The 57,671-nt window shown below is 48.1% G+C and carries 46 protein-coding genes (1 of these 46 cut by a window edge); 4 read left to right on the forward strand and 42 right to left on the reverse strand.

The annotated features are described in order from the left end of the window. On the forward strand, positions 1-982 hold the 3' portion of the coding sequence (gene fni, locus ACFPXP_RS22440) for a type 2 isopentenyl-diphosphate Delta-isomerase (RefSeq protein ID WP_379896747.1). It extends 65 nt beyond the left edge of the window; the window shows 982 of its 1,047 coding nt (coding positions 66-1,047); its start codon lies off the left edge, out of view; it ends in the stop codon at positions 980-982. Here fni and ACFPXP_RS22445 read toward each other — a convergent pair. From ACFPXP_RS22445 to ACFPXP_RS22465, 5 genes are all read right to left on the reverse strand, one after another. Then, positions 951-2,696, reverse strand: coding sequence for a peptidoglycan D,D-transpeptidase FtsI family protein (locus ACFPXP_RS22445; protein ID WP_379896748.1), 1,746 nt, complete (start codon positions 2,694-2,696; stop codon positions 951-953). The genes fni and ACFPXP_RS22445 overlap by 32 nt on opposite strands. Positions 2,697-2,952: 256 nt before the next feature. Further along, positions 2,953-5,112 (reverse strand): methyl-accepting chemotaxis protein, encoded by a 2,160-nt coding sequence (locus ACFPXP_RS22450; RefSeq protein WP_379896749.1) that lies wholly within the window; start codon positions 5,110-5,112, stop codon positions 2,953-2,955. A gap of 248 nt (positions 5,113-5,360) precedes the next feature. Next, complete coding sequence (locus tag ACFPXP_RS22455; protein ID WP_379896750.1) at positions 5,361-6,926, reverse strand: UDP-glucose--hexose-1-phosphate uridylyltransferase; 1,566 nt, start codon at positions 6,924-6,926, stop codon at positions 5,361-5,363. 17 nt (positions 6,927-6,943) lie between these two features. Next, entirely contained in the window at positions 6,944-7,942 is a 999-nt protein-coding gene (galE, locus tag ACFPXP_RS22460) for a UDP-glucose 4-epimerase GalE (RefSeq protein WP_379896752.1), read from the reverse strand. 2 nt (positions 7,943-7,944) lie between these two features. Next, a complete protein-coding gene (locus tag ACFPXP_RS22465) occupies positions 7,945-9,114 on the reverse strand; it encodes a galactokinase (protein ID WP_379896753.1) in 1,170 nt (389 codons plus the stop codon). Positions 9,115-9,446: 332 nt separating this feature from the next. Here ACFPXP_RS22465 and ACFPXP_RS22470 point away from each other — a divergent pair, with 332 nt between their 5' ends. After that, positions 9,447-10,295 carry an AraC family transcriptional regulator gene (locus ACFPXP_RS22470; RefSeq protein WP_379896754.1) on the forward strand — a complete coding sequence of 283 codons (849 nt, stop codon included), beginning with the start codon at positions 9,447-9,449 and terminating at the stop codon, positions 10,293-10,295. Between the two features lie 86 nt (positions 10,296-10,381). On the opposite strand, the gene ACFPXP_RS22475 is transcribed toward ACFPXP_RS22470, so the two are convergent. From ACFPXP_RS22475 to ACFPXP_RS22545, 15 genes are all read right to left on the reverse strand, one after another. Next, a complete protein-coding gene (locus ACFPXP_RS22475) occupies positions 10,382-11,182 on the reverse strand; it encodes an alpha/beta hydrolase (protein WP_379896755.1) in 801 nt (266 codons plus the stop codon). Between the two features lie 189 nt (positions 11,183-11,371). Continuing rightward, positions 11,372-12,022, reverse strand: a complete 651-nt coding sequence (locus ACFPXP_RS22480) for a glycoside hydrolase domain-containing protein (protein ID WP_379896822.1) — start codon at positions 12,020-12,022, stop codon at positions 11,372-11,374. A gap of 50 nt (positions 12,023-12,072) precedes the next feature. Then, entirely contained in the window at positions 12,073-13,611 is a 1,539-nt protein-coding gene (locus ACFPXP_RS22485) for a glycoside hydrolase family 43 protein (RefSeq protein ID WP_379896756.1), read from the reverse strand. A gap of 23 nt (positions 13,612-13,634) precedes the next feature. Further along, positions 13,635-14,636, reverse strand: a complete 1,002-nt coding sequence (locus tag ACFPXP_RS22490; protein WP_379896758.1) for an endo-1,4-beta-xylanase — start codon at positions 14,634-14,636, stop codon at positions 13,635-13,637. Between the two features lie 240 nt (positions 14,637-14,876). Further along, the gene (locus ACFPXP_RS22495) at positions 14,877-15,854 is read right to left on the reverse strand and encodes a glycoside hydrolase family 43 protein (RefSeq protein ID WP_379896759.1); all 978 of its coding nucleotides are present in this window, start codon (positions 15,852-15,854) and stop codon (positions 14,877-14,879) included. A gap of 57 nt (positions 15,855-15,911) precedes the next feature. Then, entirely contained in the window at positions 15,912-17,231 is a 1,320-nt protein-coding gene (locus ACFPXP_RS22500; protein WP_379896761.1) for an endo-1,4-beta-xylanase, read from the reverse strand. A gap of 113 nt (positions 17,232-17,344) precedes the next feature. Then, a complete protein-coding gene (locus tag ACFPXP_RS22505) occupies positions 17,345-18,292 on the reverse strand; it encodes a carbohydrate ABC transporter permease (RefSeq protein WP_379896824.1) in 948 nt (315 codons plus the stop codon). Between the two features lie 18 nt (positions 18,293-18,310). Continuing rightward, positions 18,311-19,222, reverse strand: coding sequence for a carbohydrate ABC transporter permease (locus ACFPXP_RS22510; RefSeq protein WP_379896762.1), 912 nt, complete (start codon positions 19,220-19,222; stop codon positions 18,311-18,313). Next, the gene (locus tag ACFPXP_RS22515) at positions 19,219-21,756 is read right to left on the reverse strand and encodes a DUF5696 domain-containing protein (RefSeq protein WP_379896764.1); all 2,538 of its coding nucleotides are present in this window, start codon (positions 21,754-21,756) and stop codon (positions 19,219-19,221) included. Before ACFPXP_RS22515 ends, ACFPXP_RS22510 begins: the two co-directional genes overlap by 4 nt. Positions 21,757-21,776: 20 nt before the next feature. Beyond that, the gene (locus tag ACFPXP_RS22520; RefSeq protein WP_379896766.1) at positions 21,777-22,403 is read right to left on the reverse strand and encodes a YIP1 family protein; all 627 of its coding nucleotides are present in this window, start codon (positions 22,401-22,403) and stop codon (positions 21,777-21,779) included. Further along, positions 22,396-23,856 carry a hypothetical protein gene (locus ACFPXP_RS22525; RefSeq protein WP_379896768.1) on the reverse strand — a complete coding sequence of 487 codons (1,461 nt, stop codon included), beginning with the start codon at positions 23,854-23,856 and terminating at the stop codon, positions 22,396-22,398. The genes ACFPXP_RS22520 and ACFPXP_RS22525 overlap by 8 nt, the downstream gene beginning before the upstream one ends. Positions 23,857-23,872: 16 nt before the next feature. Continuing rightward, on the reverse strand, positions 23,873-24,742 hold the full coding sequence (locus ACFPXP_RS22530) for a carbohydrate ABC transporter permease (RefSeq protein WP_379896826.1): 870 nt from the start codon (positions 24,740-24,742) through the stop codon (positions 23,873-23,875). 8 nt (positions 24,743-24,750) lie between these two features. Next, a complete protein-coding gene (locus ACFPXP_RS22535) occupies positions 24,751-25,707 on the reverse strand; it encodes a carbohydrate ABC transporter permease (protein ID WP_379896769.1) in 957 nt (318 codons plus the stop codon). A 17-nt stretch (positions 25,708-25,724) separates the two neighbouring features. After that, a complete protein-coding gene (locus ACFPXP_RS22540) occupies positions 25,725-28,565 on the reverse strand; it encodes an extracellular solute-binding protein (protein WP_379896828.1) in 2,841 nt (946 codons plus the stop codon). A 159-nt stretch (positions 28,566-28,724) separates the two neighbouring features. Next, complete coding sequence (locus ACFPXP_RS22545) at positions 28,725-30,113, reverse strand: ABC transporter substrate-binding protein (RefSeq protein WP_379896770.1); 1,389 nt, start codon at positions 30,111-30,113, stop codon at positions 28,725-28,727. A 281-nt stretch (positions 30,114-30,394) separates the two neighbouring features. On the opposite strand from ACFPXP_RS22545, the gene ACFPXP_RS22550 reads away from it, so the two are divergent. Then, on the forward strand, positions 30,395-31,138 hold the full coding sequence (locus ACFPXP_RS22550; protein WP_379896829.1) for a response regulator transcription factor: 744 nt from the start codon (positions 30,395-30,397) through the stop codon (positions 31,136-31,138). 125 nt (positions 31,139-31,263) lie between these two features. Here the strand turns inward: ACFPXP_RS22550 and ACFPXP_RS22555 are convergent, their stop codons facing one another. The 10 genes from ACFPXP_RS22555 to ACFPXP_RS22600 form a co-directional block, all read right to left on the reverse strand. Beyond that, the gene (locus ACFPXP_RS22555) at positions 31,264-32,877 is read right to left on the reverse strand and encodes a glycoside hydrolase family 43 protein (RefSeq protein WP_379896771.1); all 1,614 of its coding nucleotides are present in this window, start codon (positions 32,875-32,877) and stop codon (positions 31,264-31,266) included. A gap of 112 nt (positions 32,878-32,989) precedes the next feature. Then, entirely contained in the window at positions 32,990-34,621 is a 1,632-nt protein-coding gene (locus ACFPXP_RS22560) for a response regulator transcription factor (protein WP_379896772.1), read from the reverse strand. Between the two features lies 1 nt (position 34,622). After that, positions 34,623-36,362: a sensor histidine kinase gene (locus ACFPXP_RS22565; protein ID WP_379896773.1), complete on the reverse strand. Its 1,740-nt coding sequence runs from the start codon at positions 36,360-36,362 to the stop codon at positions 34,623-34,625. Positions 36,363-36,449: 87 nt separating this feature from the next. Next, entirely contained in the window at positions 36,450-38,117 is a 1,668-nt protein-coding gene (locus ACFPXP_RS22570) for an extracellular solute-binding protein (RefSeq protein WP_379896774.1), read from the reverse strand. 493 nt (positions 38,118-38,610) lie between these two features. Next, entirely contained in the window at positions 38,611-39,957 is a 1,347-nt protein-coding gene (locus ACFPXP_RS22575; protein ID WP_379896775.1) for a GH1 family beta-glucosidase, read from the reverse strand. Positions 39,958-40,063: 106 nt separating this feature from the next. Beyond that, a complete protein-coding gene (locus ACFPXP_RS22580; RefSeq protein WP_379896776.1) occupies positions 40,064-41,053 on the reverse strand; it encodes a Gfo/Idh/MocA family protein in 990 nt (329 codons plus the stop codon). A gap of 214 nt (positions 41,054-41,267) precedes the next feature. Next, positions 41,268-41,894, reverse strand: coding sequence for an SGNH/GDSL hydrolase family protein (locus ACFPXP_RS22585; RefSeq protein WP_379896777.1), 627 nt, complete (start codon positions 41,892-41,894; stop codon positions 41,268-41,270). Positions 41,895-41,924: 30 nt separating this feature from the next. After that, entirely contained in the window at positions 41,925-43,037 is a 1,113-nt protein-coding gene (locus ACFPXP_RS22590; protein ID WP_379896778.1) for a GNAT family N-acetyltransferase, read from the reverse strand. 203 nt (positions 43,038-43,240) lie between these two features. Beyond that, positions 43,241-44,011, reverse strand: coding sequence for a sugar phosphate isomerase/epimerase family protein (locus tag ACFPXP_RS22595; RefSeq protein ID WP_379896779.1), 771 nt, complete (start codon positions 44,009-44,011; stop codon positions 43,241-43,243). A 189-nt stretch (positions 44,012-44,200) separates the two neighbouring features. Further along, a complete protein-coding gene (locus ACFPXP_RS22600) occupies positions 44,201-45,019 on the reverse strand; it encodes a helix-turn-helix transcriptional regulator (protein ID WP_379896780.1) in 819 nt (272 codons plus the stop codon). Between the two features lie 69 nt (positions 45,020-45,088). Between ACFPXP_RS22600 and ACFPXP_RS22605 the strand changes: the two genes are divergently transcribed. Further along, positions 45,089-45,919 (forward strand): helix-turn-helix transcriptional regulator, encoded by an 831-nt coding sequence (locus ACFPXP_RS22605; protein WP_379896781.1) that lies wholly within the window; start codon positions 45,089-45,091, stop codon positions 45,917-45,919. A 53-nt stretch (positions 45,920-45,972) separates the two neighbouring features. On the opposite strand, the gene ACFPXP_RS22610 is transcribed toward ACFPXP_RS22605, so the two are convergent. From ACFPXP_RS22610 to ACFPXP_RS22665, 12 genes are all read right to left on the reverse strand, one after another. Continuing rightward, positions 45,973-46,800 (reverse strand): amidohydrolase family protein, encoded by an 828-nt coding sequence (locus ACFPXP_RS22610; protein WP_379896782.1) that lies wholly within the window; start codon positions 46,798-46,800, stop codon positions 45,973-45,975. Between the two features lie 31 nt (positions 46,801-46,831). After that, positions 46,832-47,608 (reverse strand): hydroxypyruvate isomerase family protein, encoded by a 777-nt coding sequence (locus ACFPXP_RS22615; RefSeq protein WP_379896783.1) that lies wholly within the window; start codon positions 47,606-47,608, stop codon positions 46,832-46,834. Between the two features lie 239 nt (positions 47,609-47,847). Next, positions 47,848-49,119 carry a peptidase U32 family protein gene (locus ACFPXP_RS22620; protein ID WP_379896784.1) on the reverse strand — a complete coding sequence of 424 codons (1,272 nt, stop codon included), beginning with the start codon at positions 49,117-49,119 and terminating at the stop codon, positions 47,848-47,850. Between the two features lie 47 nt (positions 49,120-49,166). Next, positions 49,167-50,102, reverse strand: coding sequence for a peptidase U32 family protein (locus ACFPXP_RS22625; RefSeq protein ID WP_379896785.1), 936 nt, complete (start codon positions 50,100-50,102; stop codon positions 49,167-49,169). 5 nt (positions 50,103-50,107) lie between these two features. Continuing rightward, positions 50,108-50,764: an O-methyltransferase gene (locus ACFPXP_RS22630; RefSeq protein ID WP_379896786.1), complete on the reverse strand. Its 657-nt coding sequence runs from the start codon at positions 50,762-50,764 to the stop codon at positions 50,108-50,110. Positions 50,765-50,789: 25 nt separating this feature from the next. Further along, complete coding sequence (gene mltG / locus ACFPXP_RS22635) at positions 50,790-51,911, reverse strand: endolytic transglycosylase MltG (RefSeq protein WP_379896787.1); 1,122 nt, start codon at positions 51,909-51,911, stop codon at positions 50,790-50,792. A gap of 68 nt (positions 51,912-51,979) precedes the next feature. Continuing rightward, complete coding sequence (locus ACFPXP_RS22640; RefSeq protein WP_379896788.1) at positions 51,980-52,309, reverse strand: DUF1292 domain-containing protein; 330 nt, start codon at positions 52,307-52,309, stop codon at positions 51,980-51,982. A 25-nt stretch (positions 52,310-52,334) separates the two neighbouring features. Then, complete coding sequence (locus ACFPXP_RS22645) at positions 52,335-52,640, reverse strand: DUF1292 domain-containing protein (protein WP_379896790.1); 306 nt, start codon at positions 52,638-52,640, stop codon at positions 52,335-52,337. A gap of 9 nt (positions 52,641-52,649) precedes the next feature. Continuing rightward, positions 52,650-53,060, reverse strand: coding sequence for a Holliday junction resolvase RuvX (ruvX, locus tag ACFPXP_RS22650; protein ID WP_379896830.1), 411 nt, complete (start codon positions 53,058-53,060; stop codon positions 52,650-52,652). Positions 53,061-53,178: 118 nt separating this feature from the next. After that, the gene (locus ACFPXP_RS22655; protein WP_379896791.1) at positions 53,179-53,442 is read right to left on the reverse strand and encodes an IreB family regulatory phosphoprotein; all 264 of its coding nucleotides are present in this window, start codon (positions 53,440-53,442) and stop codon (positions 53,179-53,181) included. Between the two features lie 104 nt (positions 53,443-53,546). Then, the gene (gene alaS, locus ACFPXP_RS22660; protein WP_379896792.1) at positions 53,547-56,177 is read right to left on the reverse strand and encodes an alanine--tRNA ligase; all 2,631 of its coding nucleotides are present in this window, start codon (positions 56,175-56,177) and stop codon (positions 53,547-53,549) included. A 279-nt stretch (positions 56,178-56,456) separates the two neighbouring features. Further along, positions 56,457-57,533: an AI-2E family transporter gene (locus tag ACFPXP_RS22665; protein WP_379896793.1), complete on the reverse strand. Its 1,077-nt coding sequence runs from the start codon at positions 57,531-57,533 to the stop codon at positions 56,457-56,459. Positions 57,534-57,671 lie beyond the last annotated feature (138 nt).

Consider the following 57,671-nt stretch of genomic DNA (forward strand, 5'->3'; position numbering starts at 1 on the left):
CGCTGGAAATACCACCGGCTTAGAAGCATATCGATTCATTCCAGAAGCGCTGCCCGAGATTGATTTTGAAAGCATTCATACGGAGACCCGCTTTCTGCATAAACCGCTGAAGGTTCCGTTTATCGTCAGCTCCATGACCGGCGGGACGACCGAAGCGCTGCAAATTAACCGGACCCTAGCCTCTGCCGCGGAAGCAAGAGGTTGGGGGTTCGGTATCGGTTCAGTCCGTGCGGCATTGGAAAATCCAGAGGTGCGCTCCAGCTTTATCGTCCGCGATGTAGCACCGACGGTCCCGATCTTTACGAATTTAGGTGCGGTTCAGCTCAATTATGGATACGGGGTTGAGCAGTGCAGAGCAGCGTTGGAGCTTCTGCAGGCAGACGGTATTGTCCTGCATCTGAACAGTATGCAGGAGATATTTCAGCCGGAAGGCGATACCAATTTCAGCGGTCTTCTGGAAAAAATACGGGTATTGTGCACGCAGCTGGAGGCTCCGGTTGGAATAAAGGAGGTCGGTTTCGGCATTCATGGCGAATTAGCAGCCAAGCTGTATGAAGCCGGCGTCGCATTCGTCGACGTAGCAGGTGCCGGCGGCACCTCTTGGATCGAGGTAGAGAAGCATCGCGCGAAAGATCCTCAGCTGCAGCTTGCTGCCGACACATTTGCCGAATGGGGACTGCCGACAGCGGACTGTATTGTACAAGCGAGAGCATGCAGCCCGAACGGCTTTTTAATTGCCAGCGGAGGTATTCACAATGGTCTCCATGCTGCCAAGACGCTGGCGCTCGGTGCTGACTTATGCGGATTTGGACGACGTCTGCTTGAACCTGCCATCGAAGGGGAAGCCGCGCTGGACAAGCTGATGGCCCGGCTTGAATTCGAGCTGAAGGCTGCGATGTTCGGCATCGGCTGCAAGAGCTTGGCGGAGCTGAAGGGGACCTCCAAGCTGGTTAGAACGGCCCCTCCGCCAGCACGCGCATAATTCGTCCGAACAATTCAGTCCCCTGATGGCCTTGCGCGCCGCGGTCATCCTTTACCATCACCGCCATCGCATATCGTGGTGATGGTACCGGTCCGTAACCGATGAACCATTCATTATCTCCGTTCTCCCCATGTTCACCGAGCTGTGCTGTTCCTGACTTCCCTGCCAGCTTCCACGGATGCTGCTTCAGCGTTATCCCCGTCCCATGCTGAACAACTTGCTCCATCATTCCAAGAATCGTGTTCGCCGTATAGCTCGAAATCCCCTCTCTCTCCTTCACTAATCGTTCCGTCGGTTCTTTCTTCAGCAGACTGCCATTATGGAACCTAATTTCCTTCACTAGCTTGGGCCTGACGACTTCTCCCCGATGAAGCAGACTTACGACCATATTCGCCGCCTGAAGAGGCGTGATGCGCACATCCCTCTGGCCAATCGCGGTTTGAACAAGAATTCCCGGATCAGCCGCGTCTTCCATCGACCCGAATACGCGGCCTGACTGTTCCTCCGGAAGCACATCATATCCTTCTAAGACACCCAGCTTTCGCGCGGTCTCGATAATATCGTTCGGTGCTAGTCGCACGGCCACCTGAGCGAAAGTAATGTTGCACGATTGTGCAAAAGCTTCGGAGAAAGTGAGCGGACCATGCCCGCGCTCCTTCCAGCATTGAAATCCATAACGCCCAAGAGTACCTTGACAGTTAAAGACTTCATTCGGTCGTACGACCTTTTTTTCTAACGCCGCCGCCGCGATAACGATCTTGTAGATCGATCCGGGGACGGCCGCTTCAATCGAGTGATTGGCCCAATTGCCGCTCCTCATATTTGGAGCATTCGGATTGAATGCGGGCCTGCTGATCATCGCCACCACTTCTCGTTGATCTGCATCCATCAATACAACGGCTGCCTCACGAAGTCCCCTAGACTGCATGTATTGATCCACCTCCTGCTCCAGTCTTTGCTGGATCGTACGATCAATCGTCAGCATCACCTTTAGCGGGTAGTGAATATTATGCGAGGAGGTTAGACCCGTTCCGAGACCAGCCAGCACATGCTGATTGGCATCCGTATGCAGGGACAAAACCGTCGGCTCCTGTCCCAATAGAAGGCGATCCAGCTTCAGTTCCAGCCCAGCTGCTCCAATGCGGCTCGTTGGATCTAGAATGCCTCTTTCCAATTCCGCCCGGTACTGCTGCTGAATACGCTGTGGATTTTCAGAAAGAAATCCAATCAGATGCGAAGCTTGAAACGGCTCGCTATATCGTACCGTATAGGGAACAACCATGATGCCTGCTATGCCAAGCGTGCGGATACGCTCGATTTGCTGTACCGTCAAATCCATTTCTTGGCCATTTCGATCCTTCCATATACTTGGCACTTTGAGCCCAGCAACGAAACGATTCCATTCTTCTACCTTGACGTTCAATATATCGGCGATCCTCTCTGCCTGAGAAAACTGCAGCGGAAGTGCAGCCGGAAACACACACAGCGCATGAATATGCTTCCCTGTTAAAGGCTCTCCGCTGCGATCATAGAATTGGCCTCTTGAGTTGTCCAAAATCACTCTTTGCTGCCGCTGCAGAACCGATTGAACGGTCAATCGTTTACCTGATAAGCTGTTCACTGAAACCATTTGAACCCAAAGGAGACGTATGCTGAAAAGAAGAATACAAAGGCAAAAACCGCACAGCAGTATAAACAACCTTCTCTTTGACATTCCTCATCCCGCCTTTTTCGTCCGATAGTCTGATCCGTATTAGTGTGGGCTGGTACGGATTTCCTATTCGCCTGTTTCATAATGATTAGGTAAATATAATCCATAGAAAAAATGCCTGACGTGTTTTTTTGCCTTCGAGCATGTGTTCATACGAGTATAGGAGCCATAGAGCCATCAACGGATGTCTCCACAAATTTTACGGCCTTATCATAAAAAAAGAGCGGCTTTAAGCCGCTCCTCAAGTACAAGTATATTATTATTCTGTTCTAAATTGGTTGAGTGACTGCTGCAGTTCCTTGGACAGCTTCTCCAAGCGGTCGGCAAGGTCGACCAATCCCTCACTGGCATGCTGCTGTTGTCCAGCAAGCGAAGCCACTTCCTCCGAGGTTGCAGACGATTCTTCGGATACGGCGCTTACGCTGGACATCGCTTCAGACAATACGGCCTGTGAACGGCTGAGCGATTCAATATTTTGCGTTGTGTCATCCAACCGCTGTACGAACTGCTGCATCTGTTCCTGTACGTTATCGAAGATCGACGACGCTTCCTTCACAGCAGTCATTTGCTCTTTATATAAAGGATAGGCATCCGCCAATGTTTCCACAGTCTCCTGCATTTCCTGCTGGATTTTCTCGGTTATCTCGCCTACCATATCGATGTTTTGACGCGATTGATCCGCCATTTTACGGATCTCATCAGCAACGACCATAAATCCTTTACCCGCTGCTCCTGCTCTCGCAGCTTCAATGGTCGCGTTCAAAGAAAGGATATTGATCTGCTTCGTCATGTTCTGCAGCAAATCCAGCACCTTTCGAATCGATGCAGTGCTCTCCTGAAGCTGCTCTACCTTGCTTACCATCGAGCGGGTCATTTCCTCGGTTTGATTCGTCTTTTCAATCAACTGTCCCATTTGGACAATTCCCTGTTCACTAGCCTTTTGCACATCTTGGGCAGCGACGCCCATCTCTTCGTTGGAATCAACGACCTTGTTCATCTGTTCGGTGATTCCAGCCGTAATTTCATTCCCTTTCTCCGCTTCAACAGCCAGCGTAGAGGCACCCTCTGCAATTTGCTCCGTAGCTAAAGATATTTCTTTGGAGGAAATGGCCGTATTCTTGGACACTTCCGACAGATGCTCCGCTGTCTGAAGTACTTCTGTCGCGGATGCATTCGTTTGCTTCACCAAGAGTGTGATTTGTTCCATCATTTGGTTGAAGCCGCGTGACAGCTCACCGATCTCATCCTTCCGTTTCGTGTTCACACGAACCGTCAGATTACCTTTAGCTCCTTCATTCATCAGATTCCGCAATTCAATAAGCGGCTGGGCAATGAAACGAACCATCACGAACGAAATAACGATGGCGATAACGGCTGAGAAGATGATCATTCCGATCGTTACATTCGCGATCCCCGATGTGCTTTTCGTTAATTCGCTGATTTTCACTGTCGCTGCAACGACCCAGTTGTTTATCGGAGATTGATCATACAACAGCAAAACCTCGTTGCCTGAAGCATCCTCCGAAACTACGGAATCGCTGAGCTTGCCTTCTCCGGCAATTTCCAGCGATGTTTTTTCGGCGTAGCCTTCGCCGTCTGTTGAATAAATTAAATTCAGATCATTATCCAGAACATATTTCATACCGCCTTCACCCATATCCAGCGGTTCCAAATATTCGGATATCGCATTCATCTTGATTTCAATCAATACAACACCTAAAGCGCTTCCCGTTGTATAGTTCTTTACTTGCCGGGAAATACCGAACGTCGGATTCCCATCTTGCTTCAGCAGACCCTGCGGATCTGTAGGAACCCAATAGCCTCTGCCGCCTGCTTCTACAGCCTGCACGAACCAGTCCCTCTCCGATGCGTTCTCAATCTCGCCTATACCTTCCGTATTGGCAATCATATTCCCGCTGTTGTCGAACAAGCTGATGGATTCGATGCGGTCATCTCCGAACTCGATTTTTGACAAACGCTCAGATAAATTATTTTTTGCAACGAAATAATCATAAGATGCTCCATTGCTCGCTTGCAGCGTACTGGAAATCATACTCGACAAATTGTCGTCCGTCGTAAATTGAATCGATTGAGCATCCAAATTCTCATAGATCATATCCAGCTTTTCTCTGACCTGGATTACGTTCTGATGAGAGAATACGGAAACTTCGTCGGTAATGATATTCTTAGAGCTGCTGTAAGCACTCCACCCTACGAAGGAAACAATTACAACGGTGCTGATGAAAAAGAATAGAAACAGCTTCATGCCAACCGATCTGCTAGGGTTGTAATGAATCGTGCTCTTCAATCTATTGAAAAACGAATCAACACCCCCAAAATTGTTCTTGTCCTTAAGCTTGTCACTCTTCACTCGCTTCTCTTTCTTCTCCTTCTTAAGTACCTCTTTCTTTTTACCCATTTTCCCCACCTCAAGTCTTTGCATAGTATGTAAGTAACATTGTGTCGAGTATGTATAGTTATTGATTCGCCATCTTCCTGCAAATTCCTCTTCATATAGTCATGAAAAATTTTTTTCATGTCGGATTGTGTAACAAAAAATCGGACTTCATCTACGCTCAGTAATGAAGTCCGATTTTTAAAACATTTTTATTTCCAACAATCAAGTGATGAATAGGCTGTTGGAACTATTCATGAAGCAAGGAGAAATTATTGTAAAGTCCAGCCGCATCCGGCGATAAACTGATGAAGACCTTCATTTCCCGCTTCGTCTAATTTGAACACGCCCGCGTCCTCCAGCACATTCGTAAACTTGCGTCCGATCTCCTCCTGAAGCAGCTGCTCTGCTGAAGCTCGGTCTATGCCATTCGCACGCTCCAACATCTCTTCGATCCAAGCCGCATGCTTGAACAAAGGATGGCTGCTGTCCGAAGAAATCGAATCGTCAAGACGGCTTTCCCCTGTCAGCAGGCTCGTAATCTGCTCCATTTCATCTTTTAAACGGCCCGGCAGTATGGCAAGCCCCATCACTTCGATCAAACCGATATTTTCCTTTTTGATATGATGCAGCGGACGATGCGGATGGAAAATTCCTTCCGGATGCTCCTCGCTCCGCCTGTTGTTTCGTAAAACGAGGTCCATCTCATAATTTTCGCCGTTTCTGCGTACGATCGGCGTGACCGTATTATGTGGAACCTTCTCTCCGTCCACTTCACTGAACGCGAAAATATCATGCTCCGGTGAGGAATGTGATTTCCAGCGCTCGAACAAGTCATTTGCAGCGCTCAGCACCTGCTCCTTCGCCCCGATCAGGCGAATGACAGTCATCGGCCATCTCACGACGCGAAGCTCCAATTCCGGATAGGCGTTATGCCGGTAGCTGCCCCGAACCTCCGCCTGCTCAATCGGAAACCGATGCCTTCCCGCTTGAAAATGGTCGTGGCTTAGAATCGAGCCTCCCACAATCGGCAAATCCGCGTTCGAACCGATGAAATAATGCGGGAAACGGTCCACAAAGTCAAGCAGCCGCTGGAACGTGTCTTTGGTCAATTTCATCGGTACATGATCGCCGCGCAAAATAATGCTGTGCTCGTTATAATACAGATACGGTGAGTATTGGAAGTACCAGTCCTCTCCATTCAGCTGCATAGGAAGAACGCGGTGGTTTTGTCTTGCCGGATGATCAAGTCTGCCTGCATAGCCGACATTTTCGACGCACAGCAGACATTTCGGATATCCACTCGACTTGATCTGCTTCAACCGTTCGATTTCTTTAGGGTCTTTTTCCGGCTTGGATAAATTAATCGTGATTTCTAGATCGCCATACGGTGAAGCATAATTCCAATATAAATTCTTCTGTATACGATCCATTCGAATATAGTTGGAGTAGATGCACAGATCATAAAAATCCTGTGTCGCCTGCTGAATTCCTTGTTCTTGCTCTGCAGCGAAAAATCGGCGAGAGATTTCAGATGGACGCGGCATCAGCACTCCCATAATCCGGGCATCCAACAAATCGCGTTCTGTGACCGTATTATGCTCGAGCAGACCGATTTCGGCTGCGTAGTCAAGCAGCGGCTCGAGCAGCTCCGAAACCTGAGCGTTCGCATCCACTTGCACCTCAGCATCATAAGGAGCATCCAGCCCGAACAAATCCAGCAGCAGATTGCGGCTGTATGACACGTCAAAGGCTTCGATCATGTTTTTGCTCAGCGCAAACTGAACGAGATGCTCTATCGCTTCAGAAGGATGCATGGTCTTTTGTCTATCATTCATGCTGCAACGCTCCTTCGTTATTTATTATCTTTCCCGCCGTATCCATCTGGATGATGCTGGTGCCAGCTCCATGCGCTCTCAATGATGTCTTCCAGACGGTCTCTTGACGGGTTCCACCCCAGCTCTTCTCTCGCTTTCTTGGAAGAAGCGACAAGCACCGCTGGATCTCCGGCTCTGCGCGCCTCAATCTGCACCGGAATTTCTCTGCCGGTCACCTTGCGCGCAGCCTCGATAACCTCCTTCACGGAGAAGCCTTGACCGTTCCCCAGGTTGTATATTCCGCTGGTTCCGCCTCTGCGCAAATGTGCAACCGCGAGAACGTGAGCATCCGCTAAATCGGAGACGTGAATATAATCTCGAATGCAGGTGCCGTCTGCCGTAGAATAATCATCACCGAAGACAGAGATATGCTTTCGCTTGCCTAGTGCCGTTTGCAATACGAGTGGGATCAAGTGCGTCTCAGGGTTATGATCCTCGCCAATTTTACCGCTCTCGTGTGCTCCTGCAGCATTAAAGTATCTGAGCGAAACATATTTGATGTCATGAGCGTGCTCAAACCATTTCATCATTTTTTCCATTGCCAGCTTCGTTTCCCCGTATGCATTTGTCGGCTCCGTCCGGTCCGATTCCTCGATGGGAATACGCTCAGGCTCGCCATAAGTAGCAGCGGTAGAAGAAAAGACGATCTTTTTCACACCGTGCCTATTCATCGCCTCCAGCAAGCTTAACGTTCCGTATACATTATTTTCATAGTATTTTCCTGGATTGCTCATGCTTTCCCCGACAAGAGAGTTAGCCGCAAAATGGATAACGGCGTCAATGCTGTGCTTCGTAAAAATATCATCCAGCACTCCAGTGTCGCGAATATCTCCTTCCACCAATGTGCCGCCCAACACAGCTTCACGATGACCTTGGTACAAATTATCTAAAATGACGACCTCTTCTCCCCGTTCCAAAAGCGAGGCCACAGTATGTGAGCCGATATATCCTGCCCCTCCGGTTACTAATACTCCCATGCTTAGCCCTCCTTCATTTCTTTCACGCCATCACCGATACCGCATACGTAAAAGTCAGCAGTGAGTCCCGTTTCTTCCTGGTATACTTTCCCCACTTGCTCGATAAAGCCGTTTACCGCATCCTGATGAACTAATGAAATCGTGCATCCTCCAAAACCGGCACCGGTCATACGTGACCCTAAAACTCCGTCAATGTTCCACGCCTGTTCTACCAATACATCAAGCTCACGGCAGCTCACTTCATATAAATCTCTAAGCGAAACGTGTGATTCATTCATTAAATCCCCGAATGATTTCAGCTGCCCCGCCTTAAGCGCCTCTACGGAGCGCTTCACTCGGTCGATTTCTTCGACTACGTGCTTCGCACGCTTTCTTACGTTCACATCCTCAATGAGGTGCTGATGCTGATCAAATTGCTCCTTCGACAGCTGTCCAAGAAGCGTCAAATTCGGAAGCTCAGCGTTCAATGCTTTGACAGCGGCCTCGCACTGCGATCTGCGTTCGTTGTATTTGGAATCGACGAGCCCTCTTCTTTTGTTCGTGTTGGAGACGATCAAGCGGTAATCTCCGCTCTCAAACGGCACCAAGTCGTATTCCAACGTGTCGCACATGAGCAGTATAGCGTGATCGGCCTTCCCCTGCGCCACAGCGAATTGGTCCATAATGCCGCACTGAACACCCATAAACTGATTCTCCGCTTTTTGCGACAGCAGCGCAATTTCCGTACGATCTGTTGGATGTCCTTCCAGCGTAAGCAGCGCATAAGCCGTAACCACTTCAATCGAAGCGGAGGAGGATAACCCGGAACCATTGGGGATTTCCCCGTGGTACAGGAAGTCATATCCGGTTGATACGCCGTAGCCCGCATTTTGCAGCTGTTCTACGATGCCTTTCGGATAATTCATCCAGTCGTCCTTTTCATCATAATGGATATTTTCCAAGGAAACCTCGCCTGTCAGCTCAAAGTTCGTGGATGCGAATCGAAGCGTCATATCTTCCCGCGGACGGATTACCAGCCAAGTGCCGAACGTAAGTGCCGCTGGAAAGACATAACCGCCGTTATAGTCAGTATGCTCACCGATCAGGTTTACACGTCCCGGCGCATGGAACACGCGAATTTCACTGCCGTTTTGACCGTATTTGTCTACAAATTGCTGGGTTAGCTGCTTCATTGTGTTTGCCACCTTATACACCTCATATCACATGTGAATTCATTCGATACAATCATTCATGAATGGACTGCTTATCTTTACTATAAATTTGATTGCAGGCTATGGCTATGGAACGATGTGCGTTTTATATGGATTTATGTGACCTCGGCCTTGATTTCATGTAGAAATCGACTTATGCTTTATTTACGAACTACCCTATTGATGAATTTATACGCTTAGGTTAATAAAATTGAACTCCAAAGCGTATTCCTTTGATTTTAACGGGATCAAAACAAGTGTCAAAATTAAAAGATTGTACTAAATTGTACGATTCAAAAAGGCGGGTTCTGCTAATGCACAAACAATCATATACCGTTGCGCTCAATCCATATGCCATAGAAAATAGTGATCTTGCTGTTCTATTTTCAGGCGAGAGCCAAACGAAGCCCAATCATAAAATCGGTCCGAGAGTGTACGACTACTACTTAATCCATTATGTCTTGTCGGGAAGAGGAATATTGACGTCTGAGGGGAAAACATATCGATTGAAATCAGGGGATTGCTTCATCATTCATCCGGAGCAATTAATCTCCTATGAATCCGATGCAGAAGACCCCTGGAAATATCGATGGGTCGCATTTCAAGGTAAGGCAGCCCGAGCTTTTATCGAAAAAGTGGGACTGCATCAAAGCAGTCCCGTCCTTTCCACCGAAGGCAACCCAGCCGTACCAAAGCTGTTTCAAGATATTCGTCACGCATTCCAGCAAAAAGCGCATTTGTCAGAGCTCTTGCCGGTAGGATATTTGTATTTACTTGCATCTCATTTGAAGGAAGCGCTCATTCCTTATGGTGAAGCGGAAGAAGCGGCAAGTCACCATGTCCTTGTCAAACAAATGGTCCACTACTTGTCCACTCAATTCGGCAGTCCTGTATCCATCGAGAAAATGGCCGAGGATCTGGGCTATCACCGAGCTTATCTGTCCCGTACTTTCAAGAAAATCACCGGCCTGTCCCCTTCTTCTTTTCTTCTTAAGCTGCGAATCGATAAAGGGAGACAGCTGCTTCGGGAAAGGCAGGACTTAACCGTAGAGCAAGTCGCCTATTCCGTCGGATTTACTGATCCTCTTCATTTTTCAAGACAGTTTAAGCGGATGTATAGTGTCTCGCCGACACAATACCGGGAATCATTCAACCAAGTATGATCGCTCAAGCTTCAATAGCGCATCGAGATTCGCCTGAATTCAGCGGTCTTCAACTTTTTTCAGAACGTTCCGCCTGATGCGATTGCCTAAGCGCCCCAGCCCTGCTTCGCAAGCCATACGCCGCATAGGCGCGTCCACTGCGAGACGGCTTCATCCTTCTCAGCCATTCCCATCCCATGTCCGCCATGCGGGAAAACATGCAGCTCGAACGGCACTTGGTGCTTGCTTAGAGCACTTGCCATCATCAGACTGTTCTCGACCGGCACGGCCCCATCTTCCGCCGTATGCCATAAGAATGCCGGTGAGGTACCCGCCTTTACCTGACGCTCGCATGACAGCTTTTCGATGAGAGCTTTGTCCGGTTCTGGACCAAGCTGGTTATGCATCGAACCATCATGCGTATATGGCTTAGCGAACGTGATGACTGGATAACAAAGCACCATAAGATCCGGACGGCTGCTGATCCGATCCACCGGGTCCGGCGCGTCCTGCACTCCAAAATCAAAATGAACTCCTGCCGAAGCGGCCAAATGTCCTCCAGCGGAGAAACCGAGAATGCCAATCCGATTCGGATCAATTTGCCATTCTTGGGCATGCGTACGCACGTAGCGTATCGCTCGTTGTGCGTCAATCAATGGAACAGGGTAGCTGTAAGGCTTTACCCGATAATGTAAAACAAATGCCGAGATTCCGAGCGAGTTCAGCCACTGAGCAATCGGTGCCCCTTCATGGTCCGCTCTATATTGGTAGCCCCCGCCTGGAAATACGATGACACAGGGAGTTTCCTTTTCACCTGCTTCGATCAAGTACGGCTCCAAATAAGGCTGGTCTTCAGACTCTGTACCCATCGCATGAGGTGCGCCTTCCGGCCACAATAAATACGTCATTACCATCTACCTCTCCAATCATCAAATTCAGCATGTATTATCAAAATAGATATTCTGTAGAAAGCGGCATTTTCCTGTTTTATCCATGGGATTCACAAGAAATTCATTGGTCTTCCTGTTCCGCATCATGTATGAAATTCTTCATACAAAAAATCGTCCGCCCAGCATGGGAAAGACGATCTTCACTCTTCAAAATAATTGCCCGTACAAGCGTGTATCGATCAGATTCGTATCGATCGGGCATGTTTTCGAATCCCGGCCATACTGCCAGCCCCATACATTCCCGCCGCATTTCGGACTGTACGGCGCATAGGCAGGAGCATTCTGCGGACCTGTGACGGTCCGTTCCGGCTCCGCACTCCACAGCACACTCTCTGTCTTCACGCGAGAATCCTTGCTTACCGCACGGCAGTACGCTGCACTAAACGGACCATGAATAGGATCGTGGTACATTCCGGATTTATAACCGGACGTTCGAATCGTATCGACCCACCCGCGAATCCATGCTTCATCCACCTTGAAGAAGCGCTCGATGTTCGCGAACAAGAAGGTCCCCCTGGCAATTCCCAGCCTAGCAGCATGACCGGCAGCAGCACGCGCTGCATTTTTACCGTTCTCATAGCCGACCGCTTGCCGAAAATCGTTATAGATCGGCAGGATCTTCACATTTTGTCCGTGCAGAAACGAGATTTCCTGTGTCGTCAAGCCATCCGCAGCGCCGGGAACGGTCGATAAATATCTGCCCCAATAGAGCGGCTTGCCGAAGTTTGTGATCACGCACTGCAGCAAAGACGAATTCGCCGGCGAAGCGGAATCTACTCCCCATACATATGCCATAATAACCCTCCTGTACACTCGCTATCTCAGCATATGCACAGCGGTTCCATTCGTTACTTTGCAGCATGCAATTCACTGAAAGACTCGCTCCGTTGATAACGAAAATAGTCCACATCGACCATGCCGCCGGGCTGCATAGCAGCATAATGAAAAATTCCGATCCGGCAGCCCATAAAGTGATCCAGTGTATACTTCAACTGTAACGGTCTTCCTGCCAATGTCCAATGAAGGCCATCTGCGGAATAATAAAAATAGGCTAGATCGATGTTATCCTCAAAATTGAAATCTATACGTAAATAAACCTGCTCGCGCTCATACTTCATTTGTACAGCGGTTATTTCTTCTCCGTTCTTTTGACGAGTACACAGGACGACGTATTTGTCGCCGTTGTCCTCCGCCCGAATTCCAATCGTGCCGTAAATATGCTGCAGCGCCGCCATTCCAGCATGATCTCCTGGCTTCATCTTGGAAATATCCATCGCGATTTGCCCGCTGCAAGCCGGCCCTTCCGTCCGCTGGGTCAACGTATTGCGAGCATATTCGACACTGCTCACAACGTCTCCCGCCGTTAACCGAAGGAATCCCGTCCGCTCCGTAACAGACCAAAGGCCGGGGTCTGGATTGTGATTCCACTGCCAATGCAAGCCTAGGCGGTTGTCGGTATAATCGAAATCATCACTTCGCACTAGAGGCTCTTGAGGTGAGCTCGGCAGCTCTGCTTCAAAGGCTTTCGGCACCTTGCCTTCCACCCCAAACACAGGCCAATCCTGCTCCCAAGCGACGGGCACGACACAAGGAATCCGGCCGACGGCCCCATGATCTTGGAACAGCACCGCGTACCATTCACCCGCTGGCGTATCTACGATTCCTCCCTGTGCCACACCATTGTTGAAATAGCCCATATCGTCATCGAGGATAACTTTGCGTTCATAAGGACCGAGCAGCTCCCTCGAACGATAGCAAATCTGCCGTCTGCGCCGATTTCCGGTTTTCGGCCATTCGATGAAAAATAAATAATAATAGCCGCCTAACTTGTATGCATGACATCCCTCGCAGCGAAGGCCGATCCCTTCGCTCTCCGTCTCAAGCAGCTGCTGCTGAATTCCGTCCGTCTTCAGAGCGGTCACATCCTGCGTCAGCTCGGCAATTCGAATATCTCCATTCCCGTAGATGACGAAGACACGCCCATCATCAAACAGCAGACTCGGATCGTGGTACAAGCCTTCAATGACGAATCGGTCCCAGCGACCCTTCTCGATATCATCGGTCTGATAGATGTAGAACCGCTTCATGTCCAGGCTTGAAAAGCAGACATAATATGTGCCGTTATCGTAACGCAGAGAAGCGGCCCACGACCCTTTGCCATAAATCCCTTTCCCGTCTGCCAACTGATGGGCATTATTATCCTCCAACGTATCGAATACGTAAGCGACGATCTCCCACTCCATCAAATTGACCGATTTCATAATTGGACATCCGGGCATCATATGCATGCTGGTGCTGACCATATAGAAGGTCGATCCTACCCGGATTACGCTGGGGTCTGGTACATCGGCCCATAGGACAGGGTTCGTGATCACCGTTTTGCTCATCCAATCCCTCCTCACCGAATCCGTTACTCGTCCGCGGCATTCACTACTTTCCAAAAGGATTCCTTCGGCTGCTGGTTCGTATCAAATAAAAACGGCCAGTTTTTTCGCCCTCTTACCGGAAAATCATCGAGCCACGTATAATCATCGGCCGCTCCCCAGAACGTCACCGACGTTATACATTCGCTGAATTCCTTAAACAGCTTAAAGCACTCATCATACCGCTGTGCCTGAAGCTCAAGCATTTCCTCCGTCGGCGCCTTCAGATCGGTCCGGCGGTCATCATGCTGAAATACCGAGATGTCCAGCTCGGTAATATGCAGCTTGACCCCGAGACTAGCATACCTCTCCAGCGCATCGCGAATTTCATCCTTGGTAGGATGGAACAAACTCCAATGCGCTTGCAGGCCAACCCCGTGAATCGGAACGTCCTTTTCCTTCAGGGATTGCACCAGCTTATAGATCTTCTCTCGTTTTTCAGGGTTCGATTCATTATAGTCGTTATAAAACAGCTGCGCCCCCGGATCGGCCTCATGCGCATATTCAAAGGCTTTGGCAATGAAATCCTCCCCCACAATGTCCAGCCATTTGGAGCTGCGCAGAAATTCTCCGCCTTTGTCCGATATCGCCTCGTTGACGACATCCCAAGCATAAATACTTCCTTTATACCGCGACATGACCGTGTGGATGTGGGACTTCATTCTTGCCAGCAGCATCTCCCCGTCCGCCTGTTCTCCCGAAGGCTGCTCGAACACCCAAGACGGCGTTTGATTGTGCCATACCAGCGTATGTCCTCTTACCGCCATGCCTCCAGCTTTCGCAAAGGAAACGATACGATCCGCATCATCAAATGTGTACACATGCTCCTTAGGATGCAGCCGCTCGAACTTCATTTCATTTTCCGCCGTGACACTATTGAAATGTTGTCGAAGCAGATCCTGCTGTGTTTTGATCGTTACTTTGTTCACTGCGGCGCCCACATCAAAATAGCTCCCGAATACTTCATGCAGCTTTGGTATTGGTTTCATCACATCATCAGCTCCCTTGTCTATTATCAGCCTATGCAGCAAGCACAAACATTCATAACAAGGACAGTGTAGCCCTGCGCCAGTTCATCAACAACCTGCCAAAGCTTTGTTCATCACCCTTCATTTTATAGGTCGTATCGTACCGCCCATTACATATGGCAGCAGAAGATGACAAAAAAAAGATCGTCATTCTCCTGTCACTTTCGCGAGAGATGCGATCTTTTTGTAATACCTCTTCTTTTATTTACCCGGATAAGGGTCAATCGTTTGAATCGTGCCGTCCTCATTGTAATGCAGCTCTGTAAATTTAACGCAGCGCTTGTGGTTGACACCTTCGGACAACGAGCTGTCGTGATAGAACAAGTACCACCGATCTTGGAATTGTACGATGGAATGATGCGTAGTCCAGCCGATGACCGGCGTCAGGATCGTGCCCTTGAATGTGTACGGACCCATCGGATGGCGGCTGACCGCATAGACCAGCTTATGCGTTGTTCCTGTGGAATACGACAAATAGTACCAGCCGTTATATTTGTGAACCCACGCACCTTCAAAAAAGCGCCGCTCCTCGTCGCCAGCTAAAATCGGGCGCCCATCCTCATCGACGATCGAAATATCCTGCGGCGCCCCTTGCAGCGCCAGCATATCCGCGCTGAGCTTAGCTGCGCGCGGGCCAAGTGCAGGCATATCATGAGCAGGCTCCTTGCCATCGGGATCGAAGGTGCCGCTCTGCCATTTCTCGAGCTGTCCGCCCCACAGTCCTCCGAAAAACATATAAGCTTCATCGTCGTCATCGATGAACACAGCTGGATCGATACTGAAGCTGCCCTCTATATAAGAAGGCTGCGGCTCGAATGGTCCGGCTGGCGACGAGCTTGTCGCTACCCCAATTCGAAAATTCCCTTCCAGGTCACGTGCAGGGAAAAACAAATAATATGTGTTGTTCTTGTAAGCCGCATCCGGCGCCCACAGCTGCTTCGAGGCCCATGGTATATCTCGAAGGTGCAGGACCACACCGTGATCAGTGACCGGAGAGTTTGGATCGTCCATCGATAAGACGTGATAATCCTCCATCTTGTACTGATCCCCGTTATCGTTCGACGGGCCGTCATGGTCCAAGTCATGGGACGGATAAATATACAGCTTTCCTTCAAAGACGTGCGCAGACGGGTCAGCGGTGTATATATGCGTGACGATCGGTTCGTTAGGCTTTGGCATAGATCAAACCCTCCTCTTTTCATCATAGTATTCGTTTTCAGCCTATATTTTCCTGCTTTACGGCTGTTGTAACGGATCGACAACGGCCCAAAATGCCGGTTTGGCCTGCAGCAGTTCATCGAACAGCAGCGGCGCCTCGGTTCGGGTCACAGGAAAAGAGCTCAGCCACGTATGATCATCGGCAATTCCCCACAACACGACCCCGCTGAGCAGCTCCTGATTCGATCGAAACGCTTCAAACAGCTCGCCGTACCGATCGGCCTGCTTCTGCAGTATCTCCTCCGGAATGTCTTCACCGAAATCCGAGCGGTCATTCCATGCATACAGGCTCATGTCCAGCTCCGTCACCAGATTATCCAGTCCGAGCTCATGAAACTTCCGCATCGATTCGATGATGGAATCTACGGTTGGCCAGTGGATACTGATATGCGTCTGATGGCCGACGCCATCCACCGGCACGCCTTTGTCCAGCAGCTCTGTCACCAGCTCAGCCAAACGGTCTCGCTTCACCGGATCATCCGTGCCGTAATCGTTAATATACAGCTTGATGTCGCTGCCGCCTGCTTCACGAGCAGCACGAAAAGCGGTCTCAATGTACTCGGTCCCTGTCAGCTTATACCATAAGCTTGCGCGCATGCCGTCAGGATCTGCCGGCTCAATCACTTCATTAACGACATCCCACGAGCGAATGTCGTCCTTATACCGTTCGACAATTGTCCGAACATGGGTATCCAGCCGCTCCAACAGCAGCTTCTTGTTCGCTTCGCGCTTCACTGGGTCGGTCTCATTCTCCATCGGCTTGCCTTCGGCATCCAGGAAGAACCAATCCGGCGTCTGATTGTGCCAGACCAACGTATGGAAGCGAAGCTCCATTTTGTTCTCCCGAGCAAACTGGACCATACGGTCTGCTTGTTCCCACTGAAACTCGCCCTCTCGAGGCTGCAGCGATGCCGGCTTCATCGCATTTTCCGCCACCAGCCAATTCATATGCTTCTTCAGCATGTCGGCATGCAGTCCCGTCATCTGATACGGCTCAATCGCGGCCCCGATCGGAAAGTAATCAGCATATGACTCAGCGAGTGAGGGGATGTCAGTCTGCACCGAAGCTGCCACCGGATCCTCCTTCGGCTCGGCTGTAATTGGATTGCTTAACGGTTCCTCTTCAGGATCGGCATGACCATTTGATGTATCTGCTGCGTTCTCACCTGTCTTCACCGTCATCTCCCCTTCAGCTGTATTCGTGAGATGACTGGCTTCATCAGGACCGTTCCCGTCCACCTTGTACAGTAGCAGCAGCGCAATGACCGCCGCAATCACTGCCCCGCTGATTCCAATGAGCATCCATCGCCTGCCTCTTAAACGCGTTAAACGCGGCATGAGCACCACCACCTTGATCGATTCTCCATGAACTCTGCTTTCATCCAAGCGCCCTGCAGCGTACAATCTGCGGCCGCGCGCAAGGAGCCTGCCTTCAGTTTCCCCGTGCAGCCTTATCCCACAAGCCCGCTTCGCTCAATACTTTCAACGAAGTATCGCTGAACGAACAAATATATAATGATCAGTGGCAAAATAGCGAGCAAAATGCCGGTATCCTGCACCATGCTCAAATAGAACGGATCGGCCTTTGATGATGCCCCGTCCGTCAGCTGCATCGACAGGTTATAAGGCAGAGAAGAAAGCTGCGTCGACATCACTTTGCTGGACGTTAAATACGTTGTCGTGAAAAAGCTGTCATTCCACTGCCACACAAAAGCGAAGAGCGTAACCGTAATGATGGATGGTACAGCGTTCGGCAGCATGATGCGCAGAAACGTTTTACCGACACCAGCCCCATCGATATAGGCCGCTTCTTCAATCTCCTTCGGAATCCCTCTGAAAAATTGCCGAAAAATAAAAATATAGAGTCCGGCTTTCAGCGAATTAGCGGTTAGCGATGTTAATATAAACGGCCAGTACGTGTTCAATAAATTGATCGAATCACCAGTGAAAAGCGGAATCAATCCCATTAAGGTGAAATCCTTCAAATTCATATAGATCGGGATGAGAATGGTCGTCGGTGGAACTAATATCGTAAGAATGACGCCTGCAAACAGCAGGTTGCTTCCTTTAAATTTCAGCCGCGCAAAACCATAGCCTGCCAATGCACAGGATACAGCGGTGAAGACGGTCGTCATCGCCGACAGCGAGATCGTATTTAGCAGCGTCGTCCAATAATCCATAATCGATATCGCCTGCCTGAAATTGTCCAGAGAAAAATGCTCTGGAATCCATACGACGATCGGTGAATACAGATCGGTCTTATGTTTGATAGCCGTCGATATCTTTTGGATGATCGGATATAAAATGACGAACGAAAGTCCCGCAAGCAGGATCAGCCGCACGAACGACCAAAGCCAGCGCTTCAGCCGTTCGACCGACAGCAGACGCAAGATTATCAAAGCTCTCACCTTCCCTTCTTATTCATGGTAGAACACTCTTCTGGACACCACGTAGGAGCAGACCAGCAATATGACCGCGATCGCGAGGAAATAGACCCAGGCCATGGCGGAGCTAAGTCCGAAGTTGAATTTGGCGAAGCCTGTCTCGCGAATGAGATCCGTCATCGCATTTCTCGAGAAGGAGTCGATAATCGTATAAATGACATTGACGAGAATGAGCGGACTGACCATCGGAAACGTAATTTTCCAGAACGATTCATACCCGGTGGCCCCTTCCATCTTGGACGCTTCGTAAAGCTGCGGCGAGATCGTTTGAATGCCTGCAAGGAAAATCAATATTTGAACGCCAGACTGACTGACAATTTCATAAATGCGATCGACAGCGCCTGTAAGATAATTGACAATCGTATCGCTGACCCCGGCTTCCAGCATCATTTTTTCGAGCTCGAAGCTGCTTAACGCATTGATCATGCCGGAGCCGGCGTTCTGCTCGTTCACCGCTTGGATCAAGCTGCTGCTTTCAAGTGTCATGATGATGCCCGATGCGAGAATGACCGGCAGGAAAAATATCGATCGGGCAATCGATCTGCCGATAAATTTCTGATTGAGGAGCACCGCGATAAACAGGCTGAATATGACAATGAGCGGCACGTTGACCACCATGTTGACAATCGATTCAACTAGAATACGGTTAAAGCTGGTGTTCACGGTCAGCGCCTCCACATAATTCGCCCAACCGATAAATTCAATGATCATGCCATCTTCATTCGCTTCGATGTTGCTGAAGCTGTAACGAATGGAAGACAGGAGCGGAATGAAGAAGAAGAATACGAATCCAACCAGCCACGGCAGAACGTACATAAAGCCCCAAAACGCCTTCTGCTGAGCGTACGTTCTCTGTTTCAAGCTTAGCTTCGGTATAGCTCTCAAAGGTTCCCACCACCTGTCAAATAGCTCTCGGCTTCAATCCATCTGCCGTCTGCCATCACTTCCCGATCGTTGTAATTCACGATGACATATACACCATTTTCATACACTGTTTTCATGACGCCTTCGTCCAGCTTCTCATGTGAAATGATTCGCTCGCCCTGGACTTGTTTTAAAAATGCATTCACCTCTTCATACATTTCGGCGGCCTGATCAATCCATTGCTCATAGTTCACAGCGTATAGATCGTCATATTCTGTATCCTTTACTTCATAGTTCGGCTTATAGATCCATTCGAAGTACACGCCCGCTCCGTACTCCAGGCATTTCAGCACATACGGCTTGGAGCCTGTGTAAGTAGATAAGTTGAACGGCGCTCCCGTATAATCGATAAAGCCTCGCACAACCATTGAATAGAATGGAATTTCTTCATCTTCTATTTTGAATTTGCTGCTTTTCATCGGCGCATTCGTAATATCGGTCAAGTAAGGCAGCGCATAAGCATTTCCCCCGCTTGCCATGACTTCTAGTTTGCCGCGTATATGCTCCAGCGCTTGGACCGAGATGTCCTCCGATTCCGTTCGGTCAATTTGCCGATTTTCCCTGAAATCGCTGTTCAGCTGATCGGCCAAATCACGAAGAGAGATGCCGCCCGTCTCGTATTCCTCCAGCTTCTTCGTCACTGTACTCGCATACGTGTTTACGAGCCGAGGCGAAACGATATACGACGGTGAACGATCCCGATCACGGCGGTTCAGAGCCAAGTCCAAAGGATACAGCTTGGCAGGCACACCGCTCAGCGTCCTAGATGCATCCTTGGTTTCACTAAAACCTTCGCTATGATGAGCGATGACAATGGCCGTATCTGGGTAAAATGAAATACCCTCCGCTTCAGCAAACGAAACAAATTTTTCCAAACCTTTGCTTCCGCCAATCGCTCCATCAACCGATACGCGCTCCGGAACTTTATGATCGAGCCCTCCATTGAACCAGCCGGCATATTTCAGCTTGATATGGTGAATCCCCCGTTCTTTCATTTGCAGTACGATGGACTTCGCCTCTTCGAGCGTCGTTAGCTCTTCAAGCGACTGATACGGAATCCCTGCCATATGCTTCTGCTTCGTAATGGCCCCGATGAGCTCCACATAGAACGGACTGTCGCTTGCGGTCTGCTCCTGCGGCTGCGGTAGTCCGCCGGTGTTCAGCAAATACTGCTGATAATACCGCGCCATCCCTTGGTAGGAAGCGTCTTCGCCGCTGAGGAAAGCATAACGAACCGTAAAATCCGATTTCATCGGTTGTTCCTGGAATTTGGGCAGCGAGCGTTTCTGATCACTAGCATCCAGCGTGACTTCGCCCTTGTTCAGCACATAGAAGCTCGGGTAGACGTAGTTATAGCTGTTCAGCCGGCCGCTGATGTCGGCATGGATCGTTGCTGCAGACGCTCCTTCCTCAATGATGCCGAGAAAGGCAGTATTCTCCCGGATCATGCCAAATACCGGCAGTCTGACTTCCTCATTCCGCGCATCGTAATCGGTCGATTCCATCGCCAAATCGCTGCCGTACACTTGCTGCTGATAGGCTGGATATTTGGTTTTGCCGTTATTGAAATGTATCAGCGCACCGGAACCGTCCGGAACCAATATCGAACCGCTCACATCCGTTCCTGCGGCACCAAAGAAGCCCAAGACAGAGATGCTGTTCACCGGATATTCTTCAGGATACTGAATACGGGAGATGGGAACGTTCACGACAAGATGCTCTCCGTCCAAGGTATACTCCACCGCTGCAAGGAAAATACGCGGCTCCGGCTTCGTCTGATCCAAGCTGTTCTCTTCTATATCGCGAAGCAAATCTTCCTCCGTGTACCCCGCGTCCTCCAATGCCTTGAGCGCCCGCTCCAGCTGCAGCCCCTGCAGCGCTTGGTCGTTCCGCACGTAGACCGACTTCTCCTTATCCTCGGTATACGCGATAATTAATGCTCGCTGCCCCGTCTTATCCAACCCGCTCATGAAACGTTCCAAACGTTCCTTGCTGATCATCATCGGCATATCATCGGCCGTTTTCTCATCTGTTCCAAATTGATAGGTCACCCTGATCCCGCTTGGAATACGTTCAAAGGCAAGCTGGTTATGAACCACACTATCGGAATAAGAATTGACGGAGCTCGTTTGTCCTAACATATTGTAAAAGTCGATTTTCAGCTGTGAGGATAATAAATCCTTGTTAATTCCGGCGGCTAAAGGATCCGAATCCCGATCGACTGGATTGCTGTGCCATATTTCCCCGCTTTTCTTATGAAGGACAGCGACAGCGCCTGTCTGATCGTCAAGGAACAAGCGCAGCTGCTCGTTCTCAGCAATGCCCTTCATGCCCGCAACCCGCGTATCGGTAAAGGATGCCGTCACCGCCTCCCCACTTGGTAACGCGAATGTCTGCACTGGCTCCCCATTCGTCTTTTGGTCTGAATCAGAGCATCCCGCAATCATTAGTACACATAGAAGCATCGTGATGAACAGGAATGTTGTTTTTTTCATCCTGCATCTCTCCCCCTTTCTCATCCTCTCAGAACGATTTCTTGATAAATTACCGTAACGAAAGAAACGATTTGCTGGATTAAGCTAAAAAACAATAAGCATAGAAACGCCATAAAGCCCATTGCCACCACTGTTAAAACAATCGTACCGATCGTCTTCGAGGGCGTGAATTGATGCACCGTCATGTTCCCGACAAACAACAAAAACAAAAACCAGAGAACGGCGACGCTGTCAGAAAAATAATAAAAGGCGGACTCCTGCATAGAGATGAAATTGCTGAGCCATATCCACGGAAACTTAATGACGATCAGCGGAATAAGCGCAAAGCAGGTTGAAGTGAAAATTTCAACAAACTTCCCTTCTCCGTCCATAAGCGTTGTGAGCGACCAATTGGCAACACACCAGAACAATACCGGAACCACGACGTACGTTACCTCTAACAAGCTGTTCAATTCATTCGGATGCACGAGGTTAATGATGAACCCGCTGTATTGGCTGTGCAAAATATTCGTCACAGAAAGAAGAAACAAAATCACAATCGAGAGGATCAAGTTCGTCTTCCGATTGCTCTCGTATTTAAGGTCCCAATAGCCGTTAAAGGGGTGAACGATAAGCCCAAGCGGATATTTGATCAGCTCTTTATTCAATGGAAACCACCCTCTTTCCGCCCTTCTTTTTCCGGTACATTCTGATAAAAATGGCGCTTAGGACCACGATGACGATACCGGACATGACCGTAGAGAAATGTTCCCGCATCACTTGCTTGCGATACAGCAGGAACGCCTTCGAATAATTTTCCTGGTCCATGCTTCGCTTGAAATACTTCATCGCCTCGGCATACTCTCCTTGCCGCAGCAGCGCTTTGCCGATTCCGGCGTAGGCGAATTCCAGATTGGCATTCATATTGATCGTTTCATTGAATAATTGGTACGCCTTTTCCTCTTCTCCTCGGTAGTAGCTTCGAACCGCCTCATTCAGCGTCCGGCCATATTCGGTCGTTTTGAATACCGTCATTTCCCCAAGCGCCTTATCCAGCACAAGCATATCGTCACCTATTCGTTCGATCGATATGGGCGTATTGAATTCCCCGATCCGATTGCCGATCTCCCCGAAAATGTACATCAAATGTCCATCGCCCGTATAAGTGAAAATTCTGCCCCGTTTCGAATCGAGGACGGAATACATCTCGCTGTCTGTCACATCGATGTCTATTAAGCGGGAAGGCCCCTCATCGGAGAAATACTTTATATCCCCGCTAGGAGTGGAATACCCTTCTCTCCGTAAAATGTCGTTCCCCTGCGCGTTCAGCTTCTTAATGGGATCGCCTACCTCGTCCCCGTTGGTCGCATAAATAAACCCTTCGTCGTTGATATCTAAGTTTGTAAATTCCGTAGGGGTAAACATGACCATTTGACTGCGCTGCTCCCGTGTCGACAGCATCTTCCATACATACTCGACCGGGTCAACATGAACACGGTTCGCTCCGATGAATGAGACAAAATCGCCGTCCGCGTTAAATTCCATAAAGCCGTCGAACACGCCGGCTGCCATTACGTATACCCGGTTGGCACGATCGACAACAACCCGTACCGGTTGAAACTGAAAGTTGTCCTGAAGCAGCTCAGACTCCGGCGCGTTGATGATCTTAACGAGCTTCAAGTCTTGATCTAGATGTACCACCCTCTGATTTCCCGTATCGGCGATCAGCACATGCAGATCCTCGGTGACAAAGAGACCCTGTGGCTGGTTGAACGTATCGGTTTGTCCTTCTCGCTGAAACGAATCGATCACTTGCAAAAGCTGAAATCGATCGTCCATGACGACAACGCGGTGGTTCCCTGAATCAAGCACGTATATTCGTTGATCATTGGTCACGAATAGATCATTTGGTTCCACGAACGCCCCTGCTCCTATGCTCTCTCCTGTCAACAGCTCCGTCGCTTGATATGCCGCAGGTGCAGCCGTTGTATCTCCCCAGAAGGAATAATGATAGGAAGCTGTATCACCTGCTGCTTGGGCGCTCGTCCCCGTGGCTGCGAATCCCAGCAGCAAGCAAAGCGCCGTCAGTATCGTTGTTCTGATATGCCGCAAGCTTTTCAATGTGCACAGCTCCCTTCTACTCTTTCATTCCAGAGGTCGCCATCGTCTGCATGACGCTGCTCTGGGAGATGATAAAGAGTGTAATTGGAACAATCATGAGGATCAGTGAGACTGCCGCGGCAACACCAGCCCGCGCAATCCCTCCCTGCGCGATCTGACCCAATGCATAATGCAGCGTTTTTAAATTTTCACTATAGATGAAGCTGCCCCCGTCGGTTCCCCATAACGCCGGAAATTGAAGCACCATTAAGGTGAGCCAGGCTGGCTTTACGTTCGGCATCACAATCGACCAGAACACGCGATATTCGCTGGCTCCGTCAATTTTGGCCGCTTCCAGCAATGCATCTGGAATTTGCTCCATAAATTGCTTCATGAGGAATAGTCCTAACGGAAACGCCAAGGATGGGACAATGATGGACGCATGCGTATTGATCCAGCCGAGCCACGACATCACCATGTAGTTCGGAATCGACGTCACATGCGGAGAGAACATCAGCGACAGCACGACGATCGAGAACAGGGCTTTGGAACCGGGAAAGCGGTATTTCGCCAGCGGATAGGCCGCAGCCGAGGCAAGTAAAATGTGACCCAGTGTGCCGACCACAGTGATCAAGAGTGAATTGGCGATATACCTCGAGAACGGCACCCATGAATTCCCCATTAAAGACATCAAATCATAGAAGTTATCCATCGTCGGATTGTTGACAAAAAAACGCGGCGGGAAAATAAACAATTCGTCCAGCGGCTTAAACGCATTGTTAATCGTATAGATGAGCGGAAGCGCCATAAAGGAACCGAACAAGGCAAGGAGTAAGAACAGCATAAAGCTGACAGTCAAAGAACGATTAAGCTTCCTTGACACCCGAAATACTGCCATTACTTTCATGACCATCGTTACTCACCCACCTTTCTCAGCAGTTTTTGCGTCAGCATATTCGTCCCAATCATGATGCCGAACAGCACCGTAGCAATAGCGGAAGCGTAACCCATCTCGAAACGGATCGTTCCGAAATCCATCAAATGTGTTACAACCGTATGCCCCGCGTAATTCACGCTTGGGAAGCCGGCAAGTGCAATCGATACCTCCGCTACTGCGAACGAAGCTGTAATTTGCATGACCGCCCCGAACAACAGCTGCGGTCTCATGGAAGGCAGTGTAATAAACCAAAGCTCCTGCCAGCGATTCTTAATTCCATCCATTGCACCTGCTTCAATGAGAGATTTATCGATCGTTTGCAGCCCCGCGATAAAAGCCAAGAAGCTTGTTCCTAAGCTGAGCCACAGCTGGACGATAATAATGATCGTCAATATATATTTCTCATCCTGCAGCCATTGAATCGGCTCCAAAATCAATCCGATTTTCATTAAAAATCCGTTTAAATAGCCGTAGCTGTCCCCGGAAAACACTATCAGCCAAATGAAGAACACATTTCCGGAAATGGAAGGTGCATAAAAGATTAATGTCATGAACGCCCGGACCTTGGGTGACAGCTCATTAATAATCCAGGCGAAAAGAAAACAAGCGATGTAGCTGATCGGTCCGGTTATGACAGCGAACAGCAGTGTATTCTTCAAAGCGGTCATGAACACATCGTCATTTAAAAACAACCTGGAATAGTTCTGCCACCCGACAAACCGCGGAAGCTCCAGCATATTGAAATAGAAGAAACTGAGACCGAGTGAAACGACGACCGGTATGACAGTAAACAAGAAGAAAATGATCATATACGGGCTCATCAGCACATAGTAATGCTTGCTCTTCTTCAGTTCTTTCAAGAATTGCTTTCGCCTTGACGGCTCTGCCTGATGGATGACATTTGGTGCGGTCCCGCTGGTTGTTTCGGCTTGCATCGACTTCCACCCCCTGACTAGTACGGTAAATTAAATTCCTTTCTCTTGATCTCGATTTCATCGTTAATGTATAAGATATAGTCCGATAACGCCTCGCGAGGATTTTCGTTGCCATTAACGACTTTGCGGAACGCATTGTCCAAATGTCTTCCGGTAAAGTATCCGCCCGGCACTTGCGGGATCCCTCTGACCCACTGCCATTGGCTTTCTAGGTTCCTGTAATCCTTGGCAGGCCAAGGCAGCTGCTCAAGCGCTTCGATATTCGCCGTTGGATAACGCGCCGCGGCTCCCATTAACCCTTCCATCTCTCGCCCGTAAGCGATTTGTGTCTCTTGATCTGTCCACCATTTCATAAACTCCCAGGCTGACTCTTTATCCTTTGCATTCTGAAGCATCATCACGCCCGTCGTATGGCTGGCCACTTCGTGGTTGATCGTGCCGTCTTCCTGAACCGTACCCGGAACGATCGTGAAGTCCCATAAATTTTTGATTTCCGGCGCCATGACGGTCAGCATGTTATAGGTCGTATAATCCGCAATGCCGATCGGCATCTCCCCCGTTCTGAACCGGTTCGGGAAGTCCGCCTTCAGCGGGAACTTATAGTTGGTATAAAATTGCGTCCATTTTTTAAACATTTCCATCGAAATGTCGGAATCGAGCGCGCTTTGCTTTTGATCCGCACTGTAGAATTCGCCTCCGTTCTGATACAGCAGCATCGCAAAGGTGGCGTTTGGAACGAGATTGGCATTATTCAATGTGTCTTCCAGCGGCAAATAAAACTCCATGTTGTGCTTTTGAAGTACGGAAATCATGTTGTATACGTCCTGCCATGTCTCTGGTGGTGTTAATTCTAGTTCTTCCAAAATATCCTTGCGATAAAAGAGCATAGGGAAGATCTGCTGTTCGGGCAGTGCATACAAGCCTCCATCATACGTATAAGGGACTAAAGCGCTGTCGCGGAAACGGGAAGTCACCTCTTCGATGTCCTCGAATACCGTCAAATCCTGCGCCGCGCTGCGCATCGCATAGTTGACCGGTATATCTTCACCGATCTGCATCGCCACATCCGGCCCTTCCCCGGCGAGCGTAGCAGGCAGCAAAATATTCCCTTCCACGAGCCTCAGCTTCACCGATATATTCGTTTCGGGCGTAAAGGTATCGTCAATTAATCCTTTCAGCACCTGCGCCTGATCCCGGCCTGTGGTCACCCACACCGTGATCGAACGGTCACTTTCCCCGGTATTGCCAATGCTGTCGTAATCCTCGATATAAGAAGCAGCATAGGCTCCAAGCTCATGCTGCGCTTGCTCTAAGAAGGTCGCTTCCGCTCTTGGCAGCTCTTCGCCAGGTGAAGAAACGACGAGATAATCGAGAGAAAGCGGCTGCTCCCGTATCGTGAGAATCCAGGTGCCCAGCCCCCCAACATTGATTTTGAACGTATCGAGGCGTCTTGCCACCGTTTCAGGTTGTTCCGCCATTTCCTCCAGCTGACGCACCATCGTATGCAGAATCGCTACCTTATCGCTTCGTTCCCCTGTTGCTTGCTCCAAATAATCGGCAACGCTCTGAATCGTTTCGGCCTGCTCCTTAAACGTCTCTACCATCCCTGGAATACGCTTTTCCAATTGATAGTCACGATACGGATCGGGCGTGTTGGAAGTAATCATCAATATTTTGCGATACATCTCATTGAGTGAGAGCACACTGGACTCAATCGTGCGGATGAGCGGCGCGATTTCCCCTAGCGTTACCTCCAAGCGAATCCGGTGCGTCCCCTCGGTTAGATGGAATAAATAAGGCTCCTCTTCTCCCAAGACATCCATCTTCCAATCGGAGTCATAATGAAACCGAATCCGCTTCATTTCCTCGAATGGATAACGGCCGTCGATCATCAAACTCCGTGTGGCGTATACCCCCCGGAGCTGATCCTGCTTTCGTTTCAGGGCAATTTGGTACAGCCCCTCTTCCGGCACCTCAAACTCCCATTCAATCCACTGTCCTGGCTGCTTCCAGTTCAGTCCGCCAATCGTATTGATGCGGATTTTGGAGACGTGATAAGGAACCAGCTGAGGACTCGAACGATCCGATAACGGGTACAGCGTCGGTGATGATTTCGAAACCGCATCCTCCGCTTGAATAATCATTTCGTGATTTTGTACCGGTTCTAGGCCCTTCGCATCGTATTCAGCCAGCACCTCTTGATACGGCTTAGGCTCTTCTTCCTGATACAGCTCGATATAATCAACGAGCATCGGCTCACGTAAAGACGTGAAGGAAATTCGCTGCACTCCGTTTTCAAAATAATATAAGAACGGTTCCTCGTAATACCCCTCACTGTCCGAGAACGGCGTAAGCTGCCATACCGGGTTCTCCACCTGTCTTGGCCGCAGCTCGTTTCCACGATCGTCCCTCTGTATTTGATCGTCCCGGTTATCCCATACCCGATCGAACAATAGGACGTCTGATCCGTCAAAGGGAACTGCTCCGTTCAGGGCAAACTCCCGTTCAATGGCTGAGCTTTTTCCTTCCACTGGATAATAGTGGATTCTCATATGATAGAGACCGGATTCGCTCACCTTTACATCCCAGCTGATCGTTCCCGTCTCCGGCGTCATGACAGCCGCCCCATCCAAGCCATAGGGCCTCTCCATAATTTCGAAGCTGCCGCCCGACGCCTGCACGAAGTGCTCCCCCTCAATTCGAATCGTCTGACTCGGTCTTGGGGAGTTCATATGCTGCTCCAAATATGCGTCATAGCTGTTTCCATCCGCCGCGTCCGTTACCGCCACGAAGTCATCCATGGCCATCACCTGCGGGGGGCCGGATGAATCCGAAGGAAAGAAGACCCAAATTAGCATCAGCAACAAAGCGACAATCAGTAGGACAGAAACATACTTCTTCTTTAAAATGCTCAACTTTTCTCCCCTCCTGAAGCAAAAGTATCCATATTCGAATGAACAGCCCCCACGAAGAAAGCTTCGAAACGGGGACTGTTCATAAGGAACCTTTCAAGTAACTTATTGCTTATACACTTCATCGATGGCGGATTGGAACGTCGCTTTATACTTCTCAATCACCGTAGATACGGATACACCGCTGGTCAATTCCCCTAATAGGTCATAGTACGGAATAGACGGGAACGACTGCCTGTCAATGATATTCATATTTTCTCTAGCGATGAGTGCGTTCTCGATGTCTGTCTCGTTGTCAAAGTTGCTTTCCAGAGCAGCCTGACCCGGGTAGTCATAAATCGACTCGATATCATTAATTTTTTCCCAAATATAGATCAGCTGTTCTGGGTTCTCGGACTTCTTCGGAATCGTCAAGTACTGAAGTGCCGGTTCAACCGCATGGTACGTGCTTGCACTTGGTCCCTTAGGGAATGGCAGAAACCCGATGTCATAATCCTGCATGTCCTGCTTAATTCCGGAGGCTTCATAATCGGCCCCTGCATACATCAGCGTGTTGCCTTGACGGAAAAATACACTAGGCTCCGTCCAATCACCGCCTTCTGTTGGTCTCGCTACGTTCTCCGTTGCCAGCCGGGAGATGAAATTAAACGCCTCAACCACTTTTGGATCATCTAAATTTTGTTGATTTCCGATCACGTAATCTGTTTCATTCGCTGCCATCGCTTGATCTAAAAATGATCCGGAAGCGAGTCCCCACGTATCCAGCTTCCCATCGTTATTCGTATCCTTATTCGCCTCTTTGGCGACTTGAATGAAGGTCTCCCATGTCCAATTATCTTCATCAACGTATTCTTGAAGCGGCTTCATCCCCAAATTGTTCATGAGCGTTCGGTTGTAATAAATGCCCGTAATAATGTTCGTTCCGTCAAAAAATCCGTAACCCCGGCCTTCAAACTGTGAGTATTCTTGAGTCACCTTTAAATTGAACACTTTGTCATTGGTGATGTATTCATCCACCGGCCAGAACAAGTCTTGCTTGACGAGCGATGGAATCATATACGCTTTCCCCATGCGGATGATATCTCCAAGCGGCTCGCCTGCCATTAAGGAGGCCACTACTTTGTCTTGATACTCCTCGTAATCCAAGGCGATGTATTCTACCTTAAAGTTGTGCTTCTCCATCAGCGCTTCCAGATTCGCTTTGCGCTGAATGTTGTCCGGGTTATCCTCTGGAATCGTCATGTCCCACCAAGACACGATCTTGATCGTTCTGCCTCCCATGTCAAATTCCATTTCCGGTGTTCCGGAATCTTCCTCAACCGTTTCTTCATTGTTTTGGGAAGAAGTATTTTCATTGGTCCCTTGATTCGTGCCATGATTCGCGCCGTTATTGCCGCCCTGATTTTGATTTGAACCATTGCTGTTGCCGCTGCTGCAAGCAGCCAGCACGAGTATGAAACTAAGAAGCAATACCGTTATCTTGTGAATTCGCACTGTAAATCCCCCTTAAGCAAATTAGATACAACGAAATCATAGCGCTTTCATTTTTACCCAACAACCGGATGAACCATAGGTGTCACACCCTTCAAATTATAGGAAGCACGTGGCCCTAGACCGCGTCACTCGGACGATGATGCCAACAAGTAAACAACGGTTAGCGATGCAAAGAAAAGCACATTGTTTCATCCCGCAGAAATCCAGATAATGAAAGCGTATTCTTTTTTCTGTATTCTGAATGCCGCAAAAACAGTTGGGAGGTAACCATCGTGTATAAGATGCTGCTTGTTGATCCAGATCAGTATTGGAGAAAAAAGACGCAACATATGCCCGATTGGAAGGACCTAGGGTTTAGTTTAGAGGACATCGCCGACACGGCAGAAGACGCCTTAGCCTTATTCAGGAAACAACCTTTCTCGCTCGTCCTGATCTCGATGAAGGAGGAGCCGACAGACGGAATCGCGCTTTGCGCAAAAATCCGGTATCAAAGCCTCGTGCCCATCATCCTTATGGGCGGCAGCCGAGACTTTTATCTCGTACGAAAAGCAATGAGTTATCAAGTTTTTGATTATTTGCCGGATTCATTTCATCCGAACGAATTGGTGTCGAGCCTGGAGTCCGTCAAACGAGTGCTTGACTCAGATCCACTGCCTGATCAACAGCATCAGACCTCACAAGATTCTCGCAAGCTGCCCGATCCTCCGGCGGGCATTATCGATAAAGTAAAGGAATACGTCAGCCGAGAGCTTCATCAGCACATTACGTTGAAACAAATTTCCGACAAGCTGCACTACAACTGCGCTTACTTAGGGCAAAAATTCAAAACCCATGAGAACATGACCTTCAATGAATATTTGCTGATCCAGCGAATGGAGAAGGCTAAGCTTCTGCTCGAAAGGACCAATATGAAGGTGTACGAGGTTGCGAAGGAAGTGGGTTACACGGAAATGGATTGGTTTTACAAGAAATTCAAAACGTACACCGGCGTCAGTGCGAATATGTATCGAAAGAAATACCCATAAACGATCAAAGCGGCTGTTTTCCCGTAATACGCGTGAAGACAGCCGCAATTTGCTCGTACGCTTTCGCTCCTAACTAATAAGGGCCGTATGCCTCTCATTTATGAGAAGCATACGGCCCCCATCCCTTACTTGCTAAATTGCCAATCGTCGATCTGGATGCCCGTTACGTTATTTTCCCCTCGGTAGACCATGTACAAATCATGGATTCCTGATGCGCCTGTCACTTCCGTTTTGACTTCAGTCCACAGCGAGCCTTTCGCAGAAGGTACGTTGACCGTTCCGATGAGCGTGCCTTCTGGACTACCTAAACGCAGCTCAATGCTCCAGGGGCCTTCTCCACTCCGTACGGATACGATGAATTCAGCTGCACCGGTGCCGAAGTCCACCTTGGATACGGCTGTCCAATCCCCGTCATGAATGTCGGTCACTATGAATCGAGCAGAGTGGTCCTGATCCGCATCATTAGCAGTCAGCGGTTCCACCTTCACTCCTGCACTCCAAGCGATCGTCTCTGCTTCAACACGCTGATATGGATCAAGATGCTTAACCTGCTCTACGCCTTTATAATCTGCTATAATTTCTTGAATTGAACCGTCTTCACTAAAGTGAACCCGATTTAAGTGCGTCGATCGGTAGCCGTTAGGCACGCCCATCGCTTTGGACAATGTTTGGGCATGATATGCAATGTACCATGCATCGCGGAACTGGAATATGACATGATGGTTATTGCCGCCAATGCCGAAGAAATGGATTGGATTTTTCAGAATGGTTCCCTTGTATGTCCAAGGCCCCATCGGACTTTCACTGACCATATACGCAATCTCTCCTGGCGGCGGACTTCCTTCCGCCCGTTCCCCGTCGTAAAAATTCGTACAATACGTATAGTAGTACTTGCCGTCCACCTTATTGATACCGGAGTCCTCAAATAAATAAGGCGCAGGGATGGAGACCGCTTCTCCTACAACGCTGATCATGTCCTCGCCTAATGGCATGACACGCGAGGTGCCTGGCATTTCATGCTCCCCCTCCGGGATGCCTCCGCCGAAATATATGTAAGCTTTGCCGTCATCATCGACCAACACCGCTGGATCGAAGAGCCATGTCACGTCTTCCACTCCAGGTGTTTCCCGCGTAATCAGCGCTTTACCAATCGGATCAACCCAAGGACCGGTCGGACTTTCGCTGGTCAGTACGCCGATGCCGCTCGCATTGTTCGCAAAATACAGAAAGAACCAGTCTTTGCCGTCTATTACTCGATGAACAATAGCAGGCGCCCAAGATTGCGTCGCCCATTTCGCTGCGCCCTCCGGACCTGCTGCATCGATGACACCGTGGTCGGTCCAATTGACTAAATCGTCTGACGATATGACGGTAATTTTGTTGATCTTACCATAAGTGTTCTCTTTTACGTTGCCGGCGGCATCATACTCAAAAACGTCGTTCGTCATGTACAAATACACCCGATCTTCGTAGACCAGCGCATAAGGATCAGCCCCGAATTTATGAGAAACTAGCGGATTGCCGTTCGGCGGAACCTTTCCCACTGCGCTTGCAGGCGGTACAGCACGAACCTTGGATGCGGATCCGCCCGTGTCATTAGACTGTTTCAATTCCCCATTCATTTCCTTCGTCAACTCCTGTTCTGATTTCATTTCATCCGTGCTCAGCACAAGTAGAACAGCGGCGATGATGATACATCCAGCCGCTAACCCTATCCATATTTTCGCAGCAGAAAACAACGATCTACCACCTCCCCCTCGTCAAAGTGTACCGCCTGCTTCCAGAGGCAACAACCTGCCGAAGCGTGCATCATCACCCGGGAAATTATAGATCGTAAGCATCCTCGCTCCCTCATGAGCTCAGCGTGGTGGAGTCTCGATATTCTTGAGGTGTAAGTCCGGTCACCTTCTTAAAAAACCGAGTGAAGGAGTGGGCCGCTTCATAGCCGACAGCCGCAGCCACTTCCCGCACTTTCAAATCCCCGTCCATCAAGAGCTCCTTGGCCTTTCGAATCCGGCATTTATCGATGTATTCGGATAAATTCATTCCCTGCTCTTGTTTGAAAAAGCGAGATAAGTAAGAAGGGTTGAAATAATGAATTTCTGCAAGCTTCACTAAAGATAGGTCTTCATTGATATGCTCCTCAATATAATGGCAAATCCGCCGAATGACATGCGAGGCTCTATCCCGTTCATATAAGCTCTTCAGCTCAAATATCGCTTCAGCAATTTGCCGTAAATATTGAAATGCTTCGTTCATGGTGGCATGGTCATCAAGCCGCGTAAGCTTGCCATGGTCTTCTATTTTATCGTGCAATCCCATTCGGTTCATATAGGAAAGTAGTGCAAGCGCAACGCTATAATACGTCTCCGTTGCTCTCTGAATATTTCCGCCTTCATGGATCTGTGTGGCTCCCAAACATTCCTCAAGATCCTTAAAGAACTCCTCCCTTCTTCCCGCTTCGAGATGTGCAGCCATCATCTCAGCTTTATGGCTTGACATAGCGGCATCCTTACTAGCTGATGAATCGAACCCGCTGCAATGATCTCGCAGCACCATCGCGATTCCGTCTCCAATTTTTAGTTGTCCAAGCTGCCTAAGCCGTTCGTACCCTTTCGTTATGGACACCCAATCGCAGCATGTGCCGCTGATGATGAAACCCACTGTCAATTGAAGCTCTGACAGGCAAGCTTCTTGAATAAGCTCCAACGTCCCTTCCAAATAACGGAACAAATGACCGTCCACTTTCTCCTCAGCATATTGACACGGCTGAAGAAACCACAGCATATTGCCGTGCTTATCCACGATGCCTACACTGCGTATTTGATCCGATAAATAAGAATGCCATATCATTCTTGCCGTAACGAGGATCTTGCTTCTTTCGGTGTAGACCGTCCCTTCGGGGTAGGACAAACGTCCAAGGATAAGAACTACTGGACACCCGGGATCCAAATCAATATTTAACTGAGCAAAATCCTCCGCCAGCATTTCTGTATCCTGGCAAAACACATGGCTGTCCTGCAGCAGCTGCCGCATGTAATCCCCCTGCGCCATCAATTCGAATATTTGTTCGCGGGACCTCTCTGCTAATCGATCCATGCAGCTGCTGCGCCGAATATCTTGAATGACCTCCAATACCGTTTCGGTGACTTTGCCGTATCCTTCTGTCTTTAGCAAATACCGAACATTCGCCATCTGAATGGCCTTATATGCATAATCGAATTCGCTGTGTCCGGTGAGAAATATGATTTTGCATCTTGGCCAATAAGCATGAATCTCCTCAGACATCTCCAATCCATTCATTCCGGGCATCGCAATATCCGTAAGCACGATATCAATTCTTGTTCGAGCCATCCAATGCAGTGCTTCTTCGGCAGAATAAGCCTTGCAAACATCCAATTCATCGGGCAGCAATCGGCTGAACACTTCATAAAGGCCATCCGTAATAATTTCCTCATCATCTACTATCAACAGCCTATACATCCTAATTCTCCTCCTTCTGTTTGATTCGAATCAAGACCTGCAGACCGCCCAGCACACTTCTAGACAGAAACAATCCGCTTCCTTCCCCATAAGTCAATACAATACGCCGATGAATGTTAACCATCCCGGTCATCTCTTGGGATTCCGATGTCGCCGAAAATCTCTCGCTTAATGCCTGCAGATGAGCATCGTCCAACAAATTTCCGTTATCCTCAACGATGATGTCCGCCTCGCGAGGCTTCATATCGAACGTGACTCTTAAAAATCCCTCATCCGGCATTTTCTCTAAACTGTGCTCGTACGCATTTTCAATAATCGGCTGAATAATTAATCGAGGCACCCGGATTTGTTCCATTTCCACCGGCAGTTCATCGAACTGCACCTGAATTCGTCTTGAGAATCGAAGCTTTTGGATCTCTGTATACATTCGGGAGTGCTTAATTTCTTCTTTGAGACAGACTTCATCTTCCCCATTACGGGTAATAAACCTAAAATATTCTCCGAGCATATTCGTAAACAGCTCAATTCTGTCCACATCCCCGGTTTTGGCCAAAGAGTTTAAAATAAAAAAGCTGTTATATAAAAAATGCGGATTGATTTGAGATTGAAGCTGCTTTAATTCGGCCTTTTGCATCATCAGCTTTTGTTTGTAATCTTGATCAATCAAATTTTGCAGCTTCGTCAGCATTTGGTTGAAACGGTGATATAAATACCCAAACTCATCCTTTTGTTCATGCTGTATTTGAACGTTGAGGGCGCCTTCCTCCATTCTTCGAAAGCTTTGGATGAGAAACAGCAAAGGTTTGCGTACAAATTTGTAGGTAGAGTAAGCATAAATTACGATAGCACCAATGGATGTGACGGAAAACAGCCATGCCCATAAAGTAAATTTACTTAATGGCCTGCTGACGGTTTCTTCCGGCAAATACGTCACAACGGAGAATCCTAGTTCATCGGAATGGGCTCTATTTACTTGGTACTTTTTGCCGCCTGCATCTAATGAGAATGTATCATCCGTTTCCTTGTCCGCCGCATGAATATATTGAGGAATCAAATCGGCCCATTGTTCGGTGCTCGCCAAAGTAAACTTGGAGGTTTCCGAAATCAGAAATGACGAGCTTTCAGGATACATGCTGATTTGTCGTAAGGAATCCTTAAGCCTTTCCATATTCAATTCAATTTCTACGATAAATAAAGGCTCCTCCCCCTTCCTCCCGCTCCATTTCGAGACGCTAAGATGAAGTGAATCATCTCTGATCATCAGCCTGCCTCCATCCCTGCTCCCGCCGGAACGGAGTTCTTCGAATCGATCCTTTTCGAATTCTTGTAAGCCTTGGACAGCCGAGATCGTTCTATTGATAGATCGGATATGTAAATAGATATCTTGAATATAAGCACTGCTGCTTTTGATCGAATTGAGTCTTGATAGGATATTATTGATTTTTTCCTTTTTCTCAACGCTGTCCATCATTCCCCAAGTCACGGCAAGCTCATTCAGTCCGCTGTCCTGCAGCAAATCGAATTGCTGAATTTCCAGCCATTCCATTTCACGATTCAAATCTTTCAAATAATAGGATAACTGGGCCTGCATATTTCTAGATATCTCTTGGCTCGCATTTTGATGGCTCCAGTGGTATAAATAAATGCCCAGCAAGATCAGAGGGAGAATCACGAACAGATGCGTGATCACCAATCGAATAAAAATAGACTTGCGTATAGAATTAGCTGAAATTTTAAGCAAATTGACGCCTCCGATGTCTCATGAATGCATAGTATCAATGAAATCGTGCTCTAGTGTTAAAATGAATGAATCCTCCTATATTGCACCTCATGATGGACCGCCTTGATGTGCGTACCACTCGTTGACCTCTGACGTGATTTGGTCTCCACCGATCCTCTTCCATTCGTCAACAAATTGATCAAACTCGTCAATAGGACTGCCGAGAATGATATTGATATACGTGTCGAGCTGTAAATTATCCAGAATCATTTCTTTGTCTATCATCGTAGCTGTCGGGGCCCCGGCAAATTGATCAAATAATAGCTGATCGTTCCTTTCATACTGATCTAAAATCGCCATCGCGCCTTCAGGTCCATAGGTTCTCTCCCAACCCCACCCTGATTCACGGTCTTCATTCTCGGAAACATACAACTCTAGTTTTTCTTGAATAAATTTCGCCTCGTCCTCTAACACATCGGAATTGCCGGTTTTGCGAGCTTCCTCCAATTGACGAAACGCCTCCAAGTTTTTCATCGGCGGGAAAGGATTCACTGGGGATAACTGCCACACGGGAAGTAAAGTATTATAGTAAGTCTCATATTGCGCGGTATCTCCCCAATTTTTTTCCAAATACAAATTAAACAGCTTCACGATCGCTTCAGGATGTTCGTACCCTTTCCTTACGGCCCAATACCGGTCCGTGCTTATACGAAGCGGCACCTTTGCTATTTCTCCAGCAGCCGATACGATAGGAAACGCCTGCCACTGTGCATTCGGATCATGCTCACGACTCTCTTGGACGACAAACGAACCCCATTGCTCCCCATACATCATTCCGATTTTTCCTGCCGCTATCTGCTTCTTTACTTTCACGCCATCCTTAAACGCGAATTCATTATCGATTTGACCTTGAGCATACATCTTTTGAAGTACCGCCAATGCCGTTTTTACCTCGGGTTGAATCCCCCCATATTCGAGCTTACCTGATTCATCCTCCACCCAAATCCTTGGAAATGCATCATATCCGGCCATAAAGCCCGTTGCGCTGAGTACGGGATCCCATAAATAATAAGTCAATGCGAGTCCGTATGTATCATGCTTGCCGTTACGGTCTGGATCATTCTCTGTAAACGCTTTCGAAATTGTCAATACGTCTTCCATCGACTTCGGGGGGAGTAAGCCTAGCTGATCCAACCAATCTGTCCTGATCCAAATATACATGGCTCTTTCAATGGAGGAGTCGTTCTGCGGAATCCCCATCAACCTTCCGTCGATCGTTGCCGTCTCCAATGCCCCAGGTCCTTCTTGTGTTAAAACTTGCTTCGTAAACGAAGACGCATACGTTTCATACACTGAAGTTAAATCTTCAATCCATCCAGCGTTGGCGAGCTGTCTCAATTGCTGTGCATTCACTTCAACGACATCAGGAATGTTGCCTGATGCCAGTGCTGCGCCTAGCTTTTTATAATACTGTTCACCTTGATCGACCCAATTGTAAGTTATTTCAATCCCTAACACTTGTTTATACAGCCTGCTCCACCTGTTATCTTCCAAGGTTTCATCTGGCAGACCGTTCAACAGTTGTTCCAGGTTATCACTCATCTCTCTCACGAACGTGATTTCAATCGGTGGATCGTATGGACTTAACCCAGGCTCTTGATAAAGGAAGGAGGGATCCGTCTTGGTTTGTCCCTCGTGGTTCGTGATGCCGTTTTGCTCGCAAGCCGATAAACTTTGAACAAACAATAATGCAATAAGCAAAAGTTTGGTCTTCATCCATTTTGGCATCCGCAACGGTTACCCCATTTCTTAAGATTTGTAAGACTTCATGAGGGCTGACATTTTTATTATCCAAGGAACTCCGATTGATGGCAACGTTCATTTATTTACTTCCTTATCCAATACTTTACGAATATGCTACATGCAGAGGATTGAAGGAAGAAACCACGACGTCAGCAGCTTGGAGGCTGCCGCAACCATCACCCTTCAATCGAATCTGCTTCCTTTGTATCCAGTGCATGCTCACTTCCCAACTGCCCGCAGTCGTAAATTCCCCTCGTCCTCAGACCAGTTGCTCTGCCAGACTCATACCCAAATCCATACGCTCAAAAAGAAGATTGAAATCATTGAAGAACGTTTCAAGTACTCGTTCTCACTTTGTTCACGCAACCCATCTACCTGCATCCTAGAGAGGACCTCCTTCACACAAACGAAAAAAGGGCCGTCCCATATCATGAATACATGATTAGGAACAACCCATTTTCACTAATTAGCGAATATCGAGCCAGTTCGTGCGCACAAGATGTCTATACCAGTAGAAGCTGTCCTTTGGTGTACGCTTCAATGTGTTATAATCAACATGCACGAGGCCGAACCTTTTGCTGTAGCCTTCTGCCCATTCGAAATTATCCATGAACGACCAAGTAATATAGCCCTTCAAATTGACACCCGATTGAATGCAGCGGTTCAGCTGAATAATATGCTTTTGCAAATAATCGATCCGCTTTTGATCTCGTACTCGGCCATCGACAGGACCGTCATTGTAGCAGGCACCGTTCTCGGTAATGTATATCGGCACCGGACCGTAGGTTTCGGTCAACCACGTTAACGTCTTGTAAAGACCTTCCGGATATATGTTCCAGCCGATGTCGGTCTTCTCATACCCCTCATCGATTTCTTCGCAGTCGAAATCTTCGAAGTTCTCCTTATAGCGAGCCAAGGAACCGGAATAATAGTTGATGCCTAAGAAGTCAATCGGCTCTTTGATGATCTCCATATCGCCAGGTTGGATATTCACTTCTGCACCTTTTTTCTTGTACCAATCCACCATAAACTGCGGGTAAGAGCCTTTGAATAATGGATCCAAGAACCATTCATTATACCATGCTCTTTTTCTTCTAGCCGCTTCCACATCTTCCTTGCGATTGCTGTATGGCTCGTACCAGTACAAGTTCGGCGCAATCCCGATTTGCCCTTCGATGCCCAGCTCTCTGAACATCCGAACGGTCTTGCCGTGCGCGACGAACAGATGATGAGCTACGTCCAGTGCCAGCTGCAAATCCTGATTTCCCGGCGCATGTGCACCGATATAGTTGGAAAGCATCGAGACACACCAAGGCTCATTGAACGTAATCCAATATTTGATTTTGCCCTGAAACTCTTTGAACATCGTTTCTGCATATTGCAGATAGGCGTCGATCGTCTCCCGGTTGTTCCAGCCGCCTTTTTCCTGCAGCGCTTGCGGTAAATCCCAATGGTACAATGTACAGTACGGCTCAATTCCGTTTTCGATCAGCTTATCAACGAAACGATGATAATATTCAAGCCCTTTCGGATTAACCTCACCCGAACCTTGAGGGTAAATTCTTGGCCATGCAATGGAAAAACGGTACGCCTTAATGCCGAGTTCCTTCATCAGTGCAATGTCTTCCTCGTAACGATGGTACGAATCACATGCAATATCTCCATTATCCCCATTAACGACTTTACCCGGCGTGTGGGAGAAAACGTCCCAGATGGACAGTCCTTTACCGTCTTCGTTCCAGGCACCTTCAATTTGATACGATGCGGTTGCGGCTCCCCAAACGAAATCTTTAGGAAATTGTATAACGGACATGTTGTACCTCCTACTTTGATGATTGATTAAACAAACTAAGTCCTTTATTCATGAAACCACGTTATCCGTCAATTTGCAACATCTTTTACAGATGCATTTTTTTTGATTACTCTTCTCCAGGATAACGAAGGCCCCACTGCGCTCGGATTTGATCGAGTGTTTGCATAATTTGCTGCGTTTCGTCCAGCGGCATGATGCTGCTTTCCGTGCGTCCTTCCCGTAAACAGGACATCGCCTCGATCGCTTCAAAATTGTATCCGCTCGTCTCGCGTTCGCACTGGAACGGAACCGGCTCCTCGCCCTTCACATGCAGTGTCGCAGCACGGCTGAAGAGAAAATTCGGCACATGAATGTAGCCTTTTTCACCGTAGATATAAGCATCATTCACCATATCTAAGCGAACGGCTCCCCCAAGCATTGCTTTTTGTCCACCCTCGTATTCAAACAACAGTGAAAACCGTTCATCTACACCTGTTTCACCCAAATAAGCGCTGCTCATGATTTTGCTAGGCTGCTGTCCGTATACCATGGACGCGAACGAAACGGGATAAATTCCAGCATCCAACAATGCACCGCCGCCCAATTCTCGATTGAGCAGACGTCCTTCCGCCTGATTGCCGATATCAAACCCAAAATTCGCCTGTACTAGCTTTACTTCCCCAATGAGCCCTTGCTGGAGCCATTCTCGAACCTTGACGATCGGCGGAAGGTAGCGAGTCCACATGGCTTCCATTAAGAAAAGCTGATTTTCCCTAGCATAGGAGATCAACTCCTTGGATTCCTGCGCATTGATTGTGAATGGCTTTTCACACAGTACCGCCTTTCCTGCACGCAAGCAAGTGAGCACATTGTCTTTATGTGCGGGGTGCAGTGTTCCGACATACACGATATCAATATTCGGATCATTCGCCATTTCCTCGTAATCGCCGTAAGCTTTAGGAATATTGAATTCCTCAGCAAACTTCTCTGCCCTCTCCATGGATTTTGACCCGACAGCGACGAGTTCCGCTCCTTCGGTCTGCTGCAAATCCTTCGCAAACGTCGAGGAAATATAGCCGGGGCCCATAATTCCCCATCTGATGTTCTCTTTAACCAATTTCCATTCCTCCCATGATTTATGATGGATAGAATCGCATGATGTCCTTCATTTTAACCGATTTAACTTAAACAATATATCAAATGGCACCGCCCGAATGAATGTATGATTTATGTCTAAAATCGATGGCAATAAGGCCGCTTTATTACAATGAAGGGTGTCCCGGATACTTAGAGCCAACATGAGACACCCGGTTTGTCGAATCTGCTGATCTTTATTTCGCTCCTACCGCCTTCAACCATGCATCCGCCACTAATGCGCTGCCCGCAGGAGACAGATGCACGCCGTCCGGCGCCCAATAAGCCGGTTCCCTGCTTACAGATGCCTCCGCGAATAACCCATCTAGCGGAACGTAAGCATCGGCGAACTCTCTGGCAAGCTCCCGCACTGCGGCGATTTTCGGATCGAGATCCTCCCTCCACTCTTTCTGCTGCTCACGAACAGGCAGAACGAACGGCTCGACCAGCACAAGCTTTGGATTCAGAGCATCCTTCGTCTGTATAATAAGCTGACGGTAATTCGTGTAGAAATCTTCTGCTGAAGTAGGATTGCCTGAATCGTATCTGCGCCAAGTGTCGTTAATTCCTATATAAATAGAAACGACGTTCGGCTTCAACGCCAAGCAATCATCCTGCCAGCGCCGCTGAAGGTCCGGCACTCGATTACCGCTAATTCCTCGATTGAAAAACTTCACTTGGTGACGGGGATATTTGTATGAAAATTCAGCTGCCGCCATGAGAGCATAACCATTGCCCAAGTCATCTCCGTTGTCTCTATTTCTTCCGCTGTCGGTAATGCTGTCCCCTTGAAACAAAACAATATCATTCTCTTGAATAAGCATCGTCATCTCTCCTTTGCTTCCGATTGCTGATTATACGAAATTTAGTCCACACGTATACGGGAAAGGCAGCGGGAAAGCTCCATCCCATTGCTTCTGGAATTCGGCAGGCATCGATTGCGGTTGTACTCCTGAAAAAATGCACGCAGCGAATTCGGAAGCCGACATCTTCTTCTCGCCATCTGACCACTTCAAGCTCATTTCATCCGATCCGATGTGCTCGGCTGCAAGCTCGGCCGAATGATAAGTCATTAAATAAGGTTGAAGCTGCTCAAGAAGCCTTTGCGCATTCAAAACTTTCACCGTGCCGCTGTTTGCTATTTGCTCTGAAGGATATGTCGAAAGCAGCTTATTTAATTCGTGTTCATAGCTCATGACCGGCACTTCCAGCGCATTCATATGATGCCTATGAACAGCCGTAAGCAGCAGCTGACGAACTGCTTCTTCTTCTCCCGCCCACTCCATAGCTCTCCCATGCTGTCCATCCTTTGTCGGAGCAGCAATAACCGCAAAGGCAACTACTCCCCGGCCATCCTCGGCGAGTAAAATATGCTGCTTCTGATCAATACAGCTGCTAAATGCTCCCCCTCCAATCAACTGTGCTACATCCCAAGGGCTGTGAACGTAACGAACGGCTCTACTAGAAGCAAGTCTGCTGATTCGAAGCAGATCATTCGAATGGTACTCCCGAATCTGGTATCTTGGCTGTCTCTGATCCGCATCCTTCGAAAGCACATATTTCCTGCCTATTCCGAACGGTACGCATTGCTTACGTAAGTAGAGAGAACGATCACCTGACACAAGAAGCAGCGATGCACCCGCTTTATCTGCGTAATCCACGACGAGATCGAGCAGCTTGCTCGCATGGCCAGCTCCCCGGTGTTCTGGATTCGTACAGACGGCACCAATCGAATATACAGATAGCAGGCTTTCATGAATCCGTATGAAATTCGGCACCAGCCCGATAAAAGAAACCAGCTCGCCTTCCACGAATGCACCAAAGGAATGCGCCATCGATGAAGAAAAAACATGCGGAAATGCTTTACCCATGGAAATTTGTTCGTCATTTCTAAACGTTGCATCCGCTAATCGTACAGCCATCAGCAGCTCTTCCGGCCGCACCATCCGATATTCCGTCATCGCCATCACAGCCTCATTTCATTTTTCAAATTAAAGCACTTATTGCCTTCTCTAGAATATTTCACCATCATCCGTTTTTTTCCTTTTAATTTTCCAAATCCATCTGTGCTGTTTAAGAGAAAATAATATTCTTGCAAGAGATAGAAATATAAAGGGATTGCCCCGCCGCTGCAATATACAGCAGGACAATCCTCCTTCAATCCCATATATTAAGCGCGATAGACCAAATTCATATCGGACAAATTGTCCTTCATCCACTGAATGCTGTTCGCGATGCTTTCCAGTGAAGGCTTCTGGCAGAAATCCTGCTCAACAAGAAGCCACTCGGCATTCGTCTTCCGAGCCGCCTGAGCAATCGCTTTCAAATCCACTTCACCTTGACCCAGTTCTACCGTAAGCGGCCCTTCATTCTGCTTCTTTACATCCTTGAAATGTACAATCGGCAATCGGCTGCTGTATTTATCGATATACGATACAGGAGAGTAGCCGGCATAATGAACCCAGCATGCATCCAGCTCAAGTGACAGCAGACTGCTGTCTATCGCTTCCATCATCGCATCGAGCACAGGTATTCCCGAAGTCTGCTGCGTTAATTCGAAATCGTGATTATGATAGCACAATGTGATGCCCTGCGCATTCGCAGCCGGAGCAATCTCTTTTATTGTTTCGAACAGCTTCGGCCAGTTTTCATTTCGCCACTCGTCACCAACGAAAGGAATAGAGATATACTTCGCACCGACTTCTTTAATGTAACGAATTTCGCCTTCCGCATCGTGAAGCAATCTGTCTAAAGATACGTGACTGCCTGCTGCGACCAATCCTAGTCGATCCAGCTCAGACTTCATTTCCGCTGAGGTTAAACCGCCATAGCCTGCAAATTCAACGCCAAGATAACCCAATTCAGCGATTTTTTCAAGAGTGCCCACGAAATTTTTTTCCAGCTCATCGCGTACGGTATACAGCTGTACTCCTACTTTCACAAGAGATTCCTCCCTGTTTTTAAAAATGAATTGAACCTGCTTCTATTTCAACATATCTAGTCTTCCCTGAACATGAAGGATGTAACTTAAACATGAACAATCTGGTCATTTTTATTTCGTATGCTGTATAATGAATAACAATAAATTCACTGCGGATAGCTAAATAACATATATATTCAGCAAAATGAATCAATGCATTTTACGAAAACGGTGCGGCGACACCGCTTCGATATTCTTGAACAATTTAATAAAATAGCTCGTATTTTCATAACCGACCGAAGCTGCCACTTCTTGAATTTGCATCTCTCTCGATGTCAAAAGCAGCTCCTTCGATTTGCTGATTCTTTTTTGTGTGACATATTCCATGGGACTCATGCCGAGCAGCTGCTTGAACAATGTGCATAGATAAGATCTTGTGACGGGGATCAGCTCAGCTAACATCTGCAATGTCAGGCGCTCTGCATAATGTCTCTCTATGTATTGCAGCACTGGCGTTAACGGTCCGGCCGCTTCATCCGCCCGCATACTTCCGGGGCTGGCAACCCATAAGCTCAACCGGAGCAGCATCTCGTACATGATCGGTGAAGCTTTATATTGTCCGTGAATTTCATGCTGGAGCACATCCTGAATACCGTACAGCTTAGCCAGCATATACTGTGGATCTAAAGCGGCATACACTCCTGAAGTGCGAATGCCATGCTGTTCGAGTACGGAATGAACGGCTTCGCCGTTGAAGGAAATCCAAAACACCGACCATGGCGATGTCATCGCCTCATAATGATGGCTTTGCCTTGGAAACAACAGCATGCCTTGTCCCGGCTTTATTTCGTATTCTTTTTCATGGATATACAGTTTACCGCTTCCGCCAATACATTGAATCCATTGGAAATCGGAGAATTCCTCTCCTCTTGTCATCGGATTTTGATGATCCCATTCGCCTACCGTCGTCACATAGACGGGCAGCTTTCGGTCCACTTCGGATAATATAGGAAAAATATGCTTTTTCATATACGACAGCTCGCTTTACAAGGGCCTTTTCTTCTTTCAAATCAACCTCCCAAGGAGGCATTCTGAATCATGCATTACCCCACACTTGGCTGCGAGGTGCTTTCCTCCGGATATTCTTATCATACGAAGCCTTTCCAGGCGATGATGAAGGAAGGCTTTCCGTTTTATTTAATTCGCATTCAAACGGAAGGCTTCAGCCGTTCCATGATTGACGGCGATATGGTGCAAATCGTTCCAGGCGACCTGCTCTTCATCGCCCCTTCGAATCCATACATTTTAAAGATAGAGGAAGAACAGCACGCTGATGGACACAGCTATATTTCCAGCGGCGATTATTTCATCTTCTTCAAAGGCGAATGGATCGACGCTTGGTGGTCGAGAGTGAAACCGAAACCAAAATACCGAGTTCCGTTGGACGGCGATATCGTGCAATTGTTGAAACAGCTTACGAAAGAACAGAGAAAGCTGGGTCAGCGCTCTGCAGAAATCCTGGACTATTTATGCAGAGTACTGCTGCTCACCATCGAGCATGCACTAACCGAACAACCGCTCTATTCCGGCAACTCCTTTATTGCATACCAGATGAAGCAGTTTGTTCAAGATCATGCCTTCTCGACCTTTAAGCTTTCGGACGTAGCGGAGCATGTAGGCATCAGCGTTTCTCGGGCCGTGCATTTATTCAAGGAGGTATACGGTGTGAGCATTATGCAGTACGCACTTGACGTTCGCCTCGATATGGCGAAGGAACGCATTGTATACAGCCTGATGACCTTGGAGCACATCGCCGAAAGCTGCGGATTTCAAAACTATACTTATTTTCATCGCGTATTCAAACGCAAATACGGTGTGTCTCCCAAACAATTTCGCGGACGAAACAACGAAGGAGAGAGGGCGACCTAGCAACGAAATGTGTTCATTCTCCTCGAGCATTATGGTCTCCCTCTCTTGGCTGACTACAAATTATAAAACGCTCTGCAGTTTCCACCTAGTACAGCCGCTTGCTCCTCTGCTGAGAATTGCTGGATATAGTCCATGACAATCCTCATCACAACATCATACGGCTGACTGACCGTACAAACCGGCCAATCCGATCCGATCATCAGTCGATCGCACCCAAAGGATTCAAAGACGACATCCAAATAAGGTTTGAAATTTTCCGCCTTCCAGTCATGCCATTTCGCCTCTGTTACCATGCCGGAAACTTTACAGTACACATTCTTATGCTTCGCCAGTTTTTGAATCTCTGCGGCCCATGGCTCGATGATGCCATCCGCAATGAACGGCTTCGCCAAATGATCCAGCACAAACTTCTGTTCTGGGAATTGCTTGACGACCTCGGAAGCCACCGGCAAATGCTTCGGAAACAGCAACAAGTCGTATGTAAGATGATATTGCTTCAGCAGGGACAGCCCTCTCAGAAACTCCTCTCTTAACATAAATCGATCATCCGGCTCTCCCTGCACCACATGTCTTACACCTTTAAATTTCGGGTGCTTCGCGAAGCGCTCCAAATCCTTTTCAACCTCAGGAGAACATAAGTCGACCCAGCCAACTACACCCATGATATGCTCATATTGATCCGACAGCTGCAGCAGCCACTCCGTCTCTTCCACCGTTGTTCTCGCTTGAACGGCCACAGATCCGGCAAACCCCAGTTTCTGCAAAAGCGGTTTCAAATCGTCCGGCATAAAATCCTTTCGAATGTCCTGCATATCCTCAGATATCCAATCGTACTCCTTCGGATCATATTTCCAAAAATGCTGGTGTGCATCGATATACATATTCATCACCTCTGTTAGTTGTACTTATGTCTCAAAGACGCTCAAAACTGCCAAATGTACGATAAAAGCGGCTCAATCCCTCGGCTGCATCATGAAGAGGGAAATATTCCAGTCCGACATATCTATCATATCCTGTCTTCTGAATCGCCTCCAGCAGCTTGTAAATATCCATTTCTCCAGAGCCTATTTCATGACGACCCGGTGCGTCGGCGATATGGTAAGCCCCAATGCGATCATGGTGCGTTCGAATGATTGAGATAATGTCTTCCCCCATCACCTGCTGATGATAAGCGTCAAACAGCACCTTGATCCGCGAACTCCCCACCTCATCCAGCACCTGTAACGCTTCAAGTGAAGAATCAAGAGCATATCCCGGATGATCCACTCGCGTGTTGAGCGGCTCTAGCACTAATGTAATGCCGCTGTGCTCAAGCAATCGGTCCGCTTCCTTCAAGCCCGTGACTAAGCTCTCCAGAAGTTCATGACGCGGCACCCCCGGCAGCAACGAACCAGCTTGAGTAATCAGCATGGAGCACCCTAATGCTTGAGCCGCCTCGATACTGTCTTTGAGTCCCTGGAGATAGCTTGGTCTTCTTAAAGCATCCGTTAGCGACTCAAACTTGGTGCAGAAGCAGGCAATATGTAAACCCAATTGCTGCTTTAGTTCCTTAATCTGATGTAAATCCTTGTCCCACCAAGACCAAAACTCAAATGCCTCGTAACCGCTTTCTTTTACCCGTTTTAATTGCTCTTCTAATGACAGATTCTCATGTCGAAACAAAGCGTCGATGCAGACGGAGAATTTCAAGCTCATCCCTCCCGTAATATCACTACTCGGTAAAGCGGCAGGTCATTTTTCATTGTAACCCATTGTACTATATTCCCCGTTCGTATGTTAGTCCTGCGCCCACATTTTAAGTCAGATTAAGCAAGAGATTACGAAAGCATAAGAAGCATGATATTCGATGAATGAAAAAAGCCGATCCAGACATAAATTCGTCCGAACCAGCCGTTACTATCTATGCGAATTCCTTAAGGGCTAAACTACTAAATTTTCTTTCTCATCATATCCATCGGCTTCACCGGATGCTCTACCTTCATGCGAAGCACCTGCAGCGGATGACGAGCCGCATCCAACGAATTGCCTTCTTCGTCATAAATCGCTTCCACCTTTTGCTTGAAAAAGGTACCCTTCGGTCCGAAGAATTCAACCTCGTACCCCGGCTTGAAATAATTGCGTTGCTGTACAACCGCGATCGAAGTCTTTGGATCATAATCCAGCACTAAGCCGGCGAAGTCGTAACCGATCATTTTGGCTTCGGGTCCAAAAATATGGTCCTCGTGGCCTGGACGATCGTAGAAAAAGCCTGTATTAAGCGGGCGGTTTGCGGCTTTATAGATTTCCTCCACCCATTCCCGCTTTAATTCGTAATGCTCAGGATCTGCCATATAAGCGTCAACCGCTTGGCGGTATGCATTCACGACGGAGGCCACATAGTGCATACTCTTCATCCGACCTTCAATTTTGAAGCTGTCGACACCGGATTGAATCAAATCCGGAACATGCTCGATCATGAACAAATCCTTGGAGCTCATCGAAAACGGATCGTCCTCGTCTTCAAACAGAGGCACATCATCCCCCAGTTTATTCCCTGTCCCTTTTTCATACAGATCGTATTTCCAGCGACACGACTGACAGCAGCCTCCCCGGTTGGAATCCCGATCCGTAAAATGGTTTGACAGGGTACAGCGGCCGGACCAAGAAGAACACATCGCGCCGTGGATGAATACCTCGATTTCTACGTCAACGCGATTTTTAATTTCTACAATGTCCGCCATACTGGCTTCTCTGGCCAATACAACACGCGGCGCTCCGAAATCCTTCCAAAACTGTACCGTTTTCCAATTCATAACCGATTGCTGTGTACTGACATGAACCTCCAGCTTCGGTGCAACACGCATCGCTGCCTCCATGATGACCGGATCTGCCGTAATAATCGCAGCAATCCCTGCCTCCTGCAGCTGCTTCAGGTACTCTTCGATTCCATCAATATCCTCATTGTGGGCGTATATATTGGTCGTGACGTATACCTTTGCGCCATACTTGGCGGCAAATTGAACGCCTTCCTTCATTTCTTCAAAGCTGAAATTATCTGCATTCGAGCGCAGGCCGTATTTTTGCCCGCCGATATAAACGGCATCTGCTCCGTAATGCACGGCCATTTTAAGCTTTTCCAAATTTCCAGCGGGAGCTAATATCTCAGGTTTGGAGAGCTTCCTTGTGGATGGATTCGGAATTTTCATCACATCGACTGCCATAACCTATGCCTCCTTTTTCGTTGATGACTGCCTGTGCTGCAAACAGATCAGTATACCTGCTCTTTAAACAAAAAGCCGAAGCTCAGCTCCCGATTCGGATCCTGCAGCGCCTGAATACGCTCCAGCCATTCGGGATGAAACTGATACGCCTCTGGATTTTCATAATAAGCATCAATCGCCTCACGATACGTCCGAATCACGGTCGTATGATATTCGAGCGGTTTCAATAAACCGTCAATTTTCACACTATCCAAATCTACTTCAAACAACTCATCCAAAGCTTCAAGCAGACAAATATCATCCGCGCTCATAATATGCGTGCCTGAGGCATCCTCATAAACTGGAATTTGCAGCTCGGGTCTTTCGCGCTCCACGAGATAAAGCTGCCGCTCGGGACCAATTTCTTCAGAAGTCACCTTTCGGCCATGGTGCTCGAAATAATTTTGCAGCAAATACCGATTGGAATGATACATATTGGTCATTCCATGAATTTGCACTTGAACTTCCATGTCCGGCAAATTCTGCTTCACTTCATGGATTTCCTGTAGATTCAGCTCTCTGGCAAGAACGACGCGGGATGCACCTTTCTTCTGCCAAAATCTCGCTGTAGCATAGTTGGTCGCGGTCATCTCCGGATTCCAATGCAGCGGAATAGACATGCCTAATTCCTGAAGTGAAACCATCACGGATGGATCGCCGAATACAATCGCATCCGCCTTCCACTCGACGAGCTGCTCTATATAGTGTTTCAACCCTTCCAGCATATGGTTCTCATACAAATTATTCACCGACACATATGCTTTAGCGCCGCGGGCATGAGCCTTATCTATAGCCTGCTTTATATCCAGTATGCTAAGCGCACCGGGCATTCTTAGACCATACGTTTGCTCTCCAATGCTGACTGCGTCCGCCCCAGCATCCAACACCGCATCGATTTCCTCCAAGCTGCCGGCGGTAGCAAGCAATTCAGGTTTTGTTCTCATCGCAATCACCTGCTCTCTCTATTCATTACACTGACGGCTATCCCGTCTCCTACGGTTAAGATCGAAGTCTGTAGAAGCGGATGATTCATCAGCATTTCATTATACGCTTTGACTTTCTTGATCATAGATCGGTATTTCTTCGGGATCTGAGGATCCTCTGCGTCCATACCGACATATCCACGGAATAAAATATTGTCCGTCACAATCACCGCCCCTGGACTGCATTTCGCCAGCGCGGCTTCCAAGAACAGCGGATATTTCCCTTTGGCGGCGTCTATAAAGACGAAATCAAAAGTACCTTCCTGATGGGCGATCGTTTCGGACGCATCTCCTAAGACCACTTGAATGCGCTCTTCCATGCCGGCAGCCTCTATATTCACACGAGCTCTATCCGCACGCTCTTCATTGAGCTCTAATGTAATAATTTGCGCCATCGGAGCCGCCTCTGCCATCACCAGCGCCGAATAGCCGATCGCCGTTCCGATTTCCAATATACGTTTTGGCTGCTTGATCGCAGCGAGCACGGACAACAATGAAATGCCGGACAATACCATATTCGGTATCCCTTCATTCTCTGCTTCCGTTTCGAGCCGCTGCAGCAGCTCGCTGCGCGGCGGAACCAAACTGCGAACGTAGTGTTCCATCTGTTCATGTACGATCAACAAGCATCCCTCAATTTCGTTTCCGTTACTGCCCCTGTTCGCTCAGCTCTTTATTCTGCAGGTGTTCCTCATAGGTTTCAGCAAATAAATGAGTCCCGCTTCCATCCTTCTTCGTCACATAGAAAAAATAAGTCGACTGCTCTGGATACAAAGCAGCTTCAATGGACTTAATGCCCGGCGAAGCAATAGGTCCCGGCGGTAAGCCCTGTGATTTATAGGTGTTATAAGGGCTATCTACTTCCAAATCGTCATAGAGAAGGCGTTCCTTCTGTTTATCTAACAAATACTGAATCGTTGCGTCAATCTGCAGCATCATGTCCGTATTCAGCCGATTGTAAATGACCGAGGCGACGAGCGGTCTCTCTTCATCGACAATCACTTCTCTTTCGATGAGCGAAGCAATGGTCATCATGTCATGGAAGGTGATGCCCAGGTTGTCTAACTGCTGTTCCCAGCCTTCAGGCAGCTGTTTCAGCTTTTCATCCAATCCTTCGAGCATCTTGGCGACCAGTTCCGCCTCCGTAATGTCTGGTTCAAATAAATAGGTTTCGGGGAATAGATACCCTTCCAGCTTATATTTTAAAGATTCGTCTTCAGGAATAAAATCAATGAATTCTAACTTGGAGCCGAACGCTTCTGGATGCTGTACCCAATATAAGAACTGATCTGCACTGCCATATCCTTGCTCTTCTATACTTTCTGCAATTTGCTGGACGGTAAAGCCTTCAGGAATCGTGAATTTAAGAAGCTCTTCCGTAACCACATCTCCTGTATTCAATCGGCTGATGATGGTGTCCAGCTCCGTTCCGGGGTTCATGGCGTAGGTTCCTGCCTGAAATCCGCTGCCTTCCCCTTTATATTTCAAATACATTTTGAATACATTACTATTGCGTATCAAGCCTTTATCTTCAAGCAAATCTGCGATCTGCGCCGAACTCATCCCCGGTTCTACGGTGAATTGCACCACTTCTGAAGAAGCATCTGGGGGAGTTAAGGCATTCCAAGCAAACAGTGCAATTCCGCCGACCGTTCCGATGACAAGCAGCATTAAGATGAGAATCGTGATAAACACCTTTTTTATCCGCTTCTTCGGTTTCGGTTCTTCGACTATTTCCCCGGAAATGTTTCGTAATTCTTCACGCTGCATACGTTGTAAATCCTCCCGTCAACAAAAAGAGCGGACGAAAGATCCGTCCACCATGCATGACTTCGTATCTATTCATCCTGATCTTTCGATGAATCCGCCAATTTATTATACATAAACTCGTCATAAATTTCAGAAATGTTTTCCCATTCCTCATCATCTTCGACGTTCTCTAATTCAAACTCTTGATTCTGTGAAGGATAATAACGAATTACTTCGATATCTCCTTCTTTTTTCATCGAAGCGTTTTGAACGATTGCGTAATATTGATGATGAAGAGCGAACTCGGCAAGAATCGAGTAAATGCCTTCGCCCGCTCCCTCCAGTTCGATTTGTGTGCCGTATGCATCCCTCAGCAGAGTGACAAGCTCTGCATCCTCTAAAGAATACCATGTTCTCATCGACTCACCTGACTTGTCCGGCATATTATTCCTGGCCTTCCATTTCGTCCATTAACGTATTGAATGTCTCTTCAACGATATCCCATTCTTCTTCACTGTCAATCGTAAACAGCTTAATGTCGTCGCCGTCTTCCTCATATCGGAACGCAAATACTTCCGATTCCTCCTCATCATCACTTTCAACCGGAACGACCATAATATACCTTGCGTCCGAATTGTCCACTTCGAACTTCATAATGACCTCGAATTCAACTTCATTTCCATCCTCATCCGGAATAATAATAATTTCCGGTTGTTCTTCATGCTCATGGTTATGCTGATGTTCGCTCATTTCGTCACCTCATGATTTGGAATCTAAAAAATTTTGCAAGATAATGGAAGCCGCCATCTTGTCAACCACTTGCTTTCTTTTTTTTCGGCTGACATCGGCTTCGATCAATGTTCTTTGCGCCGAAACGGTCGAGAGTCTTTCATCCCACATTTCAACCGGCAAGCTTAGTTTTTGTTGTAACATTTCGGCAAATGCAATACAAATTTCTCCACGAGGGCCAATGGTGTTGTTCATGTTTTTGGGAAGGCCGACAACAATACGTTCTACATTGTACATTGCAGCGAGCTCAGTCAATCTTTGCAGATCCGCTTCTTCGGTTCTTCTGCGAATAACCTCGATCCCTTGAGCCGTCCACCCTAATTCATCACTAACAGCCACCCCGATCGTTTTATCGCCTACATCCAATCCCATTACACGCATGGATTCGTCTCCCTGGTTCATAAAAGTCTGCTTGCCAAACGAGGAAAACCGATGGCCCACCCCCGTCTATTCTCCTTCAACCAAGAAGAATGGACGACTTGAACCATCGGCCCCCAAGTTAACTTCTGTGATGGTGCAAATAATGCTTCACTAGCTCTTCGATTAACTCATCCCGCTCTCTTTTTCCGATCAGACTGCGGGCGTTATTATGACGTGGAATATAAGCAGGGTCACCGGACAATAAGTAGCCGACAATTTGGTTAATCGGGTTATACCCTTTCTCCTGCAGCGCGTCGTAGACTTGCAACAAGATCTCTTTCGGTGATGTCTCAATTTCATCTGATCGAAAATTAAATTTCATCGTTTTATCCATAGAATTCATCACCTGCACCTCCTGCTATCGATTCCGCGCCTTGGCGTCGGTTTCCTGTTCTTACTTTATTATCGCACAAACGAAGTGAAGTTGATAGATCAACTTTATAACGTTTATGCTTGAACTTGCTGCTGAACAAGCTGTTCCACCAGCGCAATCGCTCCGTCCAGCTTCGAAGCATCCTTACCTCCGGCTTGAGCCATATCCGGGCGTCCGCCCCCACCTCCGCCGCAGAAGGAAGCAACTTCTTTTACCAGCTTGCCGGCATGATAACCCTGCTTCACTAAATCCGATGTGACTGCAGCGACAAATTGAACCTTGTCTTCGCTGACAGCACCCAGCACAATTACGGCGGACTGCAGTTTATTCTTCATTTCATCCGCCATGTTTCTTAACGAATCCATATCCGGCGCGTTCACCTTCGCTGCAAGCAGCTGAACACCGCTAACCTGCTTCACTTGATCTGTCAAAGAACCTGCTTCCAAGCTGCTGAGTTTGCTCTTTAGCATGTCATTTTCCCGTGACACCTCTCTCAGCTGCTGTGACAATCCTTCGATTCTGGCCGGTACATCCTGCAAATTCGATTTCAGCAAGGCTGCAGCTTGCTTCAGTGTTCCTAGCTGCTGCTCCATAAACTCAAATGCATGGCGACCTGTCACCGCTTCGATCCGGCGTATGCCGCTGCCGATGCCAGATTCGCTCACAATTTTGAACATGCCGATTTGCCCTGTCTGCTGCACATGACAGCCGCCGCAAAGCTCAATGCTGAAATCACCGATTTGAACAACACGAACAATATCGCCATACTTTTCTCCGAACAAGGCCATCGCACCCATCGCTTTCGCCTCATCAATCGGTTTAAAGTCAATATTCAAGGAAATGTTCGCCCAAATTTCCCTGTTTACGATTTGCTCAATCTGTTCGATTTCCTCCGGCTGAACCGCACCGAAATGCGAAAAATCAAAGCGAAGCCGTTCTGGTGCGACTAAAGATCCTGCTTGATTCGCATGATCCCCAAGCACCATTTTGAGCGCTTTATGCATTAGGTGAGTCGCAGTGTGATTTTTAATAATATCTTCCCTCATCGCAGCATCCACAGAAGCGTTCACCTGTTGACCTTTGCGGAGCGTGCCTCGCTGCACGGTGACTTGGTGAAGATGCTGACCGTGCGGTGCTTTCTTGACCTCTTCTACCAGCGCAGCTGCATCGCCGCCGGTAATCACACCTTTATCACTGATTTGTCCGCCGCTTTCTGCATAAAAAGGAGTCCGATCCAAGATGATTTGACAGGTCTCGCCCTCGCTTACCTGCTCTACCCATTCATTATCTACTACAATCGCCAAAATTTCACCTTCGGCATGGAGCGCGGTATAACCGATAAATTCGCTGGACTCTGTAAAATCTGCTAAAGGTCCGCCTTGAATGTTCATGCTGCCTGTCTCATGTCTTGCCGCACGAGCTCTTTCACGCTGCTTGTTCATCTCCGCTTCGAAGCCGTCCCGGTCCACTTCAAGGCCATGCTCTGCTGCATAATCCTCCGTTAAATCGAGCGGAAAACCATACGTATCATATAATTTGAAAGCTTCATAGCCGTTAATCACGCTGCGGCCTTCATCCTTCGCCTGACGGCTGATCTGCTCCATAATGGCCAAGCCATCGGACAACGTTTCGTGAAACCGCTCCTCTTCATTGCGAACCACTTTCTCAATGAATTCGCGCTTCTCTACGACTTCGGTATAGTGCATTCCCATAATCTCGCCGACAACGCTGACCAGCTGGTACATGAATGGCTTGTCGATACCGAGTACTTTTCCGTATCTTACTGCTCGGCGCAGCAAACGGCGAATGACATATCCGCGTCCTTCATTCGACGGCAATACACCATCGCCAACTGCAAAGGTGACCGTACGGATGTGGTCCGCAATGACCTTCAGTGCGATGTCCTGCTCTGCATTTTCGCGGTAACGCACACCTGCAATTTCACATGTGGCCTGAATAATCGGCTGGAACAGATCGGTATCAAAGTTCGAATCGACATCCTGCAGAATGGAAGCGAATCTTTCCAATCCGGCGCCGGTATCGATGTTTTTATTCGGAAGCGGTGTGTATGAACCGTCCTTGTTGTGATTGAATTGGGAGAACACATTGTTCCAGACTTCAAGAAAGCGCTCATTCTCTCCGCCCGGATAACATTCCGGATCCGACAAGTCACCGTAAGCTTCTCCGCGGTCATAAAATATTTCCGTACAAGGGCCGCAAGGGCCTTCGCCAATATCCCAGAAATTGTCCTCCAGCTTAACTATCCGTTCTGCGGGAATACCAATCTTTTCGTTCCAAAGCTTGAATGCCTCGTCATCCTCCGGATGAATCGTTACCGAAATGCGATCGGGATCAAAGCCGATCCATTGCTTGTCCGTCAAAAATTCCCAAGCCCAAGTAATGGCTTCTTCCTTAAAATAATCACCAATCGAAAAATTTCCCAGCATCTCGAAAAACGTCTGATGCCGTTTCGTCTTGCCGACATTCTCAATATCGTTGGTCCGGATACACTTTTGCGCATTGGCAATCCTCGGATTCTCCGGTTTCACCCTGCCGTCAAAATACGGCTTTAACGGTGCCATGCCGGCATTAATCCAGAGCAACGAAGGATCGTTATGTGGTACAAGTGAAGCACTAGGCTCCACCTTGTGTCCTTTGCTGGCAAAAAAATCAAGCCACTTTTGGCGTATTTCACTAGATTTCATTCATTCTTCCTCCAAGCTGCATACGTCTTCTATTACCACATTGAAATTGATTTCATTTTCAATGGACGAACAATATTCTCATCAAAACACAGGCCGCACTTCCCCGGCGTAACGGGTCAGTGTTTTCTACCGAGCTTATAAAAGTTCTATGTGGAAAGAAAGGCTCCTTAAAGGAGCCTCGCCTGCGAACCGTAATCTCTTGAAAACAATCAGTTTCCATATCATTCAAAATTATATCGACTCCTTTTTGTCCTGTCAAGAAATGAAGATCGCAGAAGGTCAAGGATTACGCGGATTTCGCCGTACATAATAAACGAACAAATGATGAACGACAACCTTCAGCGCAGCAAATAATGGCACCGCCAAAATCATGCCGAGTATACCAGCCAATTCCCCGCCTACCAGCAAAACGAAAATGATCGTCAGCGGATGCATGTGCAGGGTTTTCCCGACGATTTGCGGTGATATCACGTTCCCCTCCAGCACTTGACAGACGGTATTGACGATGGCAACCATTATGACCATTCTGAGCGAGACCGTTGCCGCCATAACGATGGCAGGAGCCGCCCCTAAATAGGGGCCTAGATATGGAACAATGTTAAACACAGCAACAATGCCTGCGAACAAGAGCGGATACGGCATGCCGATCAACCAGTAGCCGATGTAGGCCAGCACGCCAACGACGGCGCAGACAATCATTTGCCCGCGAACATAGCTGCCTAGTGCACGGTCAATCTCAACCAGCAGCCGAACGACTCCTTTCCGTTTGTTGCGAGGGACAATCGTCAATGCGGTACGCTCGAGCAGCTTAAAGTCCTTCAGCATGTAGAAGGCCAAAAAAGGAATGATAAAAGCAATCAGCAGTGTGTTAATCGTGCTCCCTAAACGGTTAAGAAACCGGGAAATTTGGCCGCTGATCGATTTCTCCAAATTGTACAGCGAGGTCTGCAAGCCTTCCTTTATCGAATCCGGTAAATTGCGGTTTTCGTAAACGGCCTGCAGCATCTTTTGTGTCTGTGCCGTCATCTCCGGTAAATGCTCATTAAGCTCCTTTAATTGGGCAATAAACATAGGAATAATATTCATCATAATCACTGTAACAGACCCGATAAACAATGCGTAAATGACGAGAATGGCAACCGTTCTAGGAACCTTCCTCTCGCTTAGCAGACTGACCACCGGATTAAGTAAGTACGAGATAATGACCGCGATTAAGAATGGTGCCAGCACTGCCTTCAAAAAACCAAACAGCCAGCCTAGAAACGGTGTAATTTGTTGGACAAAAAAAATAATCAATACGGTAATCAAAGTATATAAAAGAAGCAGCAGTCCTTTGTGGTTTAACCATTTGTCCATGCTATTCCCCCTGTACACCCGCCAATCACTTCAAAAGCAAGCTCTTTACAGTATATGTACTGCTTGGACATCTTACTCCATAAATAAGCAGAGAAGGTGAAGTCTGCCGCATATCGGACTATAACAAAAAAATCACCT

It is taken from the genome of Marinicrinis lubricantis (genome assembly GCF_042658665.1).
Taxonomy (GTDB): Bacteria; Bacillota; Bacilli; order Paenibacillales; family KCTC-33676; genus Marinicrinis; species Marinicrinis lubricantis.

What these genes read in the sequence shown, in the direction of transcription:
- ACFPXP_RS22640 (WP_379896788.1), bottom strand. Translation starts at nt 52,309, where the DNA reads ATGAGAACATGGTATTCTTTAGAGGATGCAGAGCTTGTCACTCTGCTG.
- ACFPXP_RS22455 (WP_379896750.1), bottom strand. Translation starts at nt 6,926, where the DNA reads ATGAATGATAGACAAAAGACCATGCATCCTTCTGAAGCGATAGAGCAT.
- ACFPXP_RS22610 (WP_379896782.1), bottom strand. Translation starts at nt 46,800, where the DNA reads ATGTATATCGATGCACACCAGCATTTTTGGAAATATGATCCGAAGGAG.
- ACFPXP_RS22490 (WP_379896758.1), bottom strand. Translation starts at nt 14,636, where the DNA reads ATGAAACCAATACCAAAGCTGCATGAAGTATTCGGGAGCTATTTTGAT.
- ACFPXP_RS22445 (WP_379896748.1), bottom strand. Translation starts at nt 2,696, where the DNA reads ATGTCAAAGAGAAGGTTGTTTATACTGCTGTGCGGTTTTTGCCTTTGT.
- ACFPXP_RS22560 (WP_379896772.1), bottom strand. Translation starts at nt 34,621, where the DNA reads ATGTATAGGCTGTTGATAGTAGATGATGAGGAAATTATTACGGATGGC.
- ACFPXP_RS22495 (WP_379896759.1), bottom strand. Translation starts at nt 15,854, where the DNA reads ATGCCAAAGCCTAACGAACCGATCGTCACGCATATATACACCGCTGAC.
- ruvX (WP_379896830.1), bottom strand. Translation starts at nt 53,060, where the DNA reads ATGCGTGTAATGGGATTGGATGTAGGCGATAAAACGATCGGGGTGGCT.
- galE (WP_379896752.1), bottom strand. Translation starts at nt 7,942, where the DNA reads ATGGGAGTATTAGTAACCGGAGGGGCAGGATATATCGGCTCACATACT.
- ACFPXP_RS22575 (WP_379896775.1), bottom strand. Translation starts at nt 39,957, where the DNA reads ATGTCCGTTATACAATTTCCTAAAGATTTCGTTTGGGGAGCCGCAACC.
- ACFPXP_RS22465 (WP_379896753.1), bottom strand. Translation starts at nt 9,114, where the DNA reads ATGAAGCAGCTAACCCAGCAATTTGTAGACAAATACGGTCAAAACGGC.
- mltG (WP_379896787.1), bottom strand. Translation starts at nt 51,911, where the DNA reads ATGCAGCGTGAAGAATTACGAAACATTTCCGGGGAAATAGTCGAAGAA.
- ACFPXP_RS22605 (WP_379896781.1), top strand. Translation starts at nt 45,089, where the DNA reads ATGCATTACCCCACACTTGGCTGCGAGGTGCTTTCCTCCGGATATTCT.
- ACFPXP_RS22655 (WP_379896791.1), bottom strand. Translation starts at nt 53,442, where the DNA reads ATGAATTCTATGGATAAAACGATGAAATTTAATTTTCGATCAGATGAA.
- ACFPXP_RS22550 (WP_379896829.1), top strand. Translation starts at nt 30,395, where the DNA reads ATGCTGCTTGTTGATCCAGATCAGTATTGGAGAAAAAAGACGCAACAT.
- ACFPXP_RS22470 (WP_379896754.1), top strand. Translation starts at nt 9,447, where the DNA reads ATGCACAAACAATCATATACCGTTGCGCTCAATCCATATGCCATAGAA.
- ACFPXP_RS22475 (WP_379896755.1), bottom strand. Translation starts at nt 11,182, where the DNA reads ATGACGTATTTATTGTGGCCGGAAGGCGCACCTCATGCGATGGGTACA.
- ACFPXP_RS22535 (WP_379896769.1), bottom strand. Translation starts at nt 25,707, where the DNA reads ATGCAAGCCGAAACAACCAGCGGGACCGCACCAAATGTCATCCATCAG.
- ACFPXP_RS22450 (WP_379896749.1), bottom strand. Translation starts at nt 5,112, where the DNA reads ATGGGTAAAAAGAAAGAGGTACTTAAGAAGGAGAAGAAAGAGAAGCGA.
- ACFPXP_RS22665 (WP_379896793.1), bottom strand. Translation starts at nt 57,533, where the DNA reads ATGGACAAATGGTTAAACCACAAAGGACTGCTGCTTCTTTTATATACT.
- ACFPXP_RS22600 (WP_379896780.1), bottom strand. Translation starts at nt 45,019, where the DNA reads ATGAAAAAGCATATTTTTCCTATATTATCCGAAGTGGACCGAAAGCTG.
- ACFPXP_RS22645 (WP_379896790.1), bottom strand. Translation starts at nt 52,640, where the DNA reads ATGAGCGAACATCAGCATAACCATGAGCATGAAGAACAACCGGAAATT.
- alaS (WP_379896792.1), bottom strand. Translation starts at nt 56,177, where the DNA reads ATGAAATCTAGTGAAATACGCCAAAAGTGGCTTGATTTTTTTGCCAGC.
- ACFPXP_RS22500 (WP_379896761.1), bottom strand. Translation starts at nt 17,231, where the DNA reads ATGCCGCGTTTAACGCGTTTAAGAGGCAGGCGATGGATGCTCATTGGA.
- ACFPXP_RS22515 (WP_379896764.1), bottom strand. Translation starts at nt 21,756, where the DNA reads ATGAAAAAAACAACATTCCTGTTCATCACGATGCTTCTATGTGTACTA.
- ACFPXP_RS22570 (WP_379896774.1), bottom strand. Translation starts at nt 38,117, where the DNA reads ATGAAGACCAAACTTTTGCTTATTGCATTATTGTTTGTTCAAAGTTTA.
- ACFPXP_RS22625 (WP_379896785.1), bottom strand. Translation starts at nt 50,102, where the DNA reads ATGAGAACAAAACCTGAATTGCTTGCTACCGCCGGCAGCTTGGAGGAA.
- ACFPXP_RS22585 (WP_379896777.1), bottom strand. Translation starts at nt 41,894, where the DNA reads ATGCTTATTCAAGAGAATGATATTGTTTTGTTTCAAGGGGACAGCATT.
- ACFPXP_RS22620 (WP_379896784.1), bottom strand. Translation starts at nt 49,119, where the DNA reads ATGGCAGTCGATGTGATGAAAATTCCGAATCCATCCACAAGGAAGCTC.
- ACFPXP_RS22530 (WP_379896826.1), bottom strand. Translation starts at nt 24,742, where the DNA reads ATGAAAGTAATGGCAGTATTTCGGGTGTCAAGGAAGCTTAATCGTTCT.
- ACFPXP_RS22590 (WP_379896778.1), bottom strand. Translation starts at nt 43,037, where the DNA reads ATGGCGATGACGGAATATCGGATGGTGCGGCCGGAAGAGCTGCTGATG.
- ACFPXP_RS22485 (WP_379896756.1), bottom strand. Translation starts at nt 13,611, where the DNA reads ATGAGCAAAACGGTGATCACGAACCCTGTCCTATGGGCCGATGTACCA.
- ACFPXP_RS22540 (WP_379896828.1), bottom strand. Translation starts at nt 28,565, where the DNA reads ATGCTAATTTGGGTCTTCTTTCCTTCGGATTCATCCGGCCCCCCGCAG.